The organism is Streptomyces sp. NPDC053673, assembly GCF_055585225.1.
Genome location: NZ_JBVJKN010000001.1, coordinates 1 through 54543 on the forward strand (window position 1 = coordinate 1; position 54543 = coordinate 54543).

A 54543-nucleotide genomic window follows, 5' to 3' on the forward strand; every position below is an offset into this window, starting at 1 on the left:
TGCGATCCGGCCGGGCCGGAGAAGGACTTCGAGACGTGCTCGATCCGAGCGGCGTGCGACACCGTCGTGGTGTCCTCGGCAGCCTTGGCAAGCGCAGCGGCCATGGTCGTCACCTCCTGGGAACTGTGGGTCGTACGGGATTACTTGGCGCCGAGACCGGCGTCGGAGACCTCGGGCTTGCCAGCGGCCTTCAGCACCTTGTTGAGGAGCGTCAGGTCGTAGATGCCGTTCAGGTCGGGTTCCTTGAGTAGACCGGTCTTGACGGCGTAGTCGGCCTGCGTCTTGAGCGTGGCGGCCAGCGGGTCGTCGGTGATCTGGATGCTCGGCCATGCCGGGTCAATGACCTTGGCTGCGAGCTCCTTGCCGGTCTCCGCCTTCAGGTGGGCGTTGGCCGACGCCTTGGCCTTGTCGGGGTTGGCGTTGATCCACGCGTTGGTCTTCACCGTGCCGCGCAGCACCGCCTCGACCACGTCCGGGTGTTCCTTCTGGAACGACTGCGACACGATGATGTTCGTGATCACGAACTTCTTCTCGGGCCACAGCGTCGCCTCGTCGAGGAGGACCTTCGCGCCCTCGGAGACCAGCTTGGACGCGGTCGGCTCCGGCACCCAGGCGCCGTCGATCGAGCCGGACTTGTAGGCGTCCGGGGTCACCTTGTTCTCCGTGCGGACCACGGAGACGTCGCCCTTGCCGCTCTCGGCGTCGACCTTCCAGCCCTGCTCCGCGATCCAGTTGAGGAACGCGACGTCCTGGGTGTTCCCCTTCTGCGGAGTGGCGATCTTCTTGCCCTTGACGTCGTCCAGAGTCTTGATCTTGTCCGGGTCGACGACGAGCTTCACACCGCCGGAGGCCGAGCCGGAGATGATCCGGAGGTTCTTGCCCTTGGACTTGACGTAGCCGTTGATGGACGGCGAGGGGCCGATGAAGGAGATGTCGAGCGAACCGCCGTTGAGCGCCTCGATCGCGGACGGGCCGGCATTGAAGGCCTGCGGCTTGATCGTGGTACCGCCGAGCTCCTTCTGGATCAGGCCCTCCTGAAGGCCGACCAGCGCGGTGGCATGCGTGAGGTTCGGGAAGTAGCCGATGCGGACGGAGTCGGCGGAGAGCTTCTCGCCCTTGGCGGCCACCTCGGTCTTCTTGTTGTCGTCGGCCGTGGAACCGTAGCCGCAGGCGGTGAGCAGGAGGGGAAGCGCCGCTATGACGGCGATGGCGCGCAGGGTGGTGAGCGGTCTTGCGGTAGACACGGAGGTGTCCTTTCACGGTATGGGTGTTCAGGGAGGTGCGGAAATACGCGACGCAAAGCCGTCGGGACGCACTGCACCTGCTCCCCGGCCGTCGGCGACGGGATCGCCGTCGCAGGCTGAGAAGCGGATACGTGTCGCATCCGCGGGGATGCGGAGGTGGATGTCGAGCCGTCGCAAAGTGCCACTCCGCGCCCGAAGACATACGGGCATGGGGAAGCGGAGCGGCGTGGTCAGCCGAAGGGGGCCCGCCCGGCCGACGGAAGGCGGGGTGGCAAGGAGCACAGCGGCGCTCTGCGTGTGGAGCCAGGTCCTGTGGACGGCGTCAGACGGGCTGACAGATGGCGCTGGACGTACGGCCCAGATCGATGTGCCGACGGGAGGTCAGCAGGGGAAGCAAACGGCCTGCGTGGTTCAGCGTTCGCACGGCCACCTCACAGAATCCCTAGTTTTCCCACCTGGCTGGTAGGGATATTGCCAGAGGCTGGAAGTCGCCCCAAGAGGGAGGCCGTATGGTGGACGGCTGTATCTCGCATTGTGAGATCACGCTGGTGGCTCGGCGGATCAGGGGTTCGTCCAGGCGCCGGGGGCGTCGGTCAGCGCGGATACCTCGGCGGGCAGTTCGGCCGATGCGACGTCGGCGAGGGACACGCCCTCGAGGATCTCGCGCACGTTGGACCGCAACGCGATCCACAGAGGGAGCAGCGATTCCGCAGGGCCGGTGTAGGACAGCTCTGGGGGGCGGACCCCGCGCACCGAGACCAGCGGTCCGTCCACGACGCGGATGACATCCGCGATGCTGATGGACTCGGCGGGCCTGGCCAGCCGGTAGCCGCCGTTGCCGCCGCGCTGGCTGAGCACGAGACCGCCCCGGCGCATGTCGTTCAGGATGCTTTCGAGGAATTTATGCGGAATGTCCTGAGCGTCGGCGATGGCCTCGGCCTTCAGTGGCCCGTCATCCCGTGACGCGGCGAGCTGCAGCGCGGCACGTACCGCGTAGTCCGCCCTGGCTGAGATCCGCATGCGCCCATTATCCCGCAAGGCTTCGGTCGGCTTCCGCTGCGGGCGGGCCCGCCGGGCAGGATGCAGGTGTCCCTGCCCGGCGGGCCGCGGGGCTCAGGGCGCGGTGGGGGTGTAGTGGGCGGCGTCGTCGCCCTCGACGACGTGGCTGAGGGTGCCGTCGACCCCGGCGGGGACGTCGCCCGCGACGGTCACCCGGTGCAGCAGTCGCGGCAGGTCGCCGTAGTCATCCGGGGCGTAGTGCTGGGTGATGCGGTTGTCGAACAGGACGAGGTCGCCCGGCGTCCAGGCCACCCGCACGATGTTCTCGGGGCGGGTGATGTACGACTGGAAGATGCGCAGCAGGTCCCGGGAGTCGGAGGGGCCGAGGCCGACGATGCTCTGGGCGAATCCGCCGATGAACAGCCCGCGCTCCCCGGTCTCGGGGTGGACGCGGACGACCGGGTGTGCGGTGCGGTACTTCCGGGAGACGAACCGCCTGCGGTGCTCGGCCGCCTTCTCGCTCTTCGGGGCGGCGTAGTCGTAGTCGTTGGTGTGCACCGCCCACAGCTTGTCCGCCAGCTCGCGCAGCGGCTCAGGCAGGTCCCGGTAGGCGGCGGCAGCGTTGGCGATGAGGGTGTTGCCGCCGTAGGGCGGGATCACGATGCTGCGCAGCGTGGACGCCTTGGGGGGCGTACGGACGAAGGTGACGTCCGTGTGCCAGTGGTTGGCGCGGATGCCCTCGTCCCCGTCGACGGGCAGGATGTGTGGCTGGCCGTCGACGGAGGGGACCGTGGGGTGCGCGGCGGTGAGTTCGCCGAAGAGGGAGGCGAAGCGGAGTTGGTCCGCGTCGTCGAGGTTCTGGTCGCGGAAGACGAGTGCCTTGTGTTCCAGGAGCGCGGAGTTGATCTCGGTGACGACGGCGGGGTCGAGGTCGGTGGAGAGATCCACGCCGAGGATCTCGGCGCCGATACGGCCGCCGATCCTGCGGATGTCGAAGCCGGTGCTGGTGGTCATGTGCGGGTGTTCCTTTCAGGAGGTGATCAGCGGGGAGGTGATCGGTCGGGAGGTCATCAGGAGGTGATGGGCAGGGAGGTTCCCCTGGACCCCGGCGGTCCGAGGGGAGGGCCGACGGCCCGCAGTGCGCCGGGTGTGCGGCCTCGTCCCCAGCCGATGTGCCGGCGGTAGCTGCCCAGCAGGCCGGTGCGGTCCAGGTGCTCCTCGTCCCGGGCGGTGGAGTCGTCGGGCAGCGGGCGGGTGACGGGCGCGACGTACAGAGCGTCGGCCGGGCAGTTCGCCTCGCACTGGAAGCAGGTCTGGCAGTCGTCGCGGCGGGCGAGCATGGGGATACCGTCCTCGCCGCGGTCGAAGACGTTGGTCGGGCAGACCTTGATGCACTTGTCGCAGGTGATGCAGCGTTCTGCCGAGACCAGTTCGATCATGAGGCCACCTCCAGTGGTGCGGCTGATACCGGCGGGGCGGTCGTCAGGGGCTCGGTGCGGGTCCACACCCGGTCGAGGCCACCTGTGACGATGCGGTGGTGCTGTCCGGGGTCCTGTGCCGGGAAGTCGAGCCGCTTGGCCATGCCGCGGGTCTCGGTGCGCGCCAGCGCCGCGGCGTACATCCAGCGGGCATGCGCCGCCATCGCCGCCGCCTGCCTGGCCCGTACGGTGTCTCCGCCCGCGGCGTGCAGGGACGCGCGCGACTCCTCCCATACGTGGTCGAGCACCTCCAGCGAGGCGGTGAGCCGGTCGCCGTGGCGCAGGTAGTTCTTCTCGTACGGCAGCACTTCGCCCTGGACCGCGGTGACGACCTCGCGAAAGCCCTCGGCCGGACCGGGTGTCCCGGTGGGCCGGAGCCCGGCTCCGCCCGCGGCCACCAGGCGCCTCGTACTGGCGCGGATGCCGAGCGAGCGGGCGTGGCGGGCCGCGCCCCGGCCGGCCCAGGTGCCGGAGGAGATGGCCCAGGCGGCGTTGTGGCTGCCGCCGCCGGTGAAGCCGCCGCAGATCAGCTCACGAGTTGCCGCGTCCCCGGCCGCGTACAGACCGGGGACGGTGGTGGAACAGTCGTCGCCGGTGATGCGGATGCCGCCGGTGCCGCGCACGGTGCCCTCGGCGAGGAGCGTGACGGCGAAGCGCTGGGTGAAGGGGTCGATGCCGAGCCGGTCGAAGGTGAGGAAGAAGTTGGGCTGGGCCAGCCGCATCGCCTCGCGGGCCGCCGCGTCCGCCCGGTCGAGGCGGCAGTACACCTTCTCGCTGAGCAGCGCACGCGCGATCACGGAACGGCCGCCCTGGCTGGCCGCTCCCTCCAGGACCGTGCCGTCCTCGCGGTAGAAGGTCGCGAAGGAGTAGAACGCGGTCTTGGTGACGGAGGTGCCCTCGGGTGCGATGCCGTACGCGTTGGAGAACTCCATCCCGGACAGCTCCGCGCCCACCTCGGCGGCGAACAGCGCTCCGTCGCCGGTGTTGACATTGCAGCCCAGCGCGCCGCTGAGGAATGCGCAGCCGCCGGTGGCCAGGACGACCGCCCCGGCGCGCACCCGGTACGGCTGCCCGGCCTGACGTCGGTGCCCCCTGGCCCCGGCGACCGCTCCGGAGGGGTCGGTGAGCAGTTCGGTGACCGGGCTGTGGTCGAGGATGCGGGCCCCGGCCCGCTGGATACGGATGCGCATCCTGCGCATGTACTCCGGTCCCTGCAGCCCGTTCCTGAGCTGCATTCCGTCCGGCCCTGTGGGGAAGGGGTAGCGTCCGGCCGCTGCCAACTCGTTCATCCCGGAGTACGTCTGGTCCAGCACCCGCGCCATCCAGCGCCGGTCGGCCAGGAATCCACCCAGTGCCTCGCGGCTCGCCATGGCCGCCTCCCGCACGGCGGGCTCCGGAGGGACGTACCAGACGCCGGTTCCGGCGGAGGCGGTGGCGCCGCTGGTGCCGCAGTAGCCCTTGTCGGCGAGGACCACGTCCGCCCCGTCCTGGGCCGCCTTGAGCGCGGCCCAGGTGGCTGCGGGGCCGCCGCCGACCACCAGGACGTCCGTGGTGAGGTCCAGCCCGGTCATGCGGGCCCTCCTGCTGCCGCGGCCGCCGCGGCCAGCCGGTTGGCGGGGTGGGCCAGGCCGTAGTGCTCGCGCAGGGTGCGGCCGGTGTACTCGGTGCGGAACAGGCCGCGCCGCTGCAGGATCGGCACGACGTGGTCGACGAAGTCCTCCAGGCCGCCGGGCAGATGGGGCGGCATGATGTTGAAGCCGTCGGCGGCACCCTGGGTGAACCACTCCTGGAGCTGGTCGGCTATCTGCTCCGGGGTGCCGGCGGACACCCGGTGCCCGCGGCCGGCACCGAGGCGGGCGATGAGCTCGCGCAGGGTGAGGCCGTCGCGGCGGGCGAGTTCGGCGACGAGCGTGAAGCGGCTCTTGTTGCCGTTGATGTCCCGCTCCTCGGGCAGCTCGGGCAGCGGCCCGTCCAGCGGCAGCCCGGTCAGGTCGGTGCCGAGCATCCCGGACAGCTGGGCGAGCCCGTACTCGGGGACCTGGAGGTCCGTCAGCTCCTGTTCCAGCGCGCGGGCTTCGGCCTCGGTCGAGCCGATGACGGGGGCGATGCCGGGCAGTACCAGCAGCTGGTCCTCAGCGCGGCCGTAACGGGCGAGCCGCGACTTGAGGTCCTTGTAGAAGGCTCGGCCGTCGGCGAGGGTCTGCTGGGCGGTGAAGACGGCTTCGGCGTACTGGGCGGCGAACTCCTTGCCGTCCTCCGACGAACCGGCCTGCACCAGCAGCGGATATCCCTGCGGGGTGCGCGGCACGTTCAACGGGCCCTGCACCCCGAAGTACTCTCCGCGGTGGTTGATCTCCCGCACCTTGCCGGTGTCGGCGTAGAGGCCGCGCTCTCGGTCGAGCAGGATCGCGTCGTCCTCCCAGCTGTCCCACAGCTTGGTGGCGACCTCGACGAACTCGCGCGCCCGCTCGTAGCGCAGCCGGTGCTCCAGGTGCTCGTCCTGGCCGAAGTTGCGGGCCTCGTTCACGGTGCCGGAGGTGACGATGTTCCAGCCGGCCCGGCCGTCGCTGATGTGGTCCAGCGAGGCGAACTTGCGGGCGGTGTGGAAAGGCTCGTTGAAGGTGGTGGAGACGGTGGCGATCAGACCGACGTGCTCGGTGACAGCCGCCAGGGCGGACAGCAAGGTGAGCGGTTCGAAGCCGCCGAGCGCGTTGTGCCGAACGTTCCCCCACAGGGCGAGGCCGTCGGCGAGGAAGACCGAATCGAGCAGACCGCGCTCGGCGGTCAGCGCGAGCTGCTGGAAGTAGCGCAGATCGGTGACCCGTTCGGGCTGGGTGCGCGGGTGGCGCCAGGCGGCGTCGTGGTGGCCGGCGTTCATCAGGAAGGCGTTGAGATGCAGCCGTCGGGGGCTGGTCGCGGTCATGAGGTTCCTCGGATCGGGGGCAGCGAGACGGTCGGGGGACAGGTGAACGAGTCGGCGGCCGGGTCAGCCCTCGGCGGGAACGCGCCAGGAGCTGAGCCGCCGCTCCACGGTCACCAGGAACTGGTTGAACGCCACGCCGATGGCGGAGATCGTGATGATGCCCGCGTACATCTGCGGGATGGCGAAGTTGTACTGCGAGGCGTTGATCAGATAGCCGAGGCCCGCCTTGGCGCCGATCATCTCGGCGGCGACCAGCACCAGAATGGACACCGCTCCGGCCAGCCGGATGCCGGTGAACATCACCGGCACCGAGGCCGGCAGGATGACCTTCTGGAACAGCCGGGGTGCGGACAGATCCATCGACTTTGCCAGCTTCAGCAAGGTCGGGTCGACGTTGCGGACCGCGCTGATGGTGTTGAGCAGGATCGGCCAGGTGCACGCGTACACCACGATGGAGACCTTCGAGGTCTCGCCGATGCCCAGCAGCAGGACGAACACCGGCAGCAGGGCCAGGGCGGCGGTGTTGCGGAACACCTCCAGCAGCGGTCCGAGGACGTCGGCGACCGGCCGGTACCAGCCGATCAGCAAGCCGAGCGGCACGGCGACCGCCACGGCGAGACCGAATCCGCTGAACGAGCGTACGAGGCTGGCGCGGGTGTTGTCGGCGAGCTGACCGTCGGCGGCCAGTCCCCACCAGGCGTGGGCGACCTCAGTGAACGGAGGCAGGAAGGTCCGGTCGACCAGACCCAGTCGCGGTGCGGTCTCCCACAGCAGCAGCAGAGCCACGATCGCAACGGACTTGGTCGCCCCTTTGACCAGCAGGTACGGCAGTCGGCGGGCCGCCCGGCGGACCCTGGCGGCCGTTGGGGCGATTCGGCGCACGTCCGACGGCGATGCCCCGGGTGGTGTGGACGCCGCGGACGTAGCAGTGGAAGGGGCCGGGACGGGCTCGGTGGCGGTCACAGAGCCCGGCTCCGTGGTCTTCTCGGTGGCCGTGCCGGTCATGGGGCTCATACGGAAGCCTCCTCCCTCTCCAACTGCTGGGCCCTGGCCACCTCGTCGTGCAGCAGCGACCAGATCTCGTGCCGGTGTCGCGTGAACTCGGGACTGGAGCGGAGGTCGTCCGTCGCCGTACGGGAGTCGAAGGCGACCGGCACCATCTGCTTGATGCGGCCCGGCCTGGACGTCATCACGGCGACGCGCTGCCCCAGGTAGACGGCCTCGTCGATGCCGTGCGTGATGAAGACGACGGTCTTGCCGGTGCGCTGCCAGATGCGCAGCAGTTCGTCCTGCAACGACTCCCGGGTCTGGGCGTCCAGCGCGGCGAACGGCTCGTCCATCAGGAGCACATCGGGGTTGTAGGCGAGGCTGCGGGCGATCGCCACCCGCTGCCGCATCCCACCCGACAGCTCATGAGGGTGGCGGTCCTCGAACCCGGAGAGGCCGACCAGATCCAGGAACTCCCTGGCTGGAGCGGTACGTTGACGTCGTGGGACGCCGGTGGCCTCCAGACCGAACTCGACATTGCCTTGTGCCGTCCGCCACGGCAGTAGCGCGTACTGCTGGAACACGATGCCTCGGTCCAAGCCCGGGCCGGTAACGGATTTGCCGTCCAACAGGATCCGTCCGCCGGTGGGTTGGGTGAGGCCGCCGAGCAGGTCCAGCAGCGTGGACTTCCCGCAGCCGCTGGGACCGACCAGGACGACGAACTCGCCGGCCGCTATCTCCAGATCGATGCCGTCGAGGGCGGTGAACCGGGTCGCTCGTCGAGCCCTCGTCCGGTCCTTGACGGTGAAGTCCTTCGTTACGTCCTCGAACACGATCTTGGGCGTGGTGGATTCCGGCATGGGATCAGCTCCCGCTCTTCGCAGCGGGGGAGGACTTCTGGTTGCCGTTGAACTCATTGGTGTAGAGGTCCGACAACGTGACCTGGCCCTTCTTGATGTCACCGCGGTCGGCCAGCCAGTCGATCCACAGCTGGAGTTCCTTGCCGGTGATCAGGCCCGCCTTCTCGGCGACGCCGTAGGACCGCCAATACTTCAGCGGTGCTGTGTCCTCGTTGCGGCCGCGCTTCTTCACGATGTCCGTCATCCGGGCGATGATCTCTTCGTGCGGGGTGGAACGGGACCACTCGATGGCCCGTCCCACGGCGGTGACGAAGGTCCGGGCGGTGTCGGGGTTCTGCTTCAGGAAGCGGTCCGTCATCACGTACGTGCCGGCGCTGAAGGCGCCGAGCAGTTGATGGTCCGTGAACAGAGGGCGGATGCCCCCAGTCGCCAGTGCCTTGTCGCGCAGAATGCCGCCGAGCACGGCCACGTCGATCTGCTTCTGCCGCAGCGTCTGCTCGGTGTTGACCGGTGGAATCACGAGTGGCTCGACTTTGCCGATCTCCGCCCGGGACAGGCCGCCTCGCTGCAGATAGATGTCGAGCATGGCTTCGGAGTGGGCTCCGAGGGTGTTCATCCCGACCTTCTTGCCGATCAGGTCCCTGGTCGAGCGGATGGGGCTGTCCTCGAGGACGTAGAAGCCGTTGTAGGCGTACTTGTCGGATCCGTAGTAGCTGATGACGGCCTTGATGGGGGCGTTGTTCGCAGCCAGTTTGACGACCGCGCCGTTGAACGCGCCGCCGAAGTCGACCTGGCCCGTGGCCGCGGACTGGATGTCCTGCGGCCCGCTGATGGTGTTGCCGACCCACTTCAGCTTCACGTCCTCCAGATAGCCGAGATCCTCGGCCAACTCCGGCAAGGTCACCTGACCCACCCAGCCCTGGTACCGGAGCGTCTTGGTCTGGCCCTTGCCGGAAGTGGCTCCGGCGGTCGTGCCGCAGCTCACGGCCACCGCAGAGAGACCGAGCAGGGAGAGGAACTGGCGTCGGGTCGATGCCGTAGTGGCCATGGAAAGGTCCTGTTCACACGAATGGGGACTGAGGCGGAGTCGGTGGCATGAAGAAGCCATAACCGAGAGGGGCGCTCGGCAATTGGGCGCAAGAAAGGCGGACACCGAAAGCAGAAAGAGACCCACCAGGAATGCCTGCTAGGAATCGGTCGTCTACGCCGACAACGGCCGTGGTGGCCGACTGTGAAATTGGAGCGGAACAGCGGCGCGCGTCAGCGCGTTCAGCGGCCGACGGCACAGATGGCGCTGGCCTGACGTCGCAGATCGACGTGCAGGCGTGCGGCGAGGTTCTCGGACTTGCTCACAGCCCAGAGAGTTGCAGCGAAATCCGGCCAAGTCAATGTCGCCTGCGCGAGCGTCGCGTATTCTCAACCGCCCGACATATGAGTGAAGTGCGGCGTTCACAATTGTATGGATGCCGGGTTGCGTCGCGAATGCCGATCATGCCGAGTCCGCCGGGGAAGAGCCGCGGCATCGCAAGGTCAGACAGGCAGGACGAATGGAGGGTGCGCACCATTGAGGAAATAGTCCCCGACATCGCGGAGCCGGTGAGTGACGGGCTCGTACAAGGTGTGCGTCCGGGCATTGCGCCAGAAGCGGTCGAAGCCCAGCCGCGAGGACGCGGAGCGGGCGCCGATGATGTCGAGGGCGCGGGCGGTGGACTCCTGCGCAGCCCTGGAGGCGGCGGCTTCGGCCATGGCCACGAGGACAGAGATCTCCGCGTACTCGTCGTAGCTGAGGTCTTCACCGCATCCCAGCCCGCCGTGCACGGCCTCCAGTGCCTGATCGGCGAGCGCGGACGCGGAGCGGGTGAGGACGGTGAGCTCTCCGTAGGCGGTCAGCACCTGCGGGTCCTGGGGGGAACCGACCGGCCAGGCGGGAGGCCAGGGGGAGTGGACCGCCCTGCTGTATTCACGGGCCTCGGCGAGCACTCCCTCCGCCATGCCGAGACGGAGCTGGACGGAGAGGAGGCGCCCGACCGGCGATGTCAGTGCAGCCAGGGGCGAGAGGACGTCCTCATCCACGGACAGGGAGCCGAGTACGTCGTCGGCGGCGACCGGCACACCGTCGAACTCCACGCTCCCGCCGGCCGCGAGCCGCTGGCCGAAAGTGTCGGCGTCGCCGTCGATCCCCACGCCGTGATGGGCGGGATCGACGACGACGGCGAGTGGTTCGCCGTTATCGGGCCGTACGGCCCGCACGGCGAGGCGGTCGGCGACCAGGACCCCGGTGGCGTAGCTCTGCCGACCGTCGAGCACATGGCCGGCGGCTGTCCTGGCCAGTGCCAGAGGCGGTTCCTGGCGGGCTAAACCACCGCCCCAGCACCACTGCTCCGCCGCGGACTGCCGCTCGACCTGAGCGGCGAGAGAGGGCTCGGTGAAGAACCTGGCGCTCCACGACAGGAAGTAGTGACAGCCCAGGAGTTGACCGATCGCACCGTCGGCGGCGGCAATTTCCCGGACGACGGCGTAGGCCGTGGGCCAGTCCGCGCCGCCTCCCCCGAACTCGGCCGGTATGAGGAGCGTCAGCAGTCCCGACTCGCGTAGCCGGGACACCTCGTCGAACGGGGCCTTGCCTGCTTGCTCCCTGGCCGCCGCGTCCGTGGCCAGGTCGTCCGCCGTCTCGCGGGCCACGCGCAGCCAGTGCGCACGGCCGTGCCCGGACCGGTCGGACTCCGAGGTGGGGCCGGACGGCGCAGTGGCAACGCCCATGGCAGGGGTCTCCTCAAGGTCGGCGGCAGGGGGCGGTGGTGGGGCCTTCTTGCTGGTCGGGCACGTACTTGTAGCCCACCCGCCGTACGGTGACGATCCGGTGCCGGTGAGCCTTGCCCAGCTTGCGGCGTAGCCGCGCGATGTGGACGTCCACGGTGCGGCCGTCGCCGATGTGGTCGTAGCCCCAGATGCCGGCCATCAACTGCTCGCGCGAATGCACCTGGTGGGGATGCTGTACGAAGTGGGCCAGCAGTCCGAGCTCCAGGTAGGTGAGGTCGAGTTCGCGTCCGTTCACCGCGGCGACATGTCGCGCGGGATCGATGCGGACGACACTGCCTCCCGCTCTCGTCTGGTGCACGGGAGGCGAGTCCGTGTAGGCGATCGGCCGGATCTCCGGCCGTGTCACGTCCTTGGCGAAGAGCTGGGCGGGGTCGGTGCCCTCGGGGACGAGGACGAGGTAGCCGACGAGGGGTGCGGAACCGTTTCCCTCGTCGCCTTCCTGAGTGGTGTCGCCCACGAGGCGGAGATGGCGCATGTCGGGGAGCGGGGAAACGGATGGAGTGGCCTGGGCCGGGAGTGCCGTGGTCATGGCGGTCGTCCTTCAGAAGTACGTCGGGCCATCAGGCGCAGTGGGTGGGTGCGCTTGATCACCTGGGATGAGAGAGAAGGAGCGGAGCGGCACGCGCAAGGTGTGAGCCGCGTGCCTTACATGCGACAGCAGGCGGCGCTGACGACGTGACCAAAGTCGACATGCCGACGACGAACGAGTCGTTGCTGCGTGTGGGACATGTGCATCATCCTGCGCGCCCGATGGGCGGGCCGTCAACGCTTCCCTAGTAAATCGATAGGAAACGTAGGGCACGCCACACCACGGGTGGGCTCACCGGTCACCGCCGACCGCCGGGCGCGCCTCGGGCGCGGTACAGGGGTGGTGGCTGGGTTTCGGCGTCATCACGCTTGCCGCGTCCCTCAACGCGGCCGGTACGGCTGCCGCGCGCGGCGGAGCCGGTCCGGCCTCGATCGTATGGGCGCACCGCGCGCATGTGTCAACCACACCCAGGACTGCTCGACGCCGGTCCGGCATCCGGGCCGCAGTTGACGAGAAGCGAGATGTACTGCTCAATTGGTCGCATGAATGCCGAGCAGCGCCTGGTCACCCGTGACCACATCGACTTCGGTCGGGTGTGGTCCGCCGCGTGTTGCGCCTGATGCGGCAACGGGCCGTCTGACCGGCCCTTCCCTCCCTCGGTGACCCCGTCGCGCCGAGTCCCTCCCTTCGCAGCACCGTCGTAGGAACGCGCTCAGCAGTCGCTGAACCCGCGTGCGGACGGTTCTGCGAGACCTGACACGCGCTGCCGCCGCCGTACCTCGCCCGAGGCCCATGCCCCGGCGTCATCACACCTGCTCACCACCTGGTTCCAGCACCCTGAAGCGCCGTCACACCCGGCCGCGCCGAGGGCTGCTCGGCCGTGCCCGCGTGCTGCCCCGGCACGGCACCAGAAGGACTTGAGGAAAGGCCATCTCCCATGCCAGTGGAGTTCCTTGGCATCGCCGCCACCAACGACGGCTCCGAAACCACCCCGCGCTCCGGAGCCGCCTTCGACAAGGAGTTCACGCTCCGGCTCGCCCGGGCGCACGAGGACCACGGCTGGGACCGGGTGCTGTTCGCCTACGGCTCCGGATCGCCCGACCCGGCGCCAGCCGCCGCCTACATCGCGAGCAGGCTGGACCGCCTCCAGATCCTCCTCGCCCATCGGCCCAACGTCTCCTACCCCACCTTCGCCGCGAAGACCTTCGCCACCCTCGACCAGATCAGCGAGGGCCGGCTGACCGTGCACTTCATCACCGGCGGCAACGACCGCGAGCAGGGCCGCGAGGGCGACATCCTCACCAAGGACGAGCGTTACGCCCGCACCCGTGAGTACATCGAAATCGTCAAGAAGATCTGGACCACCCATGAGCCCTTCGACCACGAGGGCGAGCACTACCGCTTCCACGACTTCGTCAGCGACGTCTTCCCCGTCCAACAGCCTCGCCCGAACGTCTCGTTCGGCGGCTCCTCGCCCGCCGCGTACGCCGCGGGAGGCGCCGAGGCCGACATCTACTGCCTCTGGGGCGAGCCGCTGGCGAAGACCGCCGAGCAGATCAAGGCGGTGAAGGCCGCCGCGAAGGCCGCGGGTCGCACCGATGTGCCGCGCATCCAGGTGGCGTTCCGCCCGATCATCGCCCCGACGGAGGAGCTGGCCTGGGAGAAGGCCCACCGCACAGTCGGCGCGATCAGGGCCCGCAAGGAGAACGGCGAGCCGGTCACCAAGCGCCACAACGGGCATGCCCAGCCGCAGGCTGCAACACCTCAAAACGTCGGCTCGCAGCGGCTGATCGCGATTGCCGAGGCGGGGGAGCGCTACGACCGCGCCCTGTGGACCCCTACAGCCGCCGCGACCGGTGGTGCGGGCAACTCCAACGCCCTGGTCGGTACGCCTGGGACGGTCGCCCAGGCGCTTCTCGACTACTACGACCTGGGCGTGGACATCCTCTCCGCCCGCGGCTACGACCTGCTGGGCGACGCGATCGACTTCGGGCGTTACGTGATCCCGATCGTCCGCGAGGAGGTCGCCAAGCGCGACGCCGAGCGGGCGGCACGCGGCCCGCAGACCCTCGCGGCGGTGAGCGGATGACCTCCGTGGCACAGCCGCCCTCGTCCTCGGTCGACCCGACGGTCATTCAAGTGACCGTGGCTGACCCGCGGGTGAGACCGTTGCTGCGCGAACTCGGCGACGAGTACTCGTCCCGCTATGGCAAGGACGCGCACACCGAACTCGCCCGCTACCCCGACGAGGCGTTCACTGCCCCGTACGGCGGCGTCCTGCTTCTGCTCCTCGAAGGCGGTGAGCCGGTCGCGGGCGGTGCCTTCCGCCGGTACGACCAGATCACGGCCGAGCTGAAGCGGATCTGGACGCACTCCGCCCACCGCCGACGCGGTCTGGCTCGTCGCGTCGTCGCCGAACTGGAGCGCGAGGCGGGCACCCGCGGCTACCGGCGGATCCACCTGACCACCGGCCCGCGCCAGCCCGAGGCCCGCGGCCTGTACCTGGCCACCGGCTACACCCCGCTGTTCGACACGGAGGCCGACCCGGAAACCATCGGCCTGCTGCCCTTCGAAAAGCACCTGCCAGTCGCAACACGCCAAGGGAAGGCGGCCAACCTGTGAACGTCCGTGGCATCAGAACACGTCTGCGCATCGCCGCCCCCATCGCGCTGCTGCCCGTACTGGCGCTGACCGCCTGTGGCTCCGGCGACACCTCCAGCACCATACCGGCGGGCGCTCAGGCATCCCCCACGCCGACCGACGACCCGGTCGTCGCCGTACGCAAGGTGGACTCCGTCGCCGCCCTGCTGCCTGCCGACGTCCGCAAGGCGGGCACGCTGCGGGTCGGCAGCTCGATCGGATTCCCGCCCGGGGCGTACTACCCGAACGGGCAGGACAAGCCGCCCGCCGGCCAGGACATCGACCTCGCCGACGCGGTGGCCAAGGTCCTCGGCGTCAAGCTGGAGCGGCAGGACGCTTCCTTCGAGACGATCCTGCCCGCCCTCGGCAGCGGCAAGTACGACTTTGGCACCGGCAACTTCGGCGTCACCACCGAACGCCTGAAGACCGTCGACTTCGTCACCTATATCAACGACGGCCAGGGCTTCGCGGTGAAGAAGGGCAGCACCACGCTCAAGACGAAGGTCACCGACCTCACCCAGCTGTGCGGGCTGACCATCGGCGCCGGCGCCGGCACCACCTTCGAGGCGACCCTCACCGCACAGAAGGGGGTGTGCGCCAAGGCGGGCAAGAAGCCGTACGACGTGAAGGTCTACTCGGAGAACGGGGCGACGCTCACCGCGCTCCAGCAGGGTCGGATCGACGTGATCATGTCGACCATCAATGGCCTGCGCTACCAGGCGGCACAGCCCGCCGCCCAGACCACCTTCCTCGGCGAGTACCACCGCCTCGACGTCGGCTTCGCCTTCCAGAAGGGCTCCCCGCTCACCAAGGCGTTCCAGGCCGCTGTCAACGAGCTGATCAAGGACGGCACCTACGCCCGGATCCTCAAGAAGTGGGGCACCACCGCCTCCGCGATCGAGACGTCGCAAATCAACCCGCCCGAGCACACATAAGAGTTGAGCAGGAACACAACGATGGGATCGATTACCGACACCGCGCCGCCCGGCGCCGCCGTCCCGGGCACCGGCCCCGAGGCCCCGCCCGCCCCGGACGACCCGGCCACGCTCAAGGTCGTACCCGCCCGCCACTACGCCCGCTGGGCGGCGGCCCTGGCCGTCATCGTGCTGGCCGCCCAGTTCGTGCACGGACTGGTCACCAACCCGGTCTGGGAGTGGAACGTCTTCCGCGCCTACTTCCTGTCCGAGACGATCGTCCAGGCGGTGTGGGTGACCCTCCAGCTCACCGCCTACGCCACCGTGCTGGGCTTCCTGCTCGGCACCGTCCTGGCCTTCATGCGGCTGTCGCGCAGCCCCGTGCTGCAGACCGTCGCCTGGACCTACATCTGGATCTTCCGGTCCATCCCAATGATCGTCCAGCTGGTGTTCTGGTTCAACCTGAGTGCGCTGTATGAGGAGTTGGGCTTCGGCATCCCCTTCGGCCCGGTGTTCTGGTCCGTCGAGAGCAACAGCATCATCGGCACCATGGGCGCGGCCATCATCGGGTTGACGCTCCACCAGGCCGCCTACGCCGCCGAGATCGTCCGCGGCGGCGTCATCGCCGTCGACCACGGACAGCTGGAGGCCGCCGCCGCGCTGGGCATCCCCCGGCTGCGGCAGATCCGCCGGATCGTGCTGCCGCAGGCCATGCGCGCCATCCTGCCCACGGCCGGCAACGAGATCATCGGCCTGCTCAAGGGCACCTCGGTGGTCTACGTGATGTCCATCGGCGAACTGTTCTACCAGGTGCAGGTGATCTACGGCCGCAACGGCCGGGTGATCCCGCTGCTGCTGGTCGCCACCGCCTGGTACGTGGTCCTCACCTCTCTGCTGTCGATCGCCCAGTACTACGTGGAGCGCCGCTACGCCCGGGGCGCCAACCGCATGCCGCCGCCCACCCCGATCCAGCGCGCCCGGCGCTTTGTCCACAACGTGCGGGCGGCGGCCGCCCAGCGCAACCAGCCCGTTCTACCGCTGAAGCCCTTGGGAGCCAGCCGATGAGCGACGTGACGGTGGCCGTCAAGGACGCGAGGCCGACGGTCGACGGCGTGATGGTGGACGTCCGCGGCGTCCACAAGAGCTTCGGCCCGCTGGAGGTGCTGCGCGGCGTCGACCTTCAGGTCCGGGTCGGCGAGGTCACCGTGATCCTCGGCCCGTCCGGCTCCGGGAAGTCCACGCTGCTGCGGACCATCAACCACCTGGAGAAGGTCAACCGTGGCTGGATCAGCATCGACGGCGAGCTCATCGGCTACCGCCGCTCCGGGGGCAAGCTGCACGAGTTGAAGGAGAAGGACGTTCTGAAGCAGCGCACCAACATCGGGTTCGTCTTCCAGAACTTCAACCTTTTCCCGCACCTGACCGTGCTGGAGAACCTCGTCGAGGCACCGGTCTCCGCGTTGCGCCGCCCGCGGAAGGAGGCGGAGGAGACCGCCCGTCGGCTGCTGGAGCGGGTCGGACTCGCCGACAAGACCGACGCCTATCCACGTCAGCTGTCCGGAGGCCAGCAGCAGCGCGTGGCCATCGCCCGCGCGCTCGCCCTCGAACCCAAGGTGCTGCTCTTCGACGAGCCCACCTCGGCGCTCGACCCGGAACTGGTCGGCGAAGTCCTCGACGTCATCAAGGACTTGGCCCGCTCCGGAACCACCATGATCGTCGTGACCCACGAGATCGGCTTCGCCCGCGAGGTCGCCGACACCGTGGTGTTCATGGACGGCGGTGTCGTCGTGGAGCAGGGGCCGCCCGCGGCCGTCCTGGACGACCCGCAGCACGAGCGCACCCGCGCCTTCCTCTCCAAGGTCCTCTGACCACCCCCCTTTCCGCAAGCAAGGAGCACGACTGTGTCCACCTCGATCACCCGCCGCACGACCGCAGCCGCGCTGGGACTGACCGCCGCCCTCGTTCTCGCCGCGTGCAGCAACCCCGACGACGGCGGCACGACCGAGGTCGCGGCCACGTCGGGCAGCAAGACGAAGATCAACCTGAGCCCCGACCAGGACCGCGTCACCACGGACAAGGTCGACTCCATAGCCGCCGAGGTCCCGGAGGAGATCCGCAAGAGAGGCACCCTGGAGATCGTCGACTCGTCCGGCTCCGCGGCGCCGCTGACCTTCTTCGCCACCGACAACAAGACCGTCATCGGTGTCGAGCCCGACATCGCTTCTCTGGTCGCCGACGTGCTCGGCCTCAAGCTGCACATCAACACGGTCTCCTGGGAGAACATCTTCGTCGGCCTGGACAGCGCCAAGTACGACGTCGGCTTCAGCAACATCACCGTTACCGAGGAGCGCAAGGAGAAGTACGACTTCGCCACCTACCGCGAGGACAACCTGGGCTTCGAGGCGAAGAAGGGCAGCGGTCTGAAGATCACCGGGCCCGAGGACGTGGCGGGCAAGACCGTCGCCGTGGGCAGCGGCACCAACCAGGAGAAGCTGCTGATTGAGTGGAGCAAGGAGAACGAGAAGGCCGGCCGCAAGCCGGTGAACATCAAGTACTACCAGAACGACAGCGACACCTACCTCGCCCTCCAGTCCGGCCGCATCGACCTCTACCTCGGCCCCAACCCGACCGCCGCCTACCACGCGGCCACCACCGGGAAGACGGAGGTCGTCGGCACCTACTCCGGCGCCGGCGCCACCCTCCAGGGCCTGATCGCGGCCACCACCAAGAAGGACAGCGGCCTGGTCAAGCCGCTCGCCGACGCGCTCAACGAGGTCATCGACAACGGCACCTACGCGAAGGTGCTTCAGCGCTGGGGCCTGTCCGACGAGGCCGTGACCAAGTCCGAGATCAACCCGCTCGGCCTGCCCAAGACCAACAAGTAGCCGTCGCAGGATGCGGGGCCGCAGCACGCCGCGGTACCCGGCCCCGCACCGCGACCCCACGAAAACCTCACGCTCCCGAAGGGTCCGCCATGGCCACCGTCCTGTCCGTCTCCGGAAGCCCCTCCGCCACCTCTCGTACCGCCCGGCTGCTGCGCCACCTGGACCGGCGGCTCACGGCCCAGGGACACGAGGTGATCCCGCTGGACGTCCGCACCATCCCCGCCGAGGCGCTGCTCGGTGCCGACTTTCGGCACCCGGCGATCGTGGAGGCGACCGAGTTGTTCGCCCGCGCCGACGGGGTCGTGATCGGCACGCCCGTTTACAAGGCCGCCTACTCCGGGCTGCTGAAGTCCCTGCTGGACCTGCTGCCGCAGTACGGCCTGGTCGACAAGACGGTCCTGCCGCTGGCGACCGGCGGGACCACGGCACACGTCCTGGCGATCGACTACGCCCTGCGTCCGGTGCTCAGTTCCATGGGTGCCGCGCACATCGTCCAGGGCTGGTTCACGCTCGACAAGGACATCGCGGTGGGCGACGACGGCACCCTGACCGTCGCGCCGGGCCCGGCTGAGGCCCTCGCCCAGGTCGTTGACCAGTTCTCCGAAGCCCTCGGCAGCCGTACGGCCCTGCTGTCGGCCGCCGGACGAGCAGCTTGACCGTGACCGCCGACGACGAGCGAAAGGGGTGAGCCTCCATGAGCCTCACCTTCCACTGGTTCCTGCCCACCAACGGCGACAGCCGTCATGCCGTCGGGGGAGGCCACGGCACCCCGGTCACCGACGGCCGGCGGTGACCGGCCGCCGAGCATCGGCTACCTCACCCAGATCGCCCGCGCCGTCGAGGACCTCGGCTTCACCGGCGCGCTGAACGTGCCCGGGTGCTGGCAGGACTGCCGGCAGGTGGTGGCACGCACCCATGGCCGGGTGGTCCTGACCGCAATCTCGGGCTGAACGGCCGTACCACCCGCTTCAGCCTTGAGGGCCGTCCGTCGCGTCTGCTGCCACTCGGAAGCCGATGTTGCCCGTGGAGCTGTCCGGGGTGTTGGAGCTGCGCGCCGCCACCCGGTAGCGGTTGCAGTACGAGTCATGGCACAGATACGACCCGCCGCGCATGACCCGGGAGGTGCCGGTCGGCGGACCCGTCGGGTTCGTGCGCGGGCCGGAGTGGTGGAAGCTCACGCTGAACCAGTCGGAGCACCACTCCCAGACGTTGCCGACGGTGTTGTACAGGCCGTAGGCGTTGGGGCGGTACGACTTCACCGGGACGGTCCCGAGGTGGCCGGTATGGGTGCTGGGGAAGATCCCCTCGTAGGTGTTGAGCATCTGCCGTCCGCCCGGGGCGAGTTCGTCGCCCCAGGGGTAGCGGGCCTGCTTCAGGCCGCCGCGGGCGGCGTACTCCCACTCGGCCTCGGTGGGCAGCCGGGTGCCTGACCACTCGCAGTACGCTTGCGCGTCGTTCCAGGAAACATGGACGACAGGGTGGTTCTGCCGGGAGGCGATGGAGGAACAGGGGCCTTCGGGGCGCTTCCAGGTGGCGCCGGACACCGCACGCCACCAGGGCACCTCCGGCACCGGCTGCGAGGCGTCGGCGAGGTCGTCCGGCAGCAGGCCGTGGAAGGCGAAGGAGAGTCCGAAGCGCTCGGCTTCGGTGATGTAGCCGGTCGCCTTGGCGAAGGTGGCGAATTGGGCGTTGGTCACCGTGGTCGGCGCGATCCGGAAGGGGGCGACCTCGACCTCGCGGATCGGGCCCTCGCCGTCGGCCGGGAAGCCATCCACGTCCTCGGTGCCCATGAGGAAGCGCCCGCCGGGCAGGTCGATCAGCTGCCGGGCCGCTCGGTGTGCGGGCGCGGGCTTCGGGGGCGCCGCGAGCTCGAGTCCGACGGCCGTGGCCGAGCCGTGGCCGGATCGCCGGCGCCGGCTACGGCGGACTTGACCGGGCCGCCGGGGTGCTTGCGCTCAGCCAGTCCGCGGTCAGTCAGCACGTACGACGCCTGGAGTAGTCCCTAGGACTTCCCGTCGTCGAACGTTACGGCCGCTGGACCCGGTTCACGTCCACGCGTCCAACTGCTGGAGGAGGCGTGCCGAGAGCCCTCACCGAGCCGGCCGCCCGTCGCACCTCGGCCACCGTGGTCGCCGAGGCCGGATACCTGGCAGGCGCCCTGGACGCGGCCCGTGCCGGGCTCGGCTCCCCGCTGCTCGCCGTCCCCGGCGGGCGGAAACCAGACGGGCTCACCTCGCGCAGGGATCTCCCTGCGGTTCCGCCGGTCCGGCTCAGTGCACTGGCGCGACGGGCTCCGATCCCTCCCTGACCGGGGCCGCCGTCGAGGCCGTGCGCGCCCTGCTCGCCTCCTGAGAGGCGGACCGGGCGGCATGACGCCCTGCTCCCATCATGTGAGGCACCGGGCGAAGGTGAGAAGGCCCTCTTGACGACGCTTGAAGGCCGCCTGACACTCCAGAGCAGAGATCCCTAGTAGACGGGTAGGAAATGATGGAGCGTCTGGAGTCGGCCGCCGACCGCGCCGTGCGCGCGGGGCGGTCGTCTCTCCTCCTGACGTCCCGCCGCCACATCGATCTCCTGCGTGTCTGCAGCGCGGCGAGCCCTCGGCGCTGAACCGGCGGTGCCCCATCGGCACCGCATCCCCGCCGCGTAGGGGTACGCGCCGACGCCGCCGCGTCCATCACCCTACGTGCGCCGCCCGCCGCACCTCTGAGAACCAGAAGCCGGACCCGGCCCCAGGGAGACACATGCCCGCCGCACCCCTGACCACCACGCCGTCCCTCCGCTCCCTGCCCTCGTTCCGGGGCAGGATCGGCTGTGACGTGAGCAGCGGCTACTACGCCGTGTCGCGCCGCTATCGCCTCCATCTCTCGCTGTCCTGCCCCCACTGTCTGCGGATCGCCATCACACACAGCCTGCTCGGTCTGGAAGAGACCCTCCCGGTGGTGCTGCTGCCGGCCGTGCCCGACAGGCCCGACGGCGGACACTCCGCTCTGCGCCCGTTGTACGAGGCCAGTTCGCACCGGCATCCCGGACCAGCCGCCGCACCGGTGCTCAGCGACGACTGGACGGGACGGATCGTCAGCACGCACACCCCGGACATCCTGAGCGACCTGGCCCGGCGCTTCGCCGGTGACGGCCCCGGCCAGCCCGCGCTGTACCCGCACGGCACGGAGGCGGAGATCGAGGCCGTCGAACGCCTCTGCGAGTACCGCATCAACGAAGCCGCACAGCACGCCGGGCAGGCCGGCGCCGACGCCACGGCGCGCCACACCGCCCTCGGTTCCCTGCTCCGCGCCCTGGGCTCACTGGAGTGGCGGCTCGCCCACCAGGACTTCATCCTGGGCGACGAAATGTCCGCCGCTGACGTGCAGTTGTGGGTGACCCTGGTTCAGCTCGACACCGTGCACCGACTGCACCTGGACGCCGCCGCGGTGCACCGTATCGCCGACCATCCGCACCTATGGGCCTACGCACGGCGACTGGCCGCCCATCCCGCCTTCGGCCGACGCCTCGACCTGGACGGCATCGCCCGCAGGCACCATGCCCACTGCCAGGGACTGGAGGCCGCAGGGGCGGCCGTGCAGATATTGGACTGGGCAGTTCACATCGCGGACGGTGCCGCCGCTCAGCCCTGCCAGGAGCCTCTGGACGGTTTCATGGAACCGCAACACGCTCTCCACCTTCATCCGTCCAACTCCTCCTAGCCTGCGACGACACGGGCTCTGCCATGCCGGAGCACGGCAGGCCCCAATCCGAGCAGGACAAACAGCCGGAAGAGCGGAGGTGACGGTATTGTCCCCCGTTTCCCGCGTGCTCGTCCCGGCTGCCGAGGCTCTCGTCGCGCGCAGCTGTGTCCGCCTGTACTCCCGGCCCCACATCGATCTGCAACGGGTGGCCGGCGCCCTCTGTTGTTCCTGACCTGTTCCCCGCCAGCGAGCCCTCCTTGGGAGGGCTGGTGATCACATAAGGTCGACCAGGAAGGCACCCTTTTCGTGTCCGCATCTCCCCCTCTTCACCTTGCCGTGGCGCTGGACGGCACCGGCTGGCACCCGGCTGCATGGCGTGAGCCGGGCGCCCGGCCCCACGACCCGTTCACTGCCGGTTACTGGGCCGACCTCGTGAAGGAGGCCGAACGCGGCCTGCTCGACTTCGTGACGTTCGAGGACGCGCTCGGGCTGCAGTCCTCGCACCTCACGGAGCCGGACGGGCGCACCGACCAGGTGCGGGGTCGGCTGGACGCGGTGCTGGTCGCCGCCCGGGTCGCACCGCTGACCCGGCACATCGGGCTGGTGCCGACGGTGGTCGCCACGCACACCGAGCCGTTCGTCCAGACGGACGCCGCCGACGGATTCATCCTGGTCCCGCACATCACCCCCGGCGGCCTCGACGAGTTCGCCGACACCGTCGTCCCGCTGCTCCAGGAACGCGGCGTGTTCCGCCACGACTACACCGGCACCACACTCCGCGACCACCTCGGCCTGGCACACCCCGACGCCCGCGCGGAGGCGGAGACCCGGCGGGCGGCGTCGTGAAGTTCCTGGCCATCACCCTCATCGTGCACGCCCCGGATCCGGTGACCGGAGTCCAGAAGTCCACCAACGAGCGCTTCCGCGAGGTGATCGACAACGCGCTGCTGGCCGAGGAACTCGGATTCGACGGATTCGGCGTCGGCGAACGCCACGAGCGGCCATTCATCTCCTCCTCACCACCCGTCGTGCTCAGCCACATCGCCGCGCTCACCTCCCGGATCCGCCTGTTCACCGCCGTCACCACCCTCAGCCTGCTCGACCCGGTACGCACGTACGAGGACTACGCGACCCTGGACCACCTGTCCGCGGGCCGACTCGACCTGATCATCGGCAAGGGCAACGGCACCGCCCAGCGCGAGCTGTTCAACGTCACCCTCGAGGACCAGCGGGACCGTAACGCCGAGAGCTACGAGCTGTTCCGCCGCATCTGGCGGCAGGACAAGGTGAGCGCCTCCCCGCGCTACCGTCCCGAGCTGACAGACGCCGAGGTGTGGCCCAGACCGCTCCAGCAGCCCATCCGGGTCTGGCAGGGCAGCGCGACCAGCCGGGAGTCGGTCGACCTCGCCGCCGGCTACGGAGATCCGCTCTTCTCAGCCAACGTCACCCACCCGATCGAGCCGTACGCCGAACTCATCCGCCACTACCGAGAACGCTGGGAGCACTACGGCCACGACCCGGCTCAGGCCGTCGTCGGAGCAGGGACGGCCGGCTACTACGCGGCCCCCACCTCGCAGGAAGCGATCGCCGCCTACCGGCCGGTCTTCGAGGGCTATCTCGCGTTCCAGAAGCAGCTGGGAGTCGAGCCGGTGTTCGCCACGCTGGAGGACTTCGTCGAACGCAGCTCGGCGCTGATCGGCAGCCCGCAGCAGGTGATCGACAAGGTGCACCGCTACCACGAGCAGTTCGGACACAGCGTGCTCCATCTGCACGCCGACGCAGGCGGCCTCACTCAAGCCCAGCACCGCGCCTCACTCGAACTCTTCCAGTCCGATATCGCTCCCGTTCTACGACGCGACATCCCCGACCCGCCGTTCCCCTGGACTCCGGTCACCGCCGAGCCCGAGCCCGAGCCCGGCCCCGAACCTGAGCCCGAGTCCGTATCCGCGCCCGCACCGGCACCCGCGCCCACCGACCGCTGAGGAGCACCACCCGACCATGTCCGGCATCCCTCTCGGGGTCCTCGACCTCGTCCCGATCCCGTCCGGCTCCACCGCCACAGAGGCGCTGCGCAACACCATCGACCTCGCCCGGCAGACCGAGCGGTTCGGCTACACCCGCTACTGGTTCGCCGAGCACCACCTCAACCCGGGCGTGGCCGGGACCTCTCCCGCCGTTGTCCTGGCCCTGACCGCCTCCGCGACCTCCACGATCAGGATCGGCTCCGGGGCCGTACAGCTCGGTCACCGCACCGCCCTGTCCACCGTCGAGGAGTTCGGGCTGATCGACGCCCTGCACCCCGGGCGACTCGACCTGGGCCTCGGCCGCTCGGGCGGACGTCCCCCTGGACAGACGGCAGGGCCCCGGCCGACCACGACCCCCGTCGTCGACGGGCGTGCCCCCAATGGGCTGAAGATCCCGCCACGTTTCTCCTTCGAGCACCTGATCGGTTCGCCCCGTTTCCTGCTCCAGCAGCTCCTGCACCAGCCGGGCGCCGGCCCCCAGGACTACGGCGAGCAGGTCGACGACATCCTCGCGCTCCTGCGCGGCGACTACCGCTCCCCGGACGGGGTCGAAGCACACGCCATCCCCGGCGAGGGTGCCGCGGTGCAGGTATGGATCCTCGGCAGCAGCGGCGGACAGAGCGCCGACGTCGCGGGCCGCAACGGCCTGCGTTTCGCGGCCAATTACCACGTCAGCCCGGCCACCGTACTGGAAGCAGCCGAGGGCTACCGCGCCGCCTTCCAGCCGTCCGACCACCTCGACAAGCCCTACGTCAGCGTCTCCGCCGACGTCGTCGTCGCCGAGGACGACGAGACCGCCCGCGAACTGGCCACCGGCTACGGCCCGTGGGTCCGCAGCATCCGCACCGCCGAGGGCGCCATCCCCTTCCCGACCCCGGAGCAGGCCCGCGCTCACACCTGGACCGATGCGGACCGGGCCCTGGTCGCCGACCGTGTCGACACCCAGTTCGTCGGCTCCCCGGGGCACGTCGCCGACCAACTCGAACAACTGCAGGAGGCCACCGGCGCCGACGAGCTGATCATCACCACCATCACCCACGACCACGCCGACCGCGTGCGCTCCTACCAACTCCTCGCAGAGGAGTGGCAACGCCGATGAGCAGGTCGCGGCCCGGCTCCTGATGCCGAGTGGCCGGCTCGCCGACTCTCGCCGAGCCCGGCGCTCAGTCTTTGCTGGATCGTAGTGGTGCGGGTTCGGCCGGTCCGCTTGCTCGGCTTCTGGTGGTTTCCCCGGCAGGCCACGAACGTGTCTTTCGACCGCTCGCCGGGCTTCCTCCTTTGTCGCTCGCGGAGTTCGCGGCGCTGTGCCACGCGGGATGTCTGATCGGTTCGGCGGTCTTCAAGTTCGCGGCGCTTCAGGTAGAAGACGTCCTCTGCTCGTTGCTCGGTCCCCCGCGCTGGCCAGCCGTCTGCCGGTCTCAAGGTACGTGGCGCGCAGCAGCGCCAGGACGCGCTGGAAGTGGAACACGGTGTCGTCGACATGAGCGGCATGGCTCTGCCCGACCCGGAGGACCGGCGGGCCAGGAAGCCGTTGGGGCCGCGCAGCGTCCGGACCAGGTCTTCTGCCTCGGTTCGCGCGCGGCCCGAGTGCCTCAGGCGTTCGTCGGGGCTGGTCTGGCTGTGGCGGGCCATCGCGAGGTACTGGTGGAGGAGCTCCGGCGACTCACGCAGTGTCGGATGCAGGGGGTCGGCGCCTTCCACGAAGTGGCCGAAGCGCGCCGGGTAGGCGTCGGTCCCGCCGGTGTCCGCGGCCTGCCGCACATCTCGTTCGGCCTCCAGCAAGAGGCTGTCGTTGTCGCGGAAGAGAACCAGGGGCGTTGTCGCCGCGCGGGTGACGGCTCGGCCGGGTCACCGCCGTCGTTTTCGACAAGACCGGCACCTTGACCTTCGGTAAGCCTCTCGTCACCAGCGTGGTCGCCCTCAGCGAGGAGTTCACGGCCGACGAGGTGCTGAGCCTTGCCGCCTCCGGTGAGCTGCACGCCCGCCACCCACTCGCCCAGGCCATTGTCGCCCGCACCGAGGAACAGCACCTGCACATCACGATCCACCAGGCGTGCGAGGTCGTCCTCGGCATGGGTATGCGCGCCGAACTCGACGGCACCCGGCTGCTGGTGGGCAGCCCCGCCCTGCTGCGCCAGAACGGCGTAGGGCTGACAGAGAAGGCCCAGGGCTGGAACGACCGCTTGAGGAGCGGCGGCGAGACCGTCATCTGCCTGGCCCACCACCAGGACCTGATCGGCATGCTCGGGGTCTCCGACGCGGTACGCGCCGGAGCCGAGACCGTCATCCAGCAGCTGCGCGAGCTCGGCGTCGCCCGCCTGATCCTGCTCACCGGCGACGCGCCGGAGACCGCCCAGGTCGTCGCCGACACGCTCGGCATCACCGAAGTGCACGCGCACGCCCTGCCGGAGGCGAAGCTCCAGCTGATCCGCGACCTCCGGGCGGAGGGCCACACGGTCGCGATGGTCGGCGACGGCACCAACGACGCCCCGGCCCTCGCCCTCGCCGACGTCGGCATCACCATGGGCGAACACTCCTCACACGTGGCTCTGGAGACCGCCGACATCGCCCTCGCCGGAAACGACCTGCGCCAGGTCGCCGCCGTCGTCGAACTCAGCCGCCACACCCTACGCGTCGTACGGCAGAACTACGGCCTCGCGATCGGCGTCAACCTGCTCGGCCTGGTGGCCGGGGCCGGTGGCTCCATGAACCCGGTCATCGCCGCCCTGCTGCACAACACCAGCAGCATCGCCGTGGTCGGCAATTCGGCCCGGCTGGTCAACCACACCCCGCACCTGCCGCGCGTGGGAGACGACGTCCTGCGGGCGGCCCCTCTGGAGGACCGCAGGGTGCACTGACTCTTTTGGTAATGGAATCCATTTCCAGGTAGAGTGTCGGTCGTTCCCTTGCTCCCCCGGAGGTAGTTCATGGCCGTCCCCAAGCGGAAGATGTCCCGCAGCAATACGCGTCACCGCCGCGCCCAGTGGAAGGCCACGACGCCTCAGCTCGTGCCCCTGACGGTGGACGGCTCCGTGTACCTCGTACCGCAGAGGCTGCTGAAGGCGTACGAGCGCGGTCTGCTGCGTCCCGAGGGATGAGCGTGAGGGGTGACACCGCCGACCGGCGGCTGCCGGTGACCGTGCTGTCGGGCTTTCTCGGGGCAGGCAAGACCACGCTGCTCAACCACGTGCTGAGCAACCGTGGCGGCCTGCGGGTAGCGGTCATCGTCAACGACATGAGTGAGATCAATATCGACGCGGCGCTGGTGAGCGGTGGCGAGGCGGCGCTGTCGCGGACGGAGGAGCGCCTGGTCGAGATGACCAACGGGTGCATCTGCTGCACCCTGCGCGACGACCTGCTCGAGGAGGTCGAAAGGCTCGCCCGCGAGGGCCGCTTCGACTATCTGCTCATCGAGTCCAGTGGCATCTCCGAGCCGATGCCGGTCGCCGCCACCTTCGCGTTCCCGCGCGACGACGGCGCAACCCTGGGTGATCTGGCCCGCCTGGACACGATGGTCACCGTCGTCGACGCCGCGAACTTCCTCCCCGAGCTCGCGGGCGGCGACGGTCTGGCCGATCGCGGCCTCGACCAGTACGAGGAGGACGAGCGGACGGTCAGCGACCTGCTGATGGACCAGATCGAGTTCGCCGACGTGATCGTCCTCAACAAGCTCGACCTGGTGGAGCCTGAGGACGCCGCGCGTCTGCGTGCCGCCCTGACGCGGTTGAATCCGGCGGCCCGCCTGCTGACCGCCGTCCGGGGCCAGGTGGCGTCCGGCGACATCCTGGGGACCGGCCTCTTCGACCTGGAGCGTGCGCAGGAAGCGCCGGGGTGGGTCATGGAACTCAACGGCGACCACGTGCCGGAGACCGAGGAGTACGGGATCTCCAGCATCGTCTTCCGCTCCGAGCGGCCGTTCCACCCGGGCCGGCTGTTCACCTTCGTGACGAAGGGGCTCGGCAGCGGCACGTACGGCACGATCCTCCGCTCCAAGGGCTTCTTCTGGCTGGCCAGTCGACCGCATGTCACCGGCCTCTGGTCGCAGGCCGGTTCCGTCGCCCGCTTCGAACCGTCCGGTGTCCGTGACGGCGACGGCCAGGGGCAGGAACTGGTGTTCATCGGCACCGGCTTGCGCGCCGAGGCGCTGCGGGCGGCCCTGGCCGGCTGCCTGATGGCCGAGGGTGAGAGCGTGCCCGCCGACGACCCCTTCCCCGGCTGGGACACGTACGGCATCGAGGACGCCTGCGAACACGAGCACTCCGCGCTCGCGCAGTCGGCCTGACAGACTCCGGGTCGGGCGGTGGTCGCAGCCACGGCACCGCTCGACCCGGCTTCGACAGACTGAAGGCACCTCGCAACGGCGAGGTGCCTTCAGGCGTTGGCGCGGGTGCACGCACCCCATGGCTCAGCGGTCTTCGGTCTCGCTGAGGAGCGGATCGTTCATGGCGCTCCAGCCCTCGGGGCCGAGCGAGAGTTCACTCTCGGTCAGCAGAGCGCTGTCCAGGGCGCCGGCGATGCGGTTCAGGTCGAGGCCCGCGCCCGTGAACGCGATCTCGTTGCGGCGTTCGCCGTAGTAGTCGTCCCAGAACCAGCAGGCCAGCGTGCGGCGTTGCGGGGTAGCAGCCTCCCATGCCGGGGACGCCGGCGCCTCCAGCCAGCGGTCGGCCTCGCGGATCTCCAGGTGGCCACCGGCCGAGCGCCAGGTGACGACGGCATCAGGCCGGCTGGCGAGCCAGAGATGGCCGCGGCTGCGCACTACGCCGAGCATGGCGTCGCCGAGGGCATCGGCGAGCCGCTCGGGGTGCAGGGGGCGGCGGGAACGCCAGACGACGGAGGAGACGGCCTGGTGGGTTTCGGGGTACGCGTACGGGTAGGTCACGGCATCGAGCCGGGACTCCCACGCCTCTCGCGCCTGCGCGGGAACCTGCGGGCGGGTCAGGACCCGGCCCGACGCTGGCTGCCGGGCGGCGATCCGGCCGAGGGTGATCATACCGGCACGGGGATTGAGGTGCCGCATGAGCGCATTGGCTGCCTGGCCGGGTTCCTGGCTCCCCGGTGACGCGTCCGTCAGGACGAGGGCGTCGGCCGCCTCCACCTGCCGGGCGGCGGCCTCGGCCGGAGTGAGCGGCTCGCCCTGGGCGTCGCCGCCCCAGACCCGTACCGCCCGGTGTACGCAGGCGATGTCCGCCAGGAAGACGGCCGGGTCGACGCCGACGAGGACCGGAGTGGCATCGTAGTGGTCCTCCAGGCTGTCGGCGCCGGTCCGGGTTCGCCACAACTCGGCCAGGAAGGGAAGAACATCGACGTGCTCGGGCAGCGCCAGGACGACATGGACGTCCTTCGTGGCCCGGCGGAGCGCGACCAGGTCCTGACGCAGGATCACCACGGGGTCGCCGGTCGCGCCCAAGGACGTCGGCACCGCCGACCGGGCGCCGCTGGTGGTCATCAGGCGCTGGACCACCGGGTAGCCGCCGGAGGGGCCGTCCTCGACCGACACGGAGAGGACCACCACCTCCGGGCTTGCCTGGAGCAGCTGTTCGACCAGACCTCCGCGGATCTCGGGGGAGTTCCCGGCGACCACGCTCAGCAAGCCCTTCGGCGTACCGGTCGTCCGATGGAAGATCATGCGGGGCCCTTCGATGAAAGCAATTTCGGTGGGAATGTCATGTTTTGCTGTGCAGGCACCGGCGGCAGGTCCCCGTCACGCTCACGGCATGCCGTACGTCGTGAAAGCCGTAGCGGCTGCCCAGTCCCGCGAGCCACTCCTCAAGTGCCTCCGAGGTGAACAGGACGCCCTCGCCGCACCCGCGGCATTCCAGACGGTGTTCGTGACTGTCGGGCAGAAGGCGGTACGCCTTTCCGGAGGGCACGTGCACGACTTCGAGCAGGTCGGCGGCGTCGGCGGATCGCAGGATTCGGTAGACCGTGGAAAGGCCCGCGCCGGACCCCTGGATGACGCTCAGGATGTGCAGTTGCCGGGCCGTGAGGAATCGGCCTGCCTCTTCGAGGATCTTCAGCACCTCGGTTTGCCGGTCCATGGTTCGTCGGTCGCCGGTTCTCCGGCGGCCCGTGACGGCCGAGGTCGCGTAGGAGGGGAGCTGAGGAGTGTCGGTGCTCATGGCCGCCTCCTGTCCGCCCGATGTACGGGCGTGTCCGGGCGTCTCGTTCGGTGGTCGACGTCGTGGGCGCCTCGGCTGTGGCTTGAGGCCGGGGTCTCGGCCGGGCACTCCACCGCATCCTCGCGGTGGAGTGCCCAGAGCCGAGGTGCGCACGTCACCCCGGGGGGATCACCAGGAGGACTTCGTCACGCCGGGCAGGAAGCCGGCGTGCGCCTGCTGCCTGGCGCGGACCCGGGAGAGGCCGAACTTGCGGAGGTAGCCGCGGGGTCGGCCGTCGACGCTGTCGCGGTTGCGGACCCGGGTCGCGCTGGCGTTGCGCGGCTGCCTGCTCAGTTCCGCCTGAGCGGTCCGGCGTTCCTCGGCGGTCGACGGGGGGCGGCGGATGATCTCCTTCAGTTCGGCCCGCCGGGCGGCGTAGCGCTCGACGGTCTCCTTGCGCTTCTCGTTCTGCGCGATCTTGCTCTTCTTCGCCATCAGACCTTCACCCCTCGTGCCCGGATCCTTGCCACGGCCGCCTCGATGCCGATCACATCCACCGTCTTGATCGCCTTGGTGCTGAGGGTCAGACGGACGTGCCGACCCTCGCTGGGCAGCCAGTAGCGCTTGCGCTGGATGTTCGGGTCGAAGCGACGCGAGGTGCGCCGGTGGGAGTGGGAGATCGTGTTGCCGAAGCCCGGCTTGGCGCCGGTCAGTTGGCAGTGGGCGGACATGGGTGTTACCTGCCTCTCTCTGCGGCCATCACGTATTGGTAATGAAAACCGTTGCCATATACTAGCCTCATGGCACGCAACGAACTCCGCCCGGTCATCAAGCTCCGCTCCACGGCGGGCACCGGCTTCACGTACGTCACCCGTAAGAACCGGCGGAACAACCCCGACCGGCTGGTGCTGCGCAAGTACGACCCCATGGCCCGCCGCCACGTCGACTTCCGCGAAGAGCGCTGAACCCAAGCCGTAACCACCGAAAGGTCCCCGCCATGAAGCCCGGCCTGCACCCCGCCTACGGCCCCGTCGTCTTCCGCGACACCGCCTCCGGCACCGCTTTCCTCACCCGCTCCACCATGACCAGCCAGAAGACGATCGAGTGGGAGGACGGCCACACCTACCCGGTCGTCGACGTGGAGATCTCGTCCGCGAGCCACCCCTTCTACACCGGCACCGCCCGCGTCATGGACACCGCCGGCCGCGTCGAACGCTTCGAGCGCCGGTACGGGGCCCGCTGATGGCGCAGGACCCCCGACTGCCCGTCGTGATCGTCGCCGGGCTCCACGCCGAGGCCCGCAAGGAGGTCGTCGACCGCCTCCTTCGAGCCGTCCCCGGCAGCGTCGCTCTTCATCACGACCTGACGGGTGCGCCGGACGGCGCGGTGCGGCGCCTGATCCGCCACGCCTCCGGGCTGCTGTCCGAGGAGGGGACGCCCCTGGTCAACGACTGCGCGTGCTGCGCGCTGCGGGAGGACCTCGTACCGGAGCTGGAGCGGCTGGCCGGCGCCGGCCTGACCCGGCTCGCGGTGGTCGAACTGTGGGACTCGGTCGAGCCCAAGGCGATGGCCGAAGTCGTCGCGGCGCACGCCGGTGAGGACATGGTCCTCACCAACGTGATCACGGCGGTGGACCCGGCTCTCGTGCTGCCGTATCTCGGCAATGGCGACGACCTCGCCGAGGGCGGCCTGGCAGCCGCCCCCACCGATCGGCGCACTGTCGGAGACACCTTCGCCCGTCAGCTGGAGTACGCGCCCGTCCTCGCCCTCGTCGACAACGAAGAGGCCGACGACGAGGACCACGCGCTGCTCGCCCAGCTGCACCCCACCGCCCGCCAAGTGGCGGCCGACTCGGGCGACCTCGCCGAGGCGGCCTTCACCGGCTTCGATGTGGAGGCCGCCGCGGCGGCGCAGCACCCCGCGTGCGCGCTGCTGCCCCAGGACGCGGACGACGCCGGTGTCACCACACTCGTCTGGCACCGCCGGCGCCCCTTCCACCCCGAGCGCCTGTACCAGGCCCTTGAGGACCTGTGCTGCGCTGCCGCGCGCAGCCGCGGCCGGTTCTGGCTGGCCGACCGGCCCAACACCCTGCTGGCCTGGGACGCCGCGGGCGGCGCGCTGTGTGTGGAGAGTGCCGGCCCCTGGCTCGCTTCCCTGCCCGACGCCGCCTGGGAGATGGTCCCGCCGATGCGCCGGGCCGCCGCGGCCATGGACTGGCATCCCGAGCACGGCGACTGCTGCCAGCACCTGGTCTTCACCTCGCCGGGGCTCGACCGCGACGGCCTGGAACAGCTCCTCGAATCCTGCCTCCTCACCGACGAGGAGTACGCGGCGGGGCCGGACGGCTGGAAGCACCTCCCCGCCGCCTTCGACTCCCTCCTCGACGCTTCCTGACCCACGAACGACTCGACCAAGAAGGACGACCCTCATGGCTCGCCGCCAGGATGCCCGCAAGCCCGTGAAGGCCCGCCCCAACCCGCTCGACGCGGCCGGGATCACGTACATCGACTACAAGGACACCGACCTGCTGCGGAAGTTCATCTCCGACCGCGGCAAGATCCGCAGCCGCCGCGTCACCCGGGTCACCGCCCAGCAGCAGCGGCAGCTCGCCGCCGCCATCAAGAACGCCCGCGAGATGGCGCTGCTGCCGTACGTCAGCCGGTAGGGCCTCATCGCGGGCGGAGGAAGGCCCCCCGGTAGTGGTCACGACCACTACCGGGGGGCCTTGGGCCGTCGGCGATGAAGGCGGCGGACATCACACGCGCCGTCGGCGAGTGACGGGTCACATGACGCCGGCCGGCTGCCGGCCCGGTCCCGTTCCCTGTGCGGGGTCCGCTCCCGGTGCCAGGAGCGGCATCTCGAAATGGACGGTCCCGAATCCGCCGTGCTCACCCGTGGCGCGGGCGTCGAAGACCTCGGTGGCCATGCCGCGCCAGAAACCCTCCGCACCCGGGATGTCGACGTTGGTGTGCAGGTAGATGCGTTCGTAGCCGGGCACCGACGCGGCGAACGCGCAGGCGGTGTGCACCATCGCGCGGGCCAGCCCGTGCCGCCGGTGCTCGGGGCGTACGTACACGCGCAGCAGCTGCGCGGTCCGTCCCGAGGGGTAGCGCTCGACGAGGCTTCGCGGGTGCGGCGGATGTGTGGGGCCGCGGGAGTTGAGGGCGGTGGTGCCGACCACCTCGCCGTCGTCGCTCACGGCGACGACGAGGGTGTGCCGCGGGTTCCGCAGGTATGTGCCGTCGAGGTCGACGACGTCGGGGTGCCAGGTCGGCACGTACCCGTAGCCGAACTCCCGGTAGAAGGTGTCCAGCATGACGCTCCGGGCGCCGGCCAGGTCCTCGGCCCTCGCGTGCCGCACCGTGTACGGCCCGACTCTCTGATGTCGCGTCAGCTCTTCCATCGCTTGCTGCCTCTCCTGCTTCGGGGGTCCGCAGGCTACCCGAAAAAATCTCTATTGGAAATGAAAACGATTTCCGATAGCGTGGGGGTCGCACAGCGCCGACGGCAGTCTGAGAGGAAATCCGGTGGGACATCTGCTGGTGATCGAAAGCTGGGTGGGGTCGATGAGCAGGCTGCTGCCCAGGGCGATCCGCGAAGACGGGCACGAGTTCACCTTCGTCACCCGCGACCTGCACCACTACCTGCGCTCGGCCCCCGCGGGTGACGGGCCGCACCCGCTGCTCACGGCCCGCAACGTCATCACGGCGGACACCAACGACACGGACGCCCTCCTCGCGCGGATCGAGGGCCTGCACGCCGTCCTCGGCTTCGACGGGGTGGTCTCCTCCTGCGACTACTACCTGCCGGCCGTTGCGCACACCGCCGCGCGGCTGGGCCTGCCCGGACCTGCCCCGGAGGCCGTCGAGGCGGCGTGCCGCAAGGACCTGACGCGCCGTATGCTCGGCGAAGCCGACGTGGCCGGACCCCGCTTCGCGATCTGCGAGGGGGCCGGGGAGGCGGCCGTCGCCGCCGCCGAGATCGGCTACCCGCTCGTCGTGAAGCCCGTGGACCTGTGCGCGGGCATGCTGGTCCGCGCGGTGCGCGACGAACGCGAACTGGAGCTCGCCTGCCAGGCCCTCGCCGCGTTCCCCGTCAACGCGCGCGGCCAGGACCGCGCCCCTGTCATCCTGCTCGAAGAGCTGCTGCAGGGGCCTGAAGTCAGTGTCGAGACCGTCTCCTTCGGGGGCGCCACCCACGTCGTGGGCGTCACCGACAAGAGCATCGGCGGAGCGCCCGCCTTCATCGAGACCGGCCACATGTTCCCGGCCGGCATCGAGGAGGCCCTGGCCTCGGAGGCCGCCGAGACCGCGCTGCGGGCGGTCAAGGCACTCGGGCTGGACCAGGTGGTCTGCCACACCGAGATCAAGCTCACGCCCGACGGGCCCCAGGTAGTCGAGGTCAACCCCCGCCCGGCCGGCAACCGCATCACCGAACTGGTCCGCCATGTCACGGGCATCGACCTGGCGACCGCCTGCGTGGACGTGGCCCTCGGCCGCGCGCCCGACCTCACGCCGCGAGCGACCGGCGTGCGCAGCGCCGCCATCGCCTTCCTCCTGCCCGACTCCGCAGGAGTCCTCGCCGGCATCGAGGGGGCCGAGGCCCTCCGCGCCCGGCCCGAGGTGCTGGAGCTCACCCTCGCCGAGCCGGGCCGCACCGTGCGGGCCGCCACCAGCAACAACGAGTACCTCGGGCACGTCATGACCGCCGACACCGAGGGCGGCGGCGCCCGTGAGGACGCCGAGCGGCTGCTGGCCGAGCTGCGCACGTGTTACGAGCCCTCCGCGGCGGTGCCCGCGTGACCCTGTCCGCCCCTCACGCGCCTGCGAGCGAAGGGCCCTTGAATCGTAAGGCGCCGCACGGAGACCCTGTCGTCCGGACCGTCGGCCAACTCGTCGACACCGTCCGCGCCGGGGCTTACGGCTCCGACCCGGCCCACGAGCGGATCTCGCTCGCCTTCACCACGACCCAGGCCGTCCGCCACGAGGGCCGCGCTCGCGGGTACCGCAACGAGGTGCTCAGCCTGCGGCTCGACGCGGCCGTCGGATCCTGCGCCGTGGAGCCCGGGGCGCTGCCCGCGGGCGCCCTCGACGACTGCGTGGGCGCTACCGTCGCCGACCTCCTGTCCCATCCGCTCCTGCCGGTGCGGATCGCGGCCCTCGACGCCTACCTGGCCCACGTACGCCCGCACACGCCGGGCAACGGCGCCCGGCCGTATCCGCTGCCGGCTGGTAGCTCGCTGAGCCGTTCGCGGGCCCGGGCGCGCGCTGTCGTCGACCTCCTGCCCGCCCACTCCACGACGCCCGGCGAGCACGGGCCGGTTCTGGTGGTCGGAGTGGTGAACTCGCTCCTGGAGCAGCTGCGTTCGCGAGACCGCGCGTACCTGCCGTGCGACCTCAAGGGCGGCACCACCGAGTGGGGAGAGCCCGTCCTCACCGACGCGGCCGCCCACCTCGAACGCTGCGGCGCCGTCCTCGCCTCCGGCATGACTCTCAGCAACGGCACCTTCCAGGGCCTGCTCGATCACGCCGCCGCGACCGGCAAGCCCCTGGTGATGTTCGCCCAGACCGGCAGCGCCGTCCTGCCCCGCTTCCTCGGCGCCGGAGTGAGCGCCGTGTCCGCGGAGCCGTACCCGTTCTTCTGGCTCGACGGCGGCCCGGGCATCATCCACCGCTACGGAGGCCGTCCGTGACCCTCGCTCCACTCCTGCACCGGTCGGACGTCACCGCCGCCAACCCCGATCTCCTGCCCCTGCTGGGTCATACCCCCGTCGCCCATATCCGCACCGACCTGCCCCACGCCCACCCCGGGTTCTGGGCCAAGCTCGAACACCTCGGCGCCGGCGGGATGAAGGCCCGTGCGGCGATGTCCATGCTGACCGGCGCCCGCAGGCGCGGTGAGCTGCGCCCCGGTGCCCCGGTCGTGGAGTCCACCTCCGGCACCATGGGCATCGGGCTGGCCTTCGCCGGGCAGGTCCTCGGCCACCCCGTCGTCCTCGTCGGCGACGCCGAACTCGAACCGTCCATGCGGCAGTTGCTGCGCACCTACGGCGCTCGGCTGGAACTCGTCGAACGCCCGGCCGCCCACGGCGGCTGGCAGGCCGCCCGCATCGCCCGGCTGCGCGAGGTCCTGGCCCGCACCGAGGACGCCTACTGGCCCGACCAGTACAACAACCCCGACAACCCGGCCGGTTACCGTTCGATGGCGGCGGAACTGATCGGCCAGCTCGACCACCTGGACGTCCTGGTGTGCAGCGTGGGCACCGGCGGGCACAGTGCCGGACTGGTCGGACCGCTGCGCCGTCGCTGGCCCCGGCTGAAGGTCATCGGCGTCGACTCCGTCGGCTCCGCCATCTTCGGCCAGCCCGCCCGGCCGCGCTTGATGCGCGGACTCGGCAGCAGCATCCACCCCGGCAACGTCCACCACCGCGTCTTCGACGAGGTGCACTGGGTGGGCCCCGCCGAGGCCGTCGACGCCTGCCGCCGGCTCGCCCGCGGCAGCTTCGTCAGCGGCGGGTGGAGCACCGGCGCCGTCGCCCTGGTCTCCGCGTGGGCCGCCCGGGCCGAGCCCGGCGCCGTCGTCGCCACCGTCTTCCCCGATGGCCCCCACCGCTACCTCGGAACCGTCTACGACGACGACTTCTGCCACGCGCACGGACTCCGGGCCACCGCCCCGGCCATCCGCCCGCTGGAGATCCCGCACCCGCGCGCCGCCGAGGCCCTCGGCTGGACGCGCTGCCGCACCGTCGTGGATCCCGTCGCCCCCGTCCCCGTACCTGGTGGCGCACCCCTCGCCGCCCACGTTCCGGCCCCCGGAGGTGCCGTATGAGACTCACCTGGCACACCGCCTCACTGGAACTGGCGGAGCCCCTGCGCATCTCCCGCTCCGTGATGGCCCGCCGCGACGCCGTCTGGGTCAGCCTGGAACACGACGGGCTGCGTGGTTGGGGGGAGGCCGTCAGCAGCGACTTCCTCGGACTGCCCACCCAGCACATCCTGCGCCGCCTGAGCGACGTACGGCCGGCGGTCGAGCGCCTGCCGGACCCCGAGACCGCCTGGGACGAACTCGCCCCCGCGGGTTCCCTCGGCGCCGACCTGCCCGCCGGAGTCCTCGCCGCGGTCGAGGCCGCCGTACTGGACCTCACCGGGAAGCGAGCCGGTGAACCCGCGCACCGGCTGCTCGGCAGCGCGCTGCCCCCGTCGGCGGCCACGGCCCGCACCATCGGCATCGTCCCGCCGGTATCCGCGGCCGCCCAGGCCGCCCGGCTCGCCGTAGCCGGATTCACCGTCCTGAAGGTCAAGGCAGGGGCCGACGATCCGGCCGAGGACCTGGCCCGAGTCGAGGCCGTCCGCGAAGGGGCGCCCGCCGGGGACCTGCTGCTCGACCCCAACGGAGCCTGGACCGAGGACCAGGCCCACGCACTGCTGCCCCGCTTCGCCGCTCTCGGCGTCACCGCCGTGGAACAGCCCATCGCGGCCGGCCGCCCCGACGCCCTGGCCCGGGTCGGCGCCCTCTCCCCGGTCCCTGTCATCGCAGACGAGGACGCCGTCTCCTACGAGGACGCCGCATCCCTCGCCGGCAGGGTCCATGGGGTCAACGTCAAACTCGCCAAGTGCGGCGGCGTACGCGCAGCGCTGCGCATCCACGCCGCGCTGCGCGGCAGCGGCACCGACCTCATGCTCGGCTGCCTGACGGCCAGTTCGCTCGGCATCGCGCCCGCCGTGCATCTGGTCGACCGGGCCCGCTGGGTCGACCTCGACGGCCATCTGCTGCTCGCCGACGACCCGTGGACCGGGATCGGCGGCGCCGACGGCACGGTACGCCCCGCCCCACGCGTCGGCCTGGGCGTGCTGCGCCGTGCCGCGATACCCGCCGGGGCCGCACGGTGAAGACCCTCACCGCGGTGCGCGGCTTCCCACCGGCCGTACGGCTCCTGCTGGTCAACCAGTTCGGCGTCAACACCGGCTTCTACCTCCTCATCCCGTACCTCGCCACCCACCTCACCGACGACCTCGGGATGTCGGCGGCGGTGGTCGGCCTGGTCCTGGGACTGCGCAACCTCAGCCAGCAGGGGATGTTCCTGATCGGGGGCTCGGCGGCCGACCGACTCGGCGCCCGCGGCGTGATCATCGCGGGCTGCGGCCTGCGCACCGTCGGCTTCGCGCTGTTCGCGCTCGGAGACGCCCTGCCCGTACTGATCGCCGCGTCGGTGCTCAGCGGGCTGGCCGGCGCGCTGTTCAACCCGGCCGTACGGACTTACGTCGCGCAGGAGTCCGGCGATCGCAAGGCCGAGGCGTTCGCGCTGTTCAACGTGTTCGCGACGGCCGGGGCGCTGCTCGGGCCACTGCTGGGGAGCCTGCTGCTGTTCGGCGGATTCAGGGTGGCGGCGCTGACCGCGGCGGGCGTGTTCGCGCTGCTCACCGTCGCTCAGGCCGCCGTACTGCCCGCTCGCGCGGTGCCGCCTCCGGCCGGCTCCGTCCTCGGCGACTGGCGGGAGGCGGCGGGCAACCGGCGCTTCGTGGCCTTCGCCCTGGCCATGGTCGGCATGTACGGCATGGAGAGCCAGCTCTACCTGCTGCTTCCGCACGCCGCGCGGCAGGCCACCGGCTGGGAGGGCGCCGTCGGGCTGCTTCTCGTGGCCGGGACCCTCGCCAACCTTCTGCTCCAGCTGCGCCTCACCCGCCGACTGGCCGCACGAGGCGGCGGATGTGGCCGCTGGATCGCCGCCGGGCTGGCTCTCAGCGCGCTCGGTTTCGTACCGCCCATGCTGGTGGCGGGCACCGTGGGGGAGCATCCGGCGTGGCTGCTGCCGGTCCTGGCCGGGACGCTGCTGCTGCACCTCGGAGTGATGACCGCCGCGCCGTTCGTCATGGAGCTCATCCCCGCGTTCGGCCGCGCGGAGCTCACCGGCACCTTCTACGGCCTGTACTACGCCGTGTCCGGAGTGGCCGCTGCGGGCGCGGGGGCGGGCGTCGGGTGGGCCATGGACACCGCCACGAACACAGGGCCGGCGTGGCTTCCGTACGCCTGCTGCACGGCCCTCGGCCTCGCCTCGGCGGCTGCCGTCACTCGGCTGAACCGGCGCGGGGTCCTGCCCGCCGCTCCCGCCACCGCACCGACTGCCCCGGCCTCCCGGCACCAGGACTCGGACCAGGTCCCCGACCCCGACGCGGCCTCCGCCGCCCGGCACCGCGACCCCAGGCCCCTGAGCGAGACCAGATGAGCACCGATCCGAAGAGCACCGATCCGAAGAGCACCGGCAACCTCCTGACCGATCACCCCGAGCTCTACGAAGAGCGGTTCCCCGACCCCGACCGGCTTGCCGCGCGCTGGGCCGAGGACACCCTGCGCCGGCACGGCGCGGGCACCCGGGTCCTGGACATCGGCTGCGGAACCGGCCGCGACGCGGCCTGGCTGCACCACCATGCCGGACGCCGAGTCACCGGAATCGACACCGCCGAAGCGATGCTCGCCCACGCCCGCCGTGCCCACCCGGGCCCCGACTACCACCGCGCCGACATGCGGGACTTCGACCTCGGGGCCGTATTCGACGCGGTTGTCTGCCTGGACAGTGCCCTCCTGTACTGCCACACCAACGACGACCTGACGGCGTTCCTCGACCGCTGCCGCGCCCACCTCACCGCCGGCGGCCTGCTCATCGCGGAGATGCGCAACGGCGCTTTCTTCCTCGACAACACCGAACTCCTCGACGGACCGCGCGCCGCCTCCTTCGACTGGCGCGGCACCACCCACACCTCCCACACCACCCTGTGGATCGACCACGGCGACCAACTCCTGCGCCGCCGCCGCACCTGGAGCGCCGACGACGGCACACCGCCACAGGAGCAGCACTCCGCCTGGCGGCTGCTGTTCCCCCAGGAACTGAGGTACTTCCTCACCACCGCGGGCTTCGAGGTCCTCGACCTGTACGACCGCCCCGGCCCACGCACCGAACCGCCGTGGCGCGAAGGCGACTCCCCGCACGGGACCACGAGTTCCGACCGCCTGCACCTCGTCGCCCGGCTCCCTCACCCGGACCACTCCCCGCTCAACTCCCAGCACAGCAACGGAGACACCACACCGTGAACAACCCCCGCTCCGGCCTCGCCCGCAGAGGCCTCCTCCTCGCCATCGCCACCGCCGCCGCCCTCACCGCCGGCTGCGCCGGCGACACCGGCAAGAGCACCGACACCAAGAACGCCGCCGAAGCAGGCACGCCCAAGCGCGGCGGCACGCTCCGGGCAGCCTTCCCGGGCGGCGGGGCGGGCGAGACCCTCGACCCGCACGCCGCCAACCTGTTCGTGGACGCCGCCCGCGCCAAGGCCCTCTACGACAAGCTCGCCGACTTCGGCGCCGACCTCGCGCCCGTACCGCGGCTCGCCCAGCGCTGGGAGCCCAACACCGCCCTCGACACCTGGAAGATCACCCTCCGCAAGGCCACCTTCCACGACGGCCGCCCGGTCACCGCCGAAGACGTCCTCTACAGCTACCGCCGAATCGCCGACCCCAAGGGCACCTTCCGCGCCAAGGCATCACTGGAGCCCATCGACCTCGCGGCCAGCCGCGCCCTCGACGCGTCCACCGTAGAGTTCAAGCTGAAGCGCCCGTACGCCGAATTCCCCAACGTGCTGGCCGCCTTCGGCGCCTACATCGTCCCCAAGGACACCACCTCCTTCGACAAGCCCGTCGGCTCCGGACCGTTCACTTATCGCTCCTTCACCCCCGGCAAGTCCCTGGTGGTCAAGCGCAACGACGCCTACTGGGAGGGCGCACCCCACCTCGACCAGGTCGAGTTCGTCGTCGCCGCCGAGGAGTCGGCCCGCGTCAGCGCCCTGCTCAGCGGCCAGGTCCAGTACGCCCACGAGCTCAACCCCGCCACCGCCCGCACCCATGAGGGCAAGGGGAAGATCAAGGTCATCCGGCTGCCCGGCAGCTCCATGCAGGGCTTCGTGATGAAGACCGACCGGCCGCCGTTCGACGACAAGCGGGTCCGCCAGGCGTTCTTCCTCATCGCCGACCGCAAGGAACTTGTCGACGGCGCCCTCTCCGGCGCCGGCGAGGTCGGCAACGACCTCTTCGGCAAGGGCTACCAGTACTACGCGTCCAGCCTGCCCCAGCGCACCCAGGACCTCGACCGGGCCCGCGCCCTGCTCAAGGAGGCCGGCGCCGAGAACCTCAAGGTCACCCTGGACACCGCGCCCGCCGCCCCCGGCTTCGTCGAGGCCGCCGGGATCTTCAAGGAGCAGGCCGCCAAGGCCGGGGTCACCGTGGAGGTCAAGGTCGGGAACAAGGACACGTACTGGAAGGACATCCTGGACAACGGGACCTTCGCCTCCTACCGCTCCGGAGCCATGCCCATCGAGTCCCACATCTCGCAGCGCCTGCTCACCGGATCCACCACCAACGCGACCAAGTGGCAGCAGAAGGACTTCGACGACCTCTACCAGCAGGCCCAGTCCAGCCGCGACGTGAAGCAGCGGGCCGCTGTCTACGAGCGCATGCAGCGCCGCCTGCACGACGAAGGCGGCTTCCTGATCTGGGGCTTCGCCGACTGGATCGTCGCTACCGCACCCCCCGTGCACGGCGTCTCCGCCAAGGCCCCGGCCAACACCCTCGACTGGGCCCGCTTCGACAAGATCTGGATCGCGTGACCCTCCACCTCCACTGGGTCGGCCGCCGCCTGCTCCTCGGTCTGGGGCAGACGGCGGCCGTCGTCCTGTTCGTCTTCGCGCTCACCGAGGCCCTGCCCGGGGACGCGGCGGTCGCCCTGGCCGGCGACCAGCCCGACCCCGAGCGCATCGCCCGCATCCGCGCGGCCCTGGACCTGGACCGCCCCGCCACCGAACGCTTCCTGGACTGGGCCGCCGGACTCCTCCACGGTGACCTCGGTACGTCCCTGGTCAGCGGGCGGCCCGTCGCCGGGTACCTGTCCGGCGGCCTCGGGCCCACGGTGCTGCTCGCCTGCGTCACCCTCGCCGTGCTGCTGCCGCTGTCGGCCGGGCTCGGCGTGCTGTGCGCCCGCCGGGAGGGCGGCCCACTGGACCGTACCCTCAGCGCACTGACGCTGGCCGTGCACTCCGTACCCGAGTTCGCCCTCGGCGTGCTGCTCGCCACCGTGTTCGGACTGTGGCTGGGCTGGCTGCCGCCCACTGCCGTCGGCGCGGACCCGTTCACCGAGCCGGCCGTACTGGTCCTGCCCGTCCTCGTCCTCATCTCCCGGCCCGTGTGCACGATCAGCCGTCTCGTGCGCGCCGGGATGATCGACGCGATGGCCTCGCCGTACGTCGCCCAGGCCCAGCTCTACGGCGTCGGCGGCGCGCGCGTCCGCTGGGCGCACGCCCTGCCCAACGCCCTAGCCCCGGCCGCCCAGCAGCTGGCCCGGACCTGCGACTGGCTGCTGAGCGGAGTGATCGTCGTCGAAGCCCTCTTCGTCGTCCCTGGCCTCGGAACCGTGCTCATCGACGCCGTCGCCGCCCGCGACGTGCCCGTCGTCCAGGGCATGGCCGTGGTCTTCGGTGTGGTCACCGTCCTGGCGAACCTCGGGGCCGATCTCGTGGCCCGCCGGTTCGCCCCCCGTGCGGAGGTGGTCGCATGAGGCGTCACGCGCCCCGATACGCGCTCGCCGTGGGGCTCATCGCCGTGCCCCTGCTGCTGGCCGCCCTCGGGCCGCTGATCGCCGGACCAGCCGGGCCGCGCTCGGTCTCCTTCACCTCGGGCGACGGGCACTGGCTCGGCACCGATTTCAGCGGCCGGGACGTCTGGCAACAGATCCTGCTCGGCGGCCGGTCCGTGGTCCTCGTGGCGCTCGCGGCCACCGGTCTCGCCTATCTGGTGGCCGTCCCGCTCGGGCTGACCGCCGCGCTCACCCGTCGTACCTGGCTGGAGGAGGCCCTCATGCGGCCCCTCGACGTACTGATCGCCGTGCCGTCGCTCCTGCTGGTGCTGCTGGTGGCGGCGACCCTGACCCCGGGGCCGGCCGGGCTGGCCGTCCTGGTCGGGCTGGCCGCCGTACCCGACGTCGCGCGTGTCGTGCACGCGGCGGCCGCCGAGATCTCCGCCCGGCCGGCCGTCGAGGCGCTGCGGATGCAGGGCGAGTCCTGGTGGCGTACGGCGCTCGGCTATGTGGCCCGGTCCATGCGCCGTACCCTCGCCGCCGACGCCGGGATCCGGCTGACCGGCGCCCTGTACCTGGTGGCCACGGCCGCGTTCCTCGGGATCGGCGTCGAGCCGGACGCCGCCGACTGGGCGGTGATGGTGGACCGCAACCGCACGGGCCTGTTCCTCCAGCCGTGGGCCGTGGCGGTGCCCGCCCTGCTCATCGCCGCCCTGTCGATGGGCACCAACCTGCTCTTCGACGCGGCCCTGCACACACCGGCCGCCAAGGCCGCCAGGAAAGGAGGCCGGGGATGAACCCGGTCGCTGAAGTGGACCGACTGCGCGTGGAGGTGGCCGGCGGCACCCTCGTCGACGGCGTGAGCCTGACGGCCCACCCCGGCCGGATCACCGCTCTCGTCGGGCCCTCGGGCAGTGGGAAGACCACCACCGGACGCGCCCTGTTCGGCGAGTTCCCGCCCGGCGCCCGGGTCGACGGCCGGATCCACACCCCAGGACCCGGAGCCGTCGGCTACGTACCCCAGCACCCCGCCGCCGTCCTCAACCCCGCCCGGCGTGCCGGAGCGCTCCTGCGCGACATCGCCGCCCTGCGGGGCGGCACCCGCCGTGAGATCCGCGACCGCGTCGAGCACGCCCTGCGCCGGGCCCAGCTGCCCGACCCCACGATGGTGCTGCGCTGCTACCCCCACCAGCTCTCCGGCGGTCAGCAGCAGCGGGTCGTCATCGCGCAGGCCCTGCTCCTCGGCGCCAAGGTGATCGTCGCCGACGAACCCACCACGGGCCAGGACCCGGCCACCAAACAGGGCGTCGTCGAGGCGCTGGCCGACCTCGCCGAGCAGGGCATCGCCCTGGTCCTGCTGAGCCACGACTGGGACGTCGTACGGCAGTTGGCCGACGATGTCGTCGTGCTGCGGGCCGGTCGTGTCGTGGACCGGGGGCCGGCGGACGCGGTGTTGCCCGCTGTGGTGAAGCCGGTGACCGACCGGTCACGATCCGCCGTACGACCCGGCGGAGAGCGCTTGGAGGCACAGGACCTGACCGCCCGGCACCGGACCGCGCGTGGCACGGTTCCGGTGCTGCACGGCGTCACGGTGTCGGTCGCATCGGGGGAGTGCCTGGCCGTGGTCGGCCGTTCCGGCAGCGGCAAGACCACTCTGGGCCGGTGCCTGGCCGGGCTCCACTCCGCGTACGACGGGGCGGTCCTGCTCGACGGGGCTCCGCTGCCACGCAGCCTCCGCGCCCGCTCCCGCACCGAACTGGCGGCCGTCCAGTACGTGTTCCAGGACCCCAAGGCGGCCTTCGACGAGCACCGGCCGGTCCTCGACCAGGTCGCCCGCACGGCGGTCCGGCTGCGCGGTGCCGACCGGGACACCGCACGCAGGGCCGCCGTACGAACCCTGGCGGAGCTGGGGCTGGCCGAGGCCCTGACCTTGCGCCGCCCCGGCGCGCTGTCCGGCGGGGAGCTCCAGCGTGCCGCACTAGCGCGGGCACTGCTGGCCGAGCCCAAGGTCCTGATCTGCGACGAGATCACCTCCGGCCTGGACCCGGCCACGCGCGACGCCATCCTCGCCGTTCTGACGGGGCTCCGTAACGAGACGGAACTCAGCCTGGTGTTCATCACCCACGACCGGGCGGCCGCCGACACCCTGGCCGACCGGACGGCGGAGCTCGACGCCGGCCGTTTGGTCATGTGCGGGTAGCCGTCTGCTGCCGTCGCGGCGACCGGTCATGTAGGCAGAGACAGCCCCGACTTCGTGACGCTCGCTTGACGCTCGGCCTTCCTGAGAGAGACGTCGGTGTGGGTCTGACCTGCGGATCCCTTGATCGTTTAGCTGGATGACATCTTTTCGATGACCCAGCACGTAGAGTGCGTCGCGATCCTTGAGTCCGCCGAAAAGGGCCGCTGACCTGCTGTTTCTCCGAGTGCGCGTTATGGGTGTCACGTGCATTAGGTGCGATGTCTTGACGCGTATTCGACGCAGGAACGGCGCAGTCTCTGGCGGCCCATCATGCCTGGTTTGGTGGCCGCTGAGCGGAACGCTCACCCGTGTGGAGGTGGCCCCCGCGATGGGGTAGCGGGCCGGCCGCTGAGTTGTTGGCTGCCCCTGCCCATTCGTTCTTGGTAGTCACGTTTCGTGACGCGGGGTGGGTGTCAGGTGGGTGTCGTGTCAGGGGCCGTAGGGGCTCCAGTGCCCGAGGAAGGGCCTGAGGCCGTCGGCTCGTGGTTCGGGGATGTCGGGCAGTCGGGGTGGTGTGTGCAATGGGTCGAGGCGCTCGACGGTGGATGCTGCCCAGCTGATCCATGCTTCGGCTTCGGTTCTGGTCTGCCCCGGGGGCATGGCCTCGACTCGCGTGCGTACGGTGCTCAAGTACTCCGTCAGTCCAGTGGCGTGGCGCCATGCCGCTTCCTGCGCTTCGAAGTGTCTGAAGCGGTACGCCTCGGCGTACTGGATGCGGGCGTCTTCCATGGCGGCTTCCCAGCGGATGCGCTTCTGGCGCGCGGCTTCGATCTCGTCGAGACGTCTGCGTTCGGCGGCTTCGCCGCGAAGGGTGACCTCCTGTGCGATCTCGGCGAGCTGGTCTTCCGGGCCGTCTGGACAGTGAGGCGTCCTTCGCCGCTTTGTGCGGGGTCAGTCCTGTCGAGCGCTCCTCGGGAAGCCGGCGGTTCCGTCGCCTCAACCGCGGCGGCGACCGTCAGGCCAATGTCGCGCTCCACCGGATCGTGTTCACCCGTCTGCGGGTCGACCCGCGCACGCAGGACTACTACGAGCGCCGGATCAAGGAGGGAAAGACCCGGCGCGAAATCGTCCGTTGCCTCAAACGCTATGCGGCCCGGGAGGTCTTCCACCTGGTCAGACAGTCACAGCCAGGACCCCGCATATAGGGGCTGTCGTGACAGATGAGAGGGTCTGACGGGTGAGCGAGACACCACCGAACACCCTGCAATACCGCGTTGACGGGCCAGAAGACGCCCCTGTCCTGGTCCTGGGTTCCTCACTGGGTACCACATGGCACATGTGGGACCGGCAGATACCGGAGCTGTCCCAGCAGTGGCGGGTCCTGCGCTTCGATCTTCCGGGCCACGGCGGCGCCCCCGCGCACGCCGCCGGCTCGGTGACCGACCTCGCCGACCGCCTCGTCGACACCCTCGACGAGCTCGGCGTGCAGCGCTTCGGCTACGCAGGGTGCTCCATCGGCGGCGCGGTCGGCATCGATCTCGCGCTGCGGCTGCCGCACCGGGTGGCGTCGCTTGCGCTGGTCGCCGCATCGCCCCGGTTCGGCACGGCGGACGAGTTCCGGCAGCGGGGCGTCATCGTCCGCACCAACGGCCTCGACCCGATGGCCCGTACCGCGCCCGAGAGCTGGTTCACCCCGGGATTCGTCGCCGCGCAGCCCGCGATCGTCGAGTGGGCCGTCCAGATGGTGCGCACCACCGACCCCGGCTGCTACATCGCCGCCTGCGAGGCGCTCGCCCAGTTCGACGTCCGGGCCGAACTGGGCCGGGTCGGCATCCCCACGTTGGTCCTGGTCGGCTCCGAGGACCGGCTCACCGGGCCCGCGGAGGCCCGCACCCTGGTCGCCGGCATACCCGACGCCCGCCTCGCGCTGGTCCCGGGCGCCTCCCACCTGGCGCCCGTGGAGCAGCCCGCGGCCGTCACCGATCTGCTGGTACGCCACTTCTCCCTGGCCTGGCAGGACACACTCCACGCGATCCCCGCGCCGCCGGTGGTCCCCTCGATCTCGGCGCCGGTCGCCCCGGTCGCCGAGATCGCCCCGGCGCGCACCGCCGAGCAGCCGCAGGCGGTCGGGGTGACGCGGCCCGACCCGTACGAGGCCGGGATGAAGGTCCGCCGCGAAGTGCTCGGCGACGCCCATGTGGACCGGGCCACGGCCGAGGCCGACGACTTCACCGGTGACTTCCAGGAGCTGATCACCCGCTACGCCTGGGGCGAGGTCTGGACCCGCGACGGCCTGGACCGCCGCACCCGCAGCGTCGTCACCCTCACCGCCCTCGTCGCGGGCGGCCACCTCGACGAGCTGGCCTTCCACACCCGCGCGGCCCTCCGCAACGGCCTGACCCCGACGGAGATCCGCGAGGTCCTGATCCAGGCGGCGGTCTACTGCGGGGTGCCGGCGGCGAACTCCGCGTTCCGGGTCGCCCAGGCGGTGATCCGCGAGGAGACGACCCCACGCGAGTAGCCCTCCCGGGGCTCCTCAGGGGGCCGGGCCCCAGCCGGCCTGTCCCCAGCCCGCCCCTTCCCGAACCGGGGCTCCGCTCCGAACCCTGCTCCTCAATCGCCGGAGGGGCTCATTCTGAGCCCGTCCGGCGATTGAGGACACGGCCGGAGGCTGTACCCGGGGTCTGGGGGCTTGCCCCAGTTACGGGAACGCGCGCGGTGGGGAAAGATCGGCTCGGGACCGGCACGCGAGAAGGAGACCACCCCGGTGAAGCTCACAAAGAAGTCGCACGCCTGCATCCGGCTGGAAAAGGGCGGGCGGACGCTCGTCATCGACCCAGGCGTCTTCAGCGAGGCGGACGCGGCGGCCGGCGCCGACGCCGTGCTCGTCACGCACGAGCACCCCGACCACTTCAGCGAGGAGCGGCTGCGCGTCGCCCTGGACGCGAATCCGGCCGCCGAGATCTGGACGCTGCGCAGCGTCGCCGATCAGCTGTCGGCCGCCTTTCCCGGCCGGGTGCACACCGTCGGCAACGGCGACACCTTCACCGCCGCCGGTTTCGACGTCCAGGTCCACGGCGAGCTGCACGCCGTGATCCACCCGGACCTGCCGCGCATCACCAATGTCGGCTTCCTCGTGGACGGTTCGGTGTTCCATCCCGGTGACGCGCTGACCGTCCCCGACCAGCAGGTGGAGACGCTGATGCTCCCCGTGATGGCGCCCTGGAGCAAGGTGTCCGAGGTCATCGACTACGTACGCGCGGTCGGGCCGCAGCGCGCGATCGACATCCACGACGCCCTGCTGACCGACCTCGCGCGCCCCCTCTACGACACGCACATCGGCAACCTGGGCGGCGCCGAGCACAGCAGGCTCTCCTCCGGAGGATCCGTGGACCTGTGACGCGCCGCTGACTGTCACACCCCGCGGTTACGCTTGCGGCATGCGCATCGCCACGTTCAACGTCAATTCGATCACCGCCCGGCTGCCGCGGCTGCTCGCCTGGCTGGAGAGCAGCGGCACCGACGTGCTGTGCATCCAGGAGACCAAGTGCACCGCGGAGCAGTTCCCCGCCGACGCCCTGAAGGAGCTCGGCTACGAGTCCGCGGTCAACGCCGACGGCAGGTGGAACGGCGTGGCGGTGGTCTCCCGGGTGGGTCTCGAGGACGTCGTCACGGGTCTGCCAGGCGGCCCCGAGTACGGCGGCGCGCAGGAGCCGCGCGCACTGAGCGCGACCTGTGGCCCGGTCCGCGTCTGGTCGGTGTATGTGCCGAACGGGCGGGAGGTCGCCCACGAGCACTATGTGTACAAGCTGGCCTGGCTGGAGGCGCTGAAGGGGGCCGTCGCCGAGGACGCCGCCGGTGACCGGCCGTTCGCCGTGCTCGGTGACTACAACATCGCGCCGACCGACGCCGATGTGTGGGATCCGTCCTTCTTCGAGGGTATGACCCATGTGACCGCGCCCGAGCGGGCCGCGCTGGAGCACCTGCGCGAGGCCGGGCTCGCCGATGTGGTGCCCCGCCCGCTCAAGTACGACCACCCGTTCACATACTGGGACTACCGCCAGCTGTGCTTCCCCAAGAACCGGGGGATGCGCATCGACCTGGTGTACGGCAACGAGCCGTTCACGCAGGCAGTCAAGGACAGCTACGTCGACCGCGAGGAGCGCAAGGGCAAGGGCGCCTCGGACCACGCCCCGGTCGTGGTCGACCTCGATCTCTGAGCCGCCGGCCCCGGAGGCGCCGGCTTCCGGGCACCTCCCGCGCGCCCAGTGGTGCGTCCGTCCATGGGAATGCGAGGCTGATCGGTATGAACATCCCTTTCTTGGACAACTGGCGCAAACGGCATGGGGGTGAGCGGGGGCAGACGCTGGCCTCCGCCGTCGGAGGCGATCCGGAGGGCGTGGCCGAGCTGCTCTCCGAGTGCGAGCTGCTGCGGGTCCGGGTGGGGCAGCAGGGGCTTGAACTGGACGACACCCCGGCCTCTTTGGAGGCTCTGGACCAGTTGCCGCCGCGCTGGCGGGATGATCCGGAGGAGCTGCCCTGGCTGGGCAACGACGCGGGCCTCTATCTCGGCACGGTCATCGTCCGGACCGTGCGGGGTGCCGGCTGGCATGTCTGGCCGGGCGGTCATCCCGTGGTCCGCCTCGCCTCGGGGCGCGAGATCAATGTGGTGGAGGCGGGGCTGGACTGGGCCATGCACGGCTCGCCCGAGCTGTCGCAGGTGTATGCGGAGGCGGCCGAGGCCTGATGCCTCGCTGCCTCGTTCGGATGGCAAATGCGACTTATGCCCTATTTGTGCGTGTCGGGCGTGAAGCCCCTTGCCGGGCTGGATAGTTTGCGCTGACCGCGACACCGCTGAGATTGGGGCAGGGCAGCGTATGGCCGTCGATCTGTTGATCGAGCTGAGTGACGCCGACAAGTACGCCGACAAGTACTACGCAGGGGATGCACGTTCTCCGGGGCCGGGCAGCAGCTCGTAGAGCCGTGCCCGGCCCGGCAGCGGCCGGAGATCACTTCTCGCTCAGTGGGACCGACACGTACGAGGGGTCGGCCGTGGGCGAGGAGAAGGTCAGCTGTGCGCCGGACGGGTTGTGCTCGATGTAGAGCGGGTCGACGGTGTCGACGACCAGGGCGAGCCGGTGGCCGGCCGGCACGTCGTAGGCGGTGGAGAACAGCTCCAGGTCCACGGTGAACGGCTTGCCCGGGGTCCGGTCGTGGAAGGTGTACGGCGCATTGCTGACCAGCTTGCCGAGGCCGAGCGGGCCCACGTCGTAGAGATACGCGACGAGGGTGCCGCTCTCCTTGGTGCTGGTGACCGTGGTGTGAAGCTTCGCCGTCCCTCTGATCCGCTGCGCCGACGTGCCGCGCTCGGACTGCCAGACGGCGGCGAACGACCGCGGCAGCAGCGGGATCGAGGCCGTCGGGGGCAGCTTCAGGAACTGGTCCAGCACGCTGGACAGCAGCACGATGCCGCCGTTGGCGCCCGAGTCGATGTTCGCGTGGATCTTCTTGGTGCCGCCCAGCGCGACCTTCCGGGCGTCCGCGCCCACCGACTTCCAGTCCGGATAGGTCTCGTAGCCCCCGGTCGAGCGGGACTTGATCCGGACGGGCTGTTCGCGGTCCACGCCGTTGTCGACGCCCTTGAGGTAGTGGTCGAACCAGCGGTGGGTGCTGTTCCAGGTGTCGTTGGGCAGTCCGAGCAGACCCGTGCCCTCGGCGGTCGCATGGTCACCGGGGCGGAACTCGAGCCGCTTGGGAACGGTGAGCCGCTCGTAGAACTCGGCGTACTGATTGGGCGGGAAGATGGTGTCGCCCCAGGCGTTGCCCAGCATCATGGCAGCGCCGTTCCGGTTGATCCGGTCGACGTAGGTGGCGGGGGAGCGCTTCTTCCCCCAGGCGATCATCTCGTCCTCCTTGGCCAGGTTCGAGCCGAGGAAGTCCTTGGTGAACTGCTGGAGTTCGGCACTGGGGCGGCCGGTGAGATTCCCCGCGCCGACGAGCAGCGCGGTGGCCTGGACGTGCTGGGTGCGGCCGCTGTAGATGGAGCCGGTGAGGTCGGCCCAGCCGCTGAGTGCCGCGACCGCCTTGACCCGGTTGTCGTGCGCGGCGGTGAGCAGACTGATCCCGGCGGCGTACGACATGCCGGCCATGCCGACCTTGGACGGGTCGGCGGGGGTGTTCGCGAGCGTCCAGTCGATGACCTTGGATGCGTCGGCGATGTCCGGCGGCCCCGCCACCTCGATCTCTCCACCCGACTGCCAGAAGCCGCGCACGTTGTAAGTGACCACCACATAGCCCGAGTCGGCGAGCTTCTTCGCTTGTGCGAGGTACTCGACCTGCGGTGTGGCCCAGCTGGTGGGCAGCACGATCACGGGGTACGTGCGCGAACCGTCGGCGCCCGCCGGGGTGACGACGTTGGCCTTGAGTACGGTGCCGCCGTCGCCGCGGATGTCGACGAACCGGATACCGGGGGTGCCCGCGGCCTCGGTTGCCGCTGCCGGAGCGGCCGGGGTCAGCCCGAAGGCGGCCCCGGCCAGCAGCGCGGCCGAGACCGTCGCGGTCGTCGAGGTGCGCAGGGCTTTGTGGGGGTGTCCCATCGCTCACTCCTGACTCATACCAGTCCTCAAGTGACTCGACGGTAACCTGGCGGGCTTACCTTAGGTAACTGGTCGGTAAGTTACGCGACGGTAACGATATTGGACGCGCTGTCAGCGGGAGTTCAGCGGGAGTTCGGCGGGAGTTCGGCGGAAAGCCGACGGGAGGTGGGCGGGGACCGGCCGGAAACCGGCGGGAGTTCAGCGCAGGGCGCTCTTCGCCTGCCATTCGGCCCAGCTCAGATTCCACTCGCCGTAGCCGTTGTTGAGGGCGACGGTGCCCTTGGCGCCGCCTCCGGTGATCTCGAACGGGTCGCCGACCTGGACCTCGCCGTAGACCGCCGACGCGTCCGCGTCGCTCATCCCCACGCAGCCCGAACTCCGGTTGGCGTTGCCGAAGTACGTGGCGTTCCACGGCGCGGCGTGCGCGTACATCCCCGACCAGGTCAGCCGCATCGAGTGGTCGACCATCTTGTCGTAGGCGTCACCGAGCCCGACCGTCTCGGAGTTCATGTTGATCGTGCCCTCCTTCGCCATCAGCACGGCCGTGCCGCGCCAGGAGGCCTTCTCGCCGCCGGGAGTTCCGGCCGACATCGGGACGTCCTTGATCTGCGCTCCGTCCCGGTAGAGCTTCAGCCTGTGGTTGTCGAGGTCGACCTTCACCACCTGCTGCTTGCCGACCGTGAAACCGGTGGTGTAGTCGCGGACGAACCAGCCGCCGTCCGCGCCCGAGTCGATGCCGTTCAGCTCGGCGTCCAGCGTGACCTTGGTGCCCGGCTTCCAGTAGTCCTTCGGCCGCCAGTCCGCCCGGGACTTGCCCGACCAGTCCTCCATCCAGCCCCACGAACCCTGGGCGTTGTCCGACGTGGTCACCTTGAGGTGCTTCTCGACCTCCGCCCTGTTCTTCACCGGGTGGTCGAAGACGATCGACAGCGGCTGGGCGATCCCGACGGTGGAGTTCTTGCCCGGCGCCAGCGTCAGCTTGTTGACCTGGTCCGCGGCGGCGGTGGCGAAGTCCGCGGTTGCGGTGCCGCCCTTGTCGTCCCGCGCCTCGACCGCGTAGGCGGTGCCCGGTGCGGCCTTACGGGCCGAGGTCCACGTGCGGCCGTCGGCAGCCACCGTGCCCTTGAGCTTGCCGCCCTTGGAGTCGGTGACCGTGACCTCCCTCAGCTTCCCCGCCGCGAGCGTCACCCGTACCGGCTCACCCGCCTTGGCCTGCTTGCCCTGCAGATTCACCGTGATGGCGGTGCGCGCCTTCCCTTCACCGTCCCCGGCCTTCGCGTCCGAGGTGGAAGCCCCGGAACACCCGGCGAGAGCCACCGCCAGGGCCGTGACTCCGGCTGCGGCGGCGGCGCGGGCAGGGCGGGCGAGCGGGGTGCGCGGGTGCATACGGACGCGGCTGCGGCTCAACTCAAAACCTCCGTGACGATCTCTCTCGCAGGTGGAGAGGGGGAAGTGGAGGCCCAGGTTGCGTATATGCCGGGAATCTCCGCTGTTGAGGGATGTGACATGTCCGACAGTGCGCCGGTTCTGCACCCTGGCGATTTCGCCGGCTCCGGTACACCGTGGTGGCGTACGACAGTCCCTTCACCAGTCCCTTCACTCCGCTGCCCCGCGAACGGAGAAGACGTGACCCCCTTCGTGCTCCCGCACACGCTGCTCGGTGACGGCCCGCACCACGTCGTCGCCGTCCACGGCTGGCTCGCCGACCGCGACGCCTACGCCTCCCTGCGCCCCGACCTCGACCTGGAGTCGTTCACGTACGCCTTCGTCGACCTGCGTGGCTACGGGGAGGCCAGGGGCACCCTCGGCGCATACACCACGAGGGAGGGCGCCCAGGACGTGCTCGCGCTGGCCGGACACCTCGGCTGGGACCGCTTCTCGCTCATCGGCCACTCCATGGGCGGGGCCGTCGTCCAGCGCGTGCCCGTCCTCGCGCGCGGCCGGGTGCGGCGGCTCGTCGGGATCTCGCCCGTGCCGGCCCACGGGCTGCCGATGCCGCCCGACCAGTGGGGGCTCTTCGCGGACGCCGCCGACCGTCCGGCCAACCGCCGCACCATCATCGACCTCACCACCGGCTCAGGACGGCCCGCCGCCTGGCTCGACCGCATGATGCGGCGCTCCGTGGAGCGCACTGATCCCAAGGCGTTCCGCGCCTGGCTCGACTCCTGGGCCGTCGAGGACTTCCACACCGACATCGAGGGATCGACGGTCCCGGCACTCGCCGTCGTCGGAGCTCTCGACCCGGCCATCAGCGCCGACCTGATGCGGGAGACCTGGCTGCGGTCGTACCTGCGGGGCGAACTCGCCGAGCTGGCCGCCGCGGGACACCACGCCATGGACGAGACACCGCTCCAGCTGATCCGTACCGTCGAGGACTTCCTGCGGGCCGACGTATGAGCACGCCGGCCGTCCCCGACGTCTTCGACCCGCGGCGCTACGCCGCCGGGCTGCCCCACGACGCGTTCCGCGAGCTGCGCGCCCATCATCCGGTGGCCTGGCAGGAGGAGTACGAGGTGCTGGGCTGGCCCGCGGGGCCCGGCTTCTGGGCGGTCACCCGGCACGGCGGTGTCGTCCGCGTGCTCAGGGACTCGGCGAACTTCTCGTCCTGGCTCGGCGCGACCCAGATCCGCGATCCCGACCCGGCGGACCTGCCCTTCATCCGCCGCATGATGCTCAACCAGGACCCGCCCGGCCACGGCCGGCTGCGGCGTCTCGTCAGCCGGGCCTTCACCCCCGCCCGCATCGACCGCTTCGCCGCCGCTGCCCGCGACCGCGCCCGCGAGCTGCTCGAAACCGCCCGCGCGGCGGGCCCCGTCGTCGACCTCGTCGCCACCGTCACCGACGACTACGCCCTGCTCAACCTCGCCGACCTGCTCGGTGTACCGGAGAGCGACCGGGCCCTGCTGCTGAAGTGGACCGAACGCGTCATCGCCTACCAGGACCCGGACGAACCGCCCGTACTGGGTGCGGACGGGCGACCGGTCAACCCCCGCTCACCCGCGATGCTGCGGGAGATGTTCGACTACGCCCAGGAACTCGCGGCGTACAAGCGCCGCAAACCCGCCGAC

The 54543-nt window shown here is 70.5% G+C and carries 55 protein-coding genes and 7 pseudogenes (1 of these 62 only partly in view); 39 read left to right on the forward strand and 23 right to left on the reverse strand.

Going from position 1 to position 54543, the window contains the following annotated elements:
* From ACZ6ZQ_RS00005 to ACZ6ZQ_RS00070, 14 genes and pseudogenes are all read right to left on the reverse strand, one after another.
* Window positions 1-104 (reverse strand): annotated as a pseudogene (locus tag ACZ6ZQ_RS00005) (ABC transporter ATP-binding protein); the annotation flags it as partial.
* Window positions 105-140: 36 nt separating this feature from the next.
* Complete coding sequence (locus ACZ6ZQ_RS00010) at window positions 141-1244, reverse strand: aliphatic sulfonate ABC transporter substrate-binding protein (RefSeq protein WP_469766248.1); 1104 nt, start codon at window positions 1242-1244, stop codon at window positions 141-143.
* Window positions 1245-1566: 322 nt separating this feature from the next.
* On the reverse strand, window positions 1567-1674 hold the full coding sequence (locus ACZ6ZQ_RS00015) for a putative leader peptide (RefSeq protein WP_469766249.1): 108 nt from the start codon (window positions 1672-1674) through the stop codon (window positions 1567-1569).
* A 131-nt stretch (window positions 1675-1805) separates the two neighbouring features.
* A complete protein-coding gene (locus tag ACZ6ZQ_RS00020; RefSeq protein WP_469766250.1) occupies window positions 1806-2264 on the reverse strand; it encodes an RrF2 family transcriptional regulator in 459 nt (152 codons plus the stop codon).
* A 93-nt stretch (window positions 2265-2357) separates the two neighbouring features.
* Entirely contained in the window at window positions 2358-3257 is a 900-nt protein-coding gene (locus ACZ6ZQ_RS00025; protein ID WP_469766251.1) for a TauD/TfdA dioxygenase family protein, read from the reverse strand.
* 56 nt (window positions 3258-3313) lie between these two features.
* Window positions 3314-3682, reverse strand: coding sequence for a 4Fe-4S dicluster domain-containing protein (locus tag ACZ6ZQ_RS00030; protein WP_469766252.1), 369 nt, complete (start codon window positions 3680-3682; stop codon window positions 3314-3316).
* Entirely contained in the window at window positions 3679-5292 is a 1614-nt protein-coding gene (locus ACZ6ZQ_RS00035; RefSeq protein WP_469766253.1) for an FAD-binding protein, read from the reverse strand. Before ACZ6ZQ_RS00035 ends, ACZ6ZQ_RS00030 begins: the two co-directional genes overlap by 4 nt.
* Window positions 5289-6644 (reverse strand): LLM class flavin-dependent oxidoreductase, encoded by a 1356-nt coding sequence (locus tag ACZ6ZQ_RS00040; RefSeq protein ID WP_469766254.1) that lies wholly within the window; start codon window positions 6642-6644, stop codon window positions 5289-5291. Before ACZ6ZQ_RS00040 ends, ACZ6ZQ_RS00035 begins: the two co-directional genes overlap by 4 nt.
* Window positions 6645-6707: 63 nt before the next feature.
* Window positions 6708-7658 (reverse strand): ABC transporter permease, encoded by a 951-nt coding sequence (locus ACZ6ZQ_RS00045; RefSeq protein ID WP_469766255.1) that lies wholly within the window; start codon window positions 7656-7658, stop codon window positions 6708-6710.
* Window positions 7655-8491: an ABC transporter ATP-binding protein gene (locus ACZ6ZQ_RS00050; RefSeq protein ID WP_469766256.1), complete on the reverse strand. Its 837-nt coding sequence runs from the start codon at window positions 8489-8491 to the stop codon at window positions 7655-7657. The genes ACZ6ZQ_RS00045 and ACZ6ZQ_RS00050 overlap by 4 nt, the downstream gene beginning before the upstream one ends.
* Before the next feature lie 4 nt (window positions 8492-8495).
* A complete protein-coding gene (locus tag ACZ6ZQ_RS00055) occupies window positions 8496-9539 on the reverse strand; it encodes an ABC transporter substrate-binding protein (RefSeq protein WP_469766257.1) in 1044 nt (347 codons plus the stop codon).
* 221 nt (window positions 9540-9760) lie between these two features.
* Window positions 9761-9844 (reverse strand): putative leader peptide, encoded by an 84-nt coding sequence (locus ACZ6ZQ_RS00060; RefSeq protein ID WP_106972604.1) that lies wholly within the window; start codon window positions 9842-9844, stop codon window positions 9761-9763.
* A 177-nt stretch (window positions 9845-10021) separates the two neighbouring features.
* On the reverse strand, window positions 10022-11251 hold the full coding sequence (locus ACZ6ZQ_RS00065; protein WP_469766258.1) for an acyl-CoA dehydrogenase family protein: 1230 nt from the start codon (window positions 11249-11251) through the stop codon (window positions 10022-10024).
* A gap of 13 nt (window positions 11252-11264) precedes the next feature.
* Window positions 11265-11840: a winged helix-turn-helix domain-containing protein gene (locus ACZ6ZQ_RS00070; RefSeq protein ID WP_469766259.1), complete on the reverse strand. Its 576-nt coding sequence runs from the start codon at window positions 11838-11840 to the stop codon at window positions 11265-11267.
* A 937-nt stretch (window positions 11841-12777) separates the two neighbouring features.
* On the opposite strand from ACZ6ZQ_RS00070, the gene ACZ6ZQ_RS00075 reads away from it, so the two are divergent.
* The 8 genes and pseudogenes from ACZ6ZQ_RS00075 to ACZ6ZQ_RS00110 form a co-directional block, all read left to right on the forward strand.
* A complete protein-coding gene (locus ACZ6ZQ_RS00075; protein WP_469766260.1) occupies window positions 12778-13929 on the forward strand; it encodes an LLM class flavin-dependent oxidoreductase in 1152 nt (383 codons plus the stop codon).
* Window positions 13926-14462, forward strand: coding sequence for a GNAT family N-acetyltransferase (locus ACZ6ZQ_RS00080; protein ID WP_469766261.1), 537 nt, complete (start codon window positions 13926-13928; stop codon window positions 14460-14462). Before ACZ6ZQ_RS00075 ends, ACZ6ZQ_RS00080 begins: the two co-directional genes overlap by 4 nt.
* Complete coding sequence (locus tag ACZ6ZQ_RS00085) at window positions 14459-15415, forward strand: ABC transporter substrate-binding protein (protein ID WP_469766262.1); 957 nt, start codon at window positions 14459-14461, stop codon at window positions 15413-15415. Before ACZ6ZQ_RS00080 ends, ACZ6ZQ_RS00085 begins: the two co-directional genes overlap by 4 nt.
* Window positions 15416-15436: 21 nt before the next feature.
* Entirely contained in the window at window positions 15437-16459 is a 1023-nt protein-coding gene (locus ACZ6ZQ_RS00090) for an amino acid ABC transporter permease (protein WP_469766263.1), read from the forward strand.
* A complete protein-coding gene (locus tag ACZ6ZQ_RS00095) occupies window positions 16456-17262 on the forward strand; it encodes an amino acid ABC transporter ATP-binding protein (RefSeq protein WP_469766264.1) in 807 nt (268 codons plus the stop codon). The genes ACZ6ZQ_RS00090 and ACZ6ZQ_RS00095 overlap by 4 nt, the downstream gene beginning before the upstream one ends.
* A gap of 33 nt (window positions 17263-17295) precedes the next feature.
* The gene (locus ACZ6ZQ_RS00100; protein WP_469766265.1) at window positions 17296-18279 is read left to right on the forward strand and encodes an ABC transporter substrate-binding protein; all 984 of its coding nucleotides are present in this window, start codon (window positions 17296-17298) and stop codon (window positions 18277-18279) included.
* A gap of 89 nt (window positions 18280-18368) precedes the next feature.
* The gene (gene ssuE / locus ACZ6ZQ_RS00105) at window positions 18369-18935 is read left to right on the forward strand and encodes an NADPH-dependent FMN reductase (protein WP_469766266.1); all 567 of its coding nucleotides are present in this window, start codon (window positions 18369-18371) and stop codon (window positions 18933-18935) included.
* Window positions 18936-18973: 38 nt separating this feature from the next.
* Window positions 18974-19163 (forward strand): annotated as a pseudogene (locus tag ACZ6ZQ_RS00110) (LLM class flavin-dependent oxidoreductase); the annotation flags it as partial.
* An 84-nt stretch (window positions 19164-19247) separates the two neighbouring features.
* On the opposite strand, the gene ACZ6ZQ_RS00115 reads toward ACZ6ZQ_RS00110, so the two are convergent.
* Window positions 19248-20099, reverse strand: coding sequence for a formylglycine-generating enzyme family protein (locus ACZ6ZQ_RS00115; RefSeq protein ID WP_469766792.1), 852 nt, complete (start codon window positions 20097-20099; stop codon window positions 19248-19250).
* Between the two features lie 257 nt (window positions 20100-20356).
* Between ACZ6ZQ_RS00115 and ACZ6ZQ_RS00120 the strand changes: the two genes are divergently transcribed.
* From ACZ6ZQ_RS00120 to ACZ6ZQ_RS00165, 10 genes and pseudogenes are all read left to right on the forward strand, one after another.
* A complete protein-coding gene (locus ACZ6ZQ_RS00120) occupies window positions 20357-20587 on the forward strand; it encodes a hypothetical protein (RefSeq protein ID WP_469766267.1) in 231 nt (76 codons plus the stop codon).
* Between the two features lie 436 nt (window positions 20588-21023).
* Window positions 21024-21983 (forward strand): glutathione S-transferase C-terminal domain-containing protein, encoded by a 960-nt coding sequence (locus tag ACZ6ZQ_RS00125; RefSeq protein ID WP_469766268.1) that lies wholly within the window; start codon window positions 21024-21026, stop codon window positions 21981-21983.
* A gap of 106 nt (window positions 21984-22089) precedes the next feature.
* The gene (locus ACZ6ZQ_RS00130; protein WP_469766793.1) at window positions 22090-22197 is read left to right on the forward strand and encodes a putative leader peptide; all 108 of its coding nucleotides are present in this window, start codon (window positions 22090-22092) and stop codon (window positions 22195-22197) included.
* Window positions 22198-22271: 74 nt separating this feature from the next.
* Window positions 22272-22604 (forward strand): annotated as a pseudogene (locus ACZ6ZQ_RS00135) (LLM class flavin-dependent oxidoreductase); the annotation flags it as partial.
* Window positions 22599-22811 (forward strand): annotated as a pseudogene (locus ACZ6ZQ_RS00140) (F420-dependent methylene-tetrahydromethanopterin reductase); the annotation flags it as partial. The pseudogenes ACZ6ZQ_RS00135 and ACZ6ZQ_RS00140, both read left to right, overlap by 6 nt.
* Complete coding sequence (locus ACZ6ZQ_RS00145; RefSeq protein ID WP_469766269.1) at window positions 22808-23947, forward strand: LLM class flavin-dependent oxidoreductase; 1140 nt, start codon at window positions 22808-22810, stop codon at window positions 23945-23947. The pseudogene ACZ6ZQ_RS00140 and the gene ACZ6ZQ_RS00145, both read left to right, overlap by 4 nt.
* A 16-nt stretch (window positions 23948-23963) precedes the next feature.
* Window positions 23964-25088 (forward strand): LLM class flavin-dependent oxidoreductase, encoded by a 1125-nt coding sequence (locus tag ACZ6ZQ_RS00150; RefSeq protein WP_469766270.1) that lies wholly within the window; start codon window positions 23964-23966, stop codon window positions 25086-25088.
* A 751-nt stretch (window positions 25089-25839) separates the two neighbouring features.
* Window positions 25840-26847, forward strand: a pseudogene (locus ACZ6ZQ_RS00155) (heavy metal translocating P-type ATPase); the annotation flags it as partial.
* A 69-nt stretch (window positions 26848-26916) separates the two neighbouring features.
* Window positions 26917-27087 (forward strand): 50S ribosomal protein L32, encoded by a 171-nt coding sequence (gene rpmF, locus ACZ6ZQ_RS00160; protein ID WP_360583757.1) that lies wholly within the window; start codon window positions 26917-26919, stop codon window positions 27085-27087.
* Window positions 27084-28271: a GTP-binding protein gene (locus ACZ6ZQ_RS00165; RefSeq protein ID WP_469766271.1), complete on the forward strand. Its 1188-nt coding sequence runs from the start codon at window positions 27084-27086 to the stop codon at window positions 28269-28271. Before rpmF ends, ACZ6ZQ_RS00165 begins: the two co-directional genes overlap by 4 nt.
* Before the next feature lie 123 nt (window positions 28272-28394).
* On the opposite strand, the gene ACZ6ZQ_RS00170 is transcribed toward ACZ6ZQ_RS00165, so the two are convergent.
* From ACZ6ZQ_RS00170 to rpmB, 4 genes are all read right to left on the reverse strand, one after another.
* A complete protein-coding gene (locus tag ACZ6ZQ_RS00170) occupies window positions 28395-29615 on the reverse strand; it encodes a GTP-binding protein (protein ID WP_469766272.1) in 1221 nt (406 codons plus the stop codon).
* A 37-nt stretch (window positions 29616-29652) separates the two neighbouring features.
* On the reverse strand, window positions 29653-30108 hold the full coding sequence (locus tag ACZ6ZQ_RS00175; RefSeq protein ID WP_469766273.1) for a Fur family transcriptional regulator: 456 nt from the start codon (window positions 30106-30108) through the stop codon (window positions 29653-29655).
* Between the two features lie 168 nt (window positions 30109-30276).
* Complete coding sequence (gene rpsN / locus ACZ6ZQ_RS00180) at window positions 30277-30582, reverse strand: 30S ribosomal protein S14 (protein ID WP_469766274.1); 306 nt, start codon at window positions 30580-30582, stop codon at window positions 30277-30279.
* Window positions 30582-30818: a 50S ribosomal protein L28 gene (gene rpmB / locus ACZ6ZQ_RS00185; protein ID WP_360583748.1), complete on the reverse strand. Its 237-nt coding sequence runs from the start codon at window positions 30816-30818 to the stop codon at window positions 30582-30584. Before rpmB ends, rpsN begins: the two co-directional genes overlap by 1 nt.
* A 69-nt stretch (window positions 30819-30887) precedes the next feature.
* Here rpmB and rpmG point away from each other — a divergent pair, with 69 nt between their 5' ends.
* The 4 genes from rpmG to rpsR are packed head-to-tail and all read left to right on the forward strand — an operon-like array spanning window position 30888 to window position 32752.
* Window positions 30888-31052: a 50S ribosomal protein L33 gene (gene rpmG, locus ACZ6ZQ_RS00190; protein ID WP_055601144.1), complete on the forward strand. Its 165-nt coding sequence runs from the start codon at window positions 30888-30890 to the stop codon at window positions 31050-31052.
* 32 nt (window positions 31053-31084) lie between these two features.
* Window positions 31085-31330, forward strand: coding sequence for a type B 50S ribosomal protein L31 (locus ACZ6ZQ_RS00195; RefSeq protein ID WP_469766275.1), 246 nt, complete (start codon window positions 31085-31087; stop codon window positions 31328-31330).
* Window positions 31330-32481: a CobW family GTP-binding protein gene (locus ACZ6ZQ_RS00200; protein WP_469766276.1), complete on the forward strand. Its 1152-nt coding sequence runs from the start codon at window positions 31330-31332 to the stop codon at window positions 32479-32481. Before ACZ6ZQ_RS00195 ends, ACZ6ZQ_RS00200 begins: the two co-directional genes overlap by 1 nt.
* Window positions 32482-32515: 34 nt before the next feature.
* Complete coding sequence (gene rpsR / locus ACZ6ZQ_RS00205) at window positions 32516-32752, forward strand: 30S ribosomal protein S18 (protein WP_469766277.1); 237 nt, start codon at window positions 32516-32518, stop codon at window positions 32750-32752.
* Window positions 32753-32869: 117 nt separating this feature from the next.
* Here the strand turns inward: rpsR and ACZ6ZQ_RS00210 are convergent, their stop codons facing one another.
* Window positions 32870-33490 (reverse strand): GNAT family N-acetyltransferase, encoded by a 621-nt coding sequence (locus ACZ6ZQ_RS00210; protein WP_469766278.1) that lies wholly within the window; start codon window positions 33488-33490, stop codon window positions 32870-32872.
* Between the two features lie 124 nt (window positions 33491-33614).
* Here ACZ6ZQ_RS00210 and ACZ6ZQ_RS00215 point away from each other — a divergent pair, with 124 nt between their 5' ends.
* The 10 genes from ACZ6ZQ_RS00215 to ACZ6ZQ_RS00260 are packed head-to-tail and all read left to right on the forward strand — an operon-like array spanning window position 33615 to window position 44900.
* Window positions 33615-34889: an ATP-grasp domain-containing protein gene (locus ACZ6ZQ_RS00215; protein ID WP_469766279.1), complete on the forward strand. Its 1275-nt coding sequence runs from the start codon at window positions 33615-33617 to the stop codon at window positions 34887-34889.
* Window positions 34890-34927: 38 nt separating this feature from the next.
* Window positions 34928-35779, forward strand: a complete 852-nt coding sequence (locus ACZ6ZQ_RS00220) for a Rossmann-like domain-containing protein (protein ID WP_469766280.1) — start codon at window positions 34928-34930, stop codon at window positions 35777-35779.
* Window positions 35776-36915 (forward strand): PLP-dependent cysteine synthase family protein, encoded by a 1140-nt coding sequence (locus tag ACZ6ZQ_RS00225; protein WP_469766281.1) that lies wholly within the window; start codon window positions 35776-35778, stop codon window positions 36913-36915. The genes ACZ6ZQ_RS00220 and ACZ6ZQ_RS00225 overlap by 4 nt, the downstream gene beginning before the upstream one ends.
* Window positions 36912-37976 carry a dipeptide epimerase gene (locus tag ACZ6ZQ_RS00230; RefSeq protein ID WP_469766282.1) on the forward strand — a complete coding sequence of 355 codons (1065 nt, stop codon included), beginning with the start codon at window positions 36912-36914 and terminating at the stop codon, window positions 37974-37976. Before ACZ6ZQ_RS00225 ends, ACZ6ZQ_RS00230 begins: the two co-directional genes overlap by 4 nt.
* Window positions 37973-39310 (forward strand): MFS transporter, encoded by a 1338-nt coding sequence (locus ACZ6ZQ_RS00235; RefSeq protein WP_469766283.1) that lies wholly within the window; start codon window positions 37973-37975, stop codon window positions 39308-39310. The genes ACZ6ZQ_RS00230 and ACZ6ZQ_RS00235 overlap by 4 nt, the downstream gene beginning before the upstream one ends.
* Window positions 39307-40173 (forward strand): class I SAM-dependent methyltransferase, encoded by an 867-nt coding sequence (locus ACZ6ZQ_RS00240; RefSeq protein WP_469766284.1) that lies wholly within the window; start codon window positions 39307-39309, stop codon window positions 40171-40173. The genes ACZ6ZQ_RS00235 and ACZ6ZQ_RS00240 overlap by 4 nt, the downstream gene beginning before the upstream one ends.
* Window positions 40170-41738, forward strand: coding sequence for an ABC transporter substrate-binding protein (locus ACZ6ZQ_RS00245; RefSeq protein WP_469766285.1), 1569 nt, complete (start codon window positions 40170-40172; stop codon window positions 41736-41738). Before ACZ6ZQ_RS00240 ends, ACZ6ZQ_RS00245 begins: the two co-directional genes overlap by 4 nt.
* On the forward strand, window positions 41726-42682 hold the full coding sequence (locus tag ACZ6ZQ_RS00250) for an ABC transporter permease (RefSeq protein WP_469766794.1): 957 nt from the start codon (window positions 41726-41728) through the stop codon (window positions 42680-42682). The genes ACZ6ZQ_RS00245 and ACZ6ZQ_RS00250 overlap by 13 nt, the downstream gene beginning before the upstream one ends.
* Window positions 42679-43497 carry an ABC transporter permease gene (locus tag ACZ6ZQ_RS00255; protein WP_469766286.1) on the forward strand — a complete coding sequence of 273 codons (819 nt, stop codon included), beginning with the start codon at window positions 42679-42681 and terminating at the stop codon, window positions 43495-43497. The genes ACZ6ZQ_RS00250 and ACZ6ZQ_RS00255 overlap by 4 nt, the downstream gene beginning before the upstream one ends.
* Window positions 43494-44900 carry an ABC transporter ATP-binding protein gene (locus ACZ6ZQ_RS00260; RefSeq protein ID WP_469766287.1) on the forward strand — a complete coding sequence of 469 codons (1407 nt, stop codon included), beginning with the start codon at window positions 43494-43496 and terminating at the stop codon, window positions 44898-44900. The genes ACZ6ZQ_RS00255 and ACZ6ZQ_RS00260 overlap by 4 nt, the downstream gene beginning before the upstream one ends.
* 468 nt (window positions 44901-45368) lie before the next feature.
* Here ACZ6ZQ_RS00260 and ACZ6ZQ_RS00265 read toward each other — a convergent pair whose 3' ends face one another.
* Entirely contained in the window at window positions 45369-45668 is a 300-nt protein-coding gene (locus ACZ6ZQ_RS00265; protein ID WP_469766288.1) for a hypothetical protein, read from the reverse strand.
* Window positions 45669-45784: 116 nt separating this feature from the next.
* Here ACZ6ZQ_RS00265 and ACZ6ZQ_RS00270 point away from each other — a divergent pair.
* The 5 genes and pseudogenes from ACZ6ZQ_RS00270 to ACZ6ZQ_RS00290 form a co-directional block, all read left to right on the forward strand.
* Window positions 45785-46084: pseudogene (locus tag ACZ6ZQ_RS00270) on the forward strand (transposase); the annotation flags it as partial.
* Window positions 46085-46116: 32 nt separating this feature from the next.
* A complete protein-coding gene (gene pcaDC, locus ACZ6ZQ_RS00275; RefSeq protein WP_469766289.1) occupies window positions 46117-47400 on the forward strand; it encodes a bifunctional 3-oxoadipate enol-lactonase/4-carboxymuconolactone decarboxylase PcaDC in 1284 nt (427 codons plus the stop codon).
* Between the two features lie 246 nt (window positions 47401-47646).
* Window positions 47647-48279, forward strand: coding sequence for an MBL fold metallo-hydrolase (locus tag ACZ6ZQ_RS00280; protein WP_469766290.1), 633 nt, complete (start codon window positions 47647-47649; stop codon window positions 48277-48279).
* A 40-nt stretch (window positions 48280-48319) separates the two neighbouring features.
* Window positions 48320-49099, forward strand: coding sequence for an exodeoxyribonuclease III (locus ACZ6ZQ_RS00285; RefSeq protein WP_469766291.1), 780 nt, complete (start codon window positions 48320-48322; stop codon window positions 49097-49099).
* Window positions 49100-49185: 86 nt separating this feature from the next.
* Entirely contained in the window at window positions 49186-49626 is a 441-nt protein-coding gene (locus ACZ6ZQ_RS00290; protein WP_469766292.1) for a DUF6278 family protein, read from the forward strand.
* A 262-nt stretch (window positions 49627-49888) separates the two neighbouring features.
* On the opposite strand, the gene ACZ6ZQ_RS00295 is transcribed toward ACZ6ZQ_RS00290, so the two are convergent.
* Window positions 49889-51475: a CocE/NonD family hydrolase gene (locus ACZ6ZQ_RS00295; RefSeq protein WP_469766293.1), complete on the reverse strand. Its 1587-nt coding sequence runs from the start codon at window positions 51473-51475 to the stop codon at window positions 49889-49891.
* Between the two features lie 198 nt (window positions 51476-51673).
* Window positions 51674-52882: a L,D-transpeptidase gene (locus ACZ6ZQ_RS00300; RefSeq protein ID WP_469766294.1), complete on the reverse strand. Its 1209-nt coding sequence runs from the start codon at window positions 52880-52882 to the stop codon at window positions 51674-51676.
* 219 nt (window positions 52883-53101) lie between these two features.
* Here ACZ6ZQ_RS00300 and ACZ6ZQ_RS00305 point away from each other — a divergent pair, with 219 nt between their 5' ends.
* Window positions 53102-53872 (forward strand): alpha/beta fold hydrolase, encoded by a 771-nt coding sequence (locus tag ACZ6ZQ_RS00305; protein ID WP_469766295.1) that lies wholly within the window; start codon window positions 53102-53104, stop codon window positions 53870-53872.
* Window positions 53869-54543: pseudogene (locus ACZ6ZQ_RS00310) on the forward strand (cytochrome P450); its annotated part runs 552 nt beyond the window's last position; the annotation flags it as partial. The gene ACZ6ZQ_RS00305 and the pseudogene ACZ6ZQ_RS00310, both read left to right, overlap by 4 nt.

What these genes read in the sequence shown, in the direction of transcription:
- rpmF (WP_360583757.1), top strand. Translation starts at nt 26,917, where the DNA reads ATGGCCGTCCCCAAGCGGAAGATGTCCCGCAGCAATACGCGTCACCGC.
- rpmB (WP_360583748.1), bottom strand. Translation starts at nt 30,818, where the DNA reads ATGTCCGCCCACTGCCAACTGACCGGCGCCAAGCCGGGCTTCGGCAAC.
- ACZ6ZQ_RS00025 (WP_469766251.1), bottom strand. Translation starts at nt 3,257, where the DNA reads ATGACCACCAGCACCGGCTTCGACATCCGCAGGATCGGCGGCCGTATC.
- ACZ6ZQ_RS00255 (WP_469766286.1), top strand. Translation starts at nt 42,679, where the DNA reads ATGAGGCGTCACGCGCCCCGATACGCGCTCGCCGTGGGGCTCATCGCC.
- ACZ6ZQ_RS00175 (WP_469766273.1), bottom strand. Translation starts at nt 30,108, where the DNA reads ATGAGCACCGACACTCCTCAGCTCCCCTCCTACGCGACCTCGGCCGTC.
- ACZ6ZQ_RS00030 (WP_469766252.1), bottom strand. Translation starts at nt 3,682, where the DNA reads ATGATCGAACTGGTCTCGGCAGAACGCTGCATCACCTGCGACAAGTGC.
- ACZ6ZQ_RS00165 (WP_469766271.1), top strand. Translation starts at nt 27,084, where the DNA reads ATGAGCGTGAGGGGTGACACCGCCGACCGGCGGCTGCCGGTGACCGTG.
- ACZ6ZQ_RS00045 (WP_469766255.1), bottom strand. Translation starts at nt 7,658, where the DNA reads ATGAGCCCCATGACCGGCACGGCCACCGAGAAGACCACGGAGCCGGGC.
- ACZ6ZQ_RS00040 (WP_469766254.1), bottom strand. Translation starts at nt 6,644, where the DNA reads ATGACCGCGACCAGCCCCCGACGGCTGCATCTCAACGCCTTCCTGATG.
- ACZ6ZQ_RS00090 (WP_469766263.1), top strand. Translation starts at nt 15,437, where the DNA reads ATGGGATCGATTACCGACACCGCGCCGCCCGGCGCCGCCGTCCCGGGC.
- ACZ6ZQ_RS00240 (WP_469766284.1), top strand. Translation starts at nt 39,307, where the DNA reads ATGAGCACCGATCCGAAGAGCACCGATCCGAAGAGCACCGGCAACCTC.
- ACZ6ZQ_RS00065 (WP_469766258.1), bottom strand. Translation starts at nt 11,251, where the DNA reads ATGGGCGTTGCCACTGCGCCGTCCGGCCCCACCTCGGAGTCCGACCGG.
- ACZ6ZQ_RS00095 (WP_469766264.1), top strand. Translation starts at nt 16,456, where the DNA reads ATGAGCGACGTGACGGTGGCCGTCAAGGACGCGAGGCCGACGGTCGAC.
- rpsR (WP_469766277.1), top strand. Translation starts at nt 32,516, where the DNA reads ATGGCTCGCCGCCAGGATGCCCGCAAGCCCGTGAAGGCCCGCCCCAAC.
- ACZ6ZQ_RS00295 (WP_469766293.1), bottom strand. Translation starts at nt 51,475, where the DNA reads ATGGGACACCCCCACAAAGCCCTGCGCACCTCGACGACCGCGACGGTC.
- ACZ6ZQ_RS00290 (WP_469766292.1), top strand. Translation starts at nt 49,186, where the DNA reads ATGAACATCCCTTTCTTGGACAACTGGCGCAAACGGCATGGGGGTGAG.
- ACZ6ZQ_RS00260 (WP_469766287.1), top strand. Translation starts at nt 43,494, where the DNA reads ATGAACCCGGTCGCTGAAGTGGACCGACTGCGCGTGGAGGTGGCCGGC.
- ACZ6ZQ_RS00075 (WP_469766260.1), top strand. Translation starts at nt 12,778, where the DNA reads ATGCCAGTGGAGTTCCTTGGCATCGCCGCCACCAACGACGGCTCCGAA.
- ACZ6ZQ_RS00200 (WP_469766276.1), top strand. Translation starts at nt 31,330, where the DNA reads ATGGCGCAGGACCCCCGACTGCCCGTCGTGATCGTCGCCGGGCTCCAC.
- ACZ6ZQ_RS00210 (WP_469766278.1), bottom strand. Translation starts at nt 33,490, where the DNA reads ATGGAAGAGCTGACGCGACATCAGAGAGTCGGGCCGTACACGGTGCGG.
- rpmG (WP_055601144.1), top strand. Translation starts at nt 30,888, where the DNA reads ATGGCACGCAACGAACTCCGCCCGGTCATCAAGCTCCGCTCCACGGCG.
- ACZ6ZQ_RS00265 (WP_469766288.1), bottom strand. Translation starts at nt 45,668, where the DNA reads ATGGAAGACGCCCGCATCCAGTACGCCGAGGCGTACCGCTTCAGACAC.
- ACZ6ZQ_RS00230 (WP_469766282.1), top strand. Translation starts at nt 36,912, where the DNA reads ATGAGACTCACCTGGCACACCGCCTCACTGGAACTGGCGGAGCCCCTG.
- ACZ6ZQ_RS00035 (WP_469766253.1), bottom strand. Translation starts at nt 5,292, where the DNA reads ATGACCGGGCTGGACCTCACCACGGACGTCCTGGTGGTCGGCGGCGGC.
- rpsN (WP_469766274.1), bottom strand. Translation starts at nt 30,582, where the DNA reads ATGGCGAAGAAGAGCAAGATCGCGCAGAACGAGAAGCGCAAGGAGACC.
- ACZ6ZQ_RS00020 (WP_469766250.1), bottom strand. Translation starts at nt 2,264, where the DNA reads ATGCGGATCTCAGCCAGGGCGGACTACGCGGTACGTGCCGCGCTGCAG.
- ACZ6ZQ_RS00055 (WP_469766257.1), bottom strand. Translation starts at nt 9,539, where the DNA reads ATGGCCACTACGGCATCGACCCGACGCCAGTTCCTCTCCCTGCTCGGT.
- ssuE (WP_469766266.1), top strand. Translation starts at nt 18,369, where the DNA reads ATGGCCACCGTCCTGTCCGTCTCCGGAAGCCCCTCCGCCACCTCTCGT.
- ACZ6ZQ_RS00080 (WP_469766261.1), top strand. Translation starts at nt 13,926, where the DNA reads ATGACCTCCGTGGCACAGCCGCCCTCGTCCTCGGTCGACCCGACGGTC.
- ACZ6ZQ_RS00195 (WP_469766275.1), top strand. Translation starts at nt 31,085, where the DNA reads ATGAAGCCCGGCCTGCACCCCGCCTACGGCCCCGTCGTCTTCCGCGAC.
- ACZ6ZQ_RS00125 (WP_469766268.1), top strand. Translation starts at nt 21,024, where the DNA reads ATGCCCGCCGCACCCCTGACCACCACGCCGTCCCTCCGCTCCCTGCCC.
- ACZ6ZQ_RS00070 (WP_469766259.1), bottom strand. Translation starts at nt 11,840, where the DNA reads ATGACCACGGCACTCCCGGCCCAGGCCACTCCATCCGTTTCCCCGCTC.
- ACZ6ZQ_RS00150 (WP_469766270.1), top strand. Translation starts at nt 23,964, where the DNA reads ATGTCCGGCATCCCTCTCGGGGTCCTCGACCTCGTCCCGATCCCGTCC.
- ACZ6ZQ_RS00170 (WP_469766272.1), bottom strand. Translation starts at nt 29,615, where the DNA reads ATGATCTTCCATCGGACGACCGGTACGCCGAAGGGCTTGCTGAGCGTG.
- ACZ6ZQ_RS00050 (WP_469766256.1), bottom strand. Translation starts at nt 8,491, where the DNA reads ATGCCGGAATCCACCACGCCCAAGATCGTGTTCGAGGACGTAACGAAG.
- ACZ6ZQ_RS00285 (WP_469766291.1), top strand. Translation starts at nt 48,320, where the DNA reads ATGCGCATCGCCACGTTCAACGTCAATTCGATCACCGCCCGGCTGCCG.